This is a genomic window from Leptolyngbya sp. CALU 1928 (assembly GCF_056784215.1).
Map to the genome: position 1 here is coordinate 57,672 of NZ_JBXBCE010000001.1, position 57,671 is coordinate 115,342.

At 47.7% G+C, this 57,671-nt stretch carries 49 protein-coding genes (2 of these 49 cut by a window edge); 25 read left to right on the top strand and 24 right to left on the bottom strand.

Annotated elements, in window-relative coordinates:
* On the top strand, nt 1-3 hold the 3' end of the coding sequence (ahcY, locus tag AC1S5B_RS00255) for an adenosylhomocysteinase (RefSeq protein ID WP_482033713.1). Its footprint begins 1,284 nt before the window's first position; only the last 3 of its 1,287 coding nucleotides appear in the window; the start codon falls outside the window, past its left edge; the stop codon is at nt 1-3.
* Between the two features lie 581 nt (nt 4-584).
* Here ahcY and AC1S5B_RS00260 read toward each other — a convergent pair.
* On the bottom strand, nt 585-1,145 hold the full coding sequence (locus AC1S5B_RS00260; protein WP_482033714.1) for a hypothetical protein: 561 nt from the start codon (nt 1,143-1,145) through the stop codon (nt 585-587).
* 254 nt (nt 1,146-1,399) lie between these two features.
* Here AC1S5B_RS00260 and AC1S5B_RS00265 point away from each other — a divergent pair, with 254 nt between their 5' ends.
* Entirely contained in the window at nt 1,400-1,783 is a 384-nt protein-coding gene (locus AC1S5B_RS00265) for a DUF4346 domain-containing protein (protein ID WP_482033715.1), read from the top strand.
* Between the two features lie 19 nt (nt 1,784-1,802).
* On the opposite strand, the gene AC1S5B_RS00270 is transcribed toward AC1S5B_RS00265, so the two are convergent.
* The 6 genes from AC1S5B_RS00270 to AC1S5B_RS00295 form a co-directional block, all read right to left on the bottom strand.
* Entirely contained in the window at nt 1,803-2,927 is a 1,125-nt protein-coding gene (locus AC1S5B_RS00270; RefSeq protein ID WP_482033716.1) for a glycosyltransferase family 2 protein, read from the bottom strand.
* Nucleotides 2,928-3,017: 90 nt separating this feature from the next.
* Nucleotides 3,018-4,070 (bottom strand): glycosyltransferase, encoded by a 1,053-nt coding sequence (locus tag AC1S5B_RS00275; protein ID WP_482033717.1) that lies wholly within the window; start codon nt 4,068-4,070, stop codon nt 3,018-3,020.
* Nucleotides 4,071-4,175: 105 nt separating this feature from the next.
* Nucleotides 4,176-5,270 carry a dTDP-glucose 4,6-dehydratase gene (gene rfbB / locus AC1S5B_RS00280; protein WP_482033718.1) on the bottom strand — a complete coding sequence of 365 codons (1,095 nt, stop codon included), beginning with the start codon at nt 5,268-5,270 and terminating at the stop codon, nt 4,176-4,178.
* Nucleotides 5,271-5,668: 398 nt separating this feature from the next.
* A complete protein-coding gene (locus AC1S5B_RS00285; protein ID WP_482033719.1) occupies nt 5,669-6,742 on the bottom strand; it encodes a glucose-1-phosphate thymidylyltransferase in 1,074 nt (357 codons plus the stop codon).
* A gap of 38 nt (nt 6,743-6,780) precedes the next feature.
* Complete coding sequence (gene rfbC / locus AC1S5B_RS00290) at nt 6,781-7,326, bottom strand: dTDP-4-dehydrorhamnose 3,5-epimerase (RefSeq protein WP_482033720.1); 546 nt, start codon at nt 7,324-7,326, stop codon at nt 6,781-6,783.
* Nucleotides 7,327-7,896: 570 nt separating this feature from the next.
* Entirely contained in the window at nt 7,897-8,982 is a 1,086-nt protein-coding gene (locus AC1S5B_RS00295; RefSeq protein WP_482033721.1) for a D-alanine--D-alanine ligase family protein, read from the bottom strand.
* A 429-nt stretch (nt 8,983-9,411) separates the two neighbouring features.
* On the opposite strand from AC1S5B_RS00295, the gene AC1S5B_RS00300 reads away from it, so the two are divergent.
* The gene (locus AC1S5B_RS00300) at nt 9,412-9,876 is read left to right on the top strand and encodes a tetratricopeptide repeat protein (protein ID WP_482033722.1); all 465 of its coding nucleotides are present in this window, start codon (nt 9,412-9,414) and stop codon (nt 9,874-9,876) included.
* On the opposite strand, the gene argF is transcribed toward AC1S5B_RS00300, so the two are convergent.
* The 3 genes from argF to AC1S5B_RS00315 form a co-directional block, all read right to left on the bottom strand.
* A complete protein-coding gene (gene argF, locus AC1S5B_RS00305) occupies nt 9,877-10,803 on the bottom strand; it encodes an ornithine carbamoyltransferase (RefSeq protein ID WP_482033723.1) in 927 nt (308 codons plus the stop codon).
* Nucleotides 10,804-10,946: 143 nt separating this feature from the next.
* The gene (gene glgB / locus AC1S5B_RS00310) at nt 10,947-13,271 is read right to left on the bottom strand and encodes a 1,4-alpha-glucan branching enzyme (protein ID WP_482033724.1); all 2,325 of its coding nucleotides are present in this window, start codon (nt 13,269-13,271) and stop codon (nt 10,947-10,949) included.
* 322 nt (nt 13,272-13,593) lie between these two features.
* Entirely contained in the window at nt 13,594-13,893 is a 300-nt protein-coding gene (locus AC1S5B_RS00315) for a 30S ribosomal protein PSRP-3 (RefSeq protein ID WP_482033725.1), read from the bottom strand.
* 151 nt (nt 13,894-14,044) lie between these two features.
* On the opposite strand from AC1S5B_RS00315, the gene AC1S5B_RS00320 reads away from it, so the two are divergent.
* From AC1S5B_RS00320 to AC1S5B_RS00355, 8 genes are all read left to right on the top strand, one after another.
* Nucleotides 14,045-14,890 (top strand): TIGR01548 family HAD-type hydrolase, encoded by an 846-nt coding sequence (locus tag AC1S5B_RS00320; protein ID WP_482033726.1) that lies wholly within the window; start codon nt 14,045-14,047, stop codon nt 14,888-14,890.
* A 167-nt stretch (nt 14,891-15,057) separates the two neighbouring features.
* The gene (locus AC1S5B_RS00325) at nt 15,058-16,419 is read left to right on the top strand and encodes a cytochrome P450 (protein WP_482033727.1); all 1,362 of its coding nucleotides are present in this window, start codon (nt 15,058-15,060) and stop codon (nt 16,417-16,419) included.
* Nucleotides 16,420-16,550: 131 nt separating this feature from the next.
* Nucleotides 16,551-17,153 carry a PDDEXK-like family protein gene (locus tag AC1S5B_RS00330; RefSeq protein ID WP_482033728.1) on the top strand — a complete coding sequence of 201 codons (603 nt, stop codon included), beginning with the start codon at nt 16,551-16,553 and terminating at the stop codon, nt 17,151-17,153.
* A gap of 14 nt (nt 17,154-17,167) precedes the next feature.
* A complete protein-coding gene (locus tag AC1S5B_RS00335) occupies nt 17,168-17,764 on the top strand; it encodes a hypothetical protein (protein ID WP_482033729.1) in 597 nt (198 codons plus the stop codon).
* 78 nt (nt 17,765-17,842) lie between these two features.
* Entirely contained in the window at nt 17,843-18,415 is a 573-nt protein-coding gene (locus tag AC1S5B_RS00340; protein WP_482033730.1) for a Uma2 family endonuclease, read from the top strand.
* A 126-nt stretch (nt 18,416-18,541) separates the two neighbouring features.
* Nucleotides 18,542-18,745 (top strand): type II toxin-antitoxin system HicB family antitoxin, encoded by a 204-nt coding sequence (locus tag AC1S5B_RS00345; protein ID WP_482033731.1) that lies wholly within the window; start codon nt 18,542-18,544, stop codon nt 18,743-18,745.
* Nucleotides 18,742-18,966: a type II toxin-antitoxin system HicA family toxin gene (locus AC1S5B_RS00350; RefSeq protein ID WP_482033732.1), complete on the top strand. Its 225-nt coding sequence runs from the start codon at nt 18,742-18,744 to the stop codon at nt 18,964-18,966. The genes AC1S5B_RS00345 and AC1S5B_RS00350 overlap by 4 nt, the downstream gene beginning before the upstream one ends.
* Nucleotides 18,967-19,034: 68 nt before the next feature.
* Nucleotides 19,035-20,216, top strand: a complete 1,182-nt coding sequence (locus tag AC1S5B_RS00355; RefSeq protein WP_482033733.1) for a type ISP restriction/modification enzyme — start codon at nt 19,035-19,037, stop codon at nt 20,214-20,216.
* A gap of 113 nt (nt 20,217-20,329) precedes the next feature.
* On the opposite strand, the gene AC1S5B_RS00360 is transcribed toward AC1S5B_RS00355, so the two are convergent.
* Nucleotides 20,330-21,946: an ABC transporter substrate-binding protein gene (locus AC1S5B_RS00360; RefSeq protein WP_482033734.1), complete on the bottom strand. Its 1,617-nt coding sequence runs from the start codon at nt 21,944-21,946 to the stop codon at nt 20,330-20,332.
* Between the two features lie 157 nt (nt 21,947-22,103).
* Between AC1S5B_RS00360 and AC1S5B_RS00365 the strand changes: the two genes are divergently transcribed.
* From AC1S5B_RS00365 to AC1S5B_RS00375, 3 genes are all read left to right on the top strand, one after another.
* Entirely contained in the window at nt 22,104-22,616 is a 513-nt protein-coding gene (locus AC1S5B_RS00365; protein WP_482033735.1) for an adenine phosphoribosyltransferase, read from the top strand.
* Between the two features lie 70 nt (nt 22,617-22,686).
* Nucleotides 22,687-23,736, top strand: a complete 1,050-nt coding sequence (locus AC1S5B_RS00370; RefSeq protein WP_482033736.1) for an ABC transporter permease — start codon at nt 22,687-22,689, stop codon at nt 23,734-23,736.
* 124 nt (nt 23,737-23,860) lie between these two features.
* Nucleotides 23,861-24,160, top strand: a complete 300-nt coding sequence (locus AC1S5B_RS00375; protein WP_482033737.1) for a hypothetical protein — start codon at nt 23,861-23,863, stop codon at nt 24,158-24,160.
* Nucleotides 24,161-24,322: 162 nt separating this feature from the next.
* On the opposite strand, the gene AC1S5B_RS00380 is transcribed toward AC1S5B_RS00375, so the two are convergent.
* Together AC1S5B_RS00380 and ureE are read right to left on the bottom strand one after the other, a co-directional pair.
* On the bottom strand, nt 24,323-25,000 hold the full coding sequence (locus tag AC1S5B_RS00380; protein WP_482033738.1) for an urease accessory protein UreF: 678 nt from the start codon (nt 24,998-25,000) through the stop codon (nt 24,323-24,325).
* 138 nt (nt 25,001-25,138) lie between these two features.
* Nucleotides 25,139-25,588, bottom strand: coding sequence for an urease accessory protein UreE (gene ureE / locus AC1S5B_RS00385; protein ID WP_482033739.1), 450 nt, complete (start codon nt 25,586-25,588; stop codon nt 25,139-25,141).
* Nucleotides 25,589-25,737: 149 nt separating this feature from the next.
* Between ureE and AC1S5B_RS00390 the strand changes: the two genes are divergently transcribed.
* Nucleotides 25,738-26,757: a 2-hydroxyacid dehydrogenase gene (locus AC1S5B_RS00390; RefSeq protein WP_482033740.1), complete on the top strand. Its 1,020-nt coding sequence runs from the start codon at nt 25,738-25,740 to the stop codon at nt 26,755-26,757.
* 50 nt (nt 26,758-26,807) lie between these two features.
* Here the strand turns inward: AC1S5B_RS00390 and AC1S5B_RS00395 are convergent, their stop codons facing one another.
* Nucleotides 26,808-29,567: a PAS domain S-box protein gene (locus AC1S5B_RS00395; protein WP_482033741.1), complete on the bottom strand. Its 2,760-nt coding sequence runs from the start codon at nt 29,565-29,567 to the stop codon at nt 26,808-26,810.
* Nucleotides 29,568-29,947: 380 nt separating this feature from the next.
* Entirely contained in the window at nt 29,948-35,881 is a 5,934-nt protein-coding gene (locus tag AC1S5B_RS00400) for an ATP-binding sensor histidine kinase (RefSeq protein WP_482033742.1), read from the bottom strand.
* 506 nt (nt 35,882-36,387) lie between these two features.
* On the opposite strand from AC1S5B_RS00400, the gene AC1S5B_RS00405 reads away from it, so the two are divergent.
* The 5 genes from AC1S5B_RS00405 (at nt 36,388) to AC1S5B_RS00425 (ending at nt 45,158) form a co-directional block, all read left to right on the top strand.
* A complete protein-coding gene (locus AC1S5B_RS00405) occupies nt 36,388-37,167 on the top strand; it encodes a response regulator (protein WP_482033743.1) in 780 nt (259 codons plus the stop codon).
* A gap of 23 nt (nt 37,168-37,190) precedes the next feature.
* On the top strand, nt 37,191-40,958 hold the full coding sequence (locus tag AC1S5B_RS00410; RefSeq protein ID WP_482033744.1) for a GAF domain-containing protein: 3,768 nt from the start codon (nt 37,191-37,193) through the stop codon (nt 40,956-40,958).
* Between the two features lie 144 nt (nt 40,959-41,102).
* The gene (locus AC1S5B_RS00415) at nt 41,103-42,233 is read left to right on the top strand and encodes a hybrid sensor histidine kinase/response regulator (RefSeq protein ID WP_482033745.1); all 1,131 of its coding nucleotides are present in this window, start codon (nt 41,103-41,105) and stop codon (nt 42,231-42,233) included.
* A 128-nt stretch (nt 42,234-42,361) separates the two neighbouring features.
* Complete coding sequence (locus AC1S5B_RS00420; protein WP_482033746.1) at nt 42,362-43,435, top strand: glucokinase; 1,074 nt, start codon at nt 42,362-42,364, stop codon at nt 43,433-43,435.
* 115 nt (nt 43,436-43,550) lie between these two features.
* Nucleotides 43,551-45,158: a glucose-6-phosphate isomerase gene (locus tag AC1S5B_RS00425; protein WP_482033747.1), complete on the top strand. Its 1,608-nt coding sequence runs from the start codon at nt 43,551-43,553 to the stop codon at nt 45,156-45,158.
* A gap of 33 nt (nt 45,159-45,191) precedes the next feature.
* Here the strand turns inward: AC1S5B_RS00425 and AC1S5B_RS00430 are convergent, their stop codons facing one another.
* Genes AC1S5B_RS00430 through AC1S5B_RS00445 form a run of 4 tightly spaced genes read right to left on the bottom strand, consistent with a single transcriptional unit; the run spans nt 45,192 to nt 48,702 of the window.
* The gene (locus AC1S5B_RS00430) at nt 45,192-46,673 is read right to left on the bottom strand and encodes a RecQ family ATP-dependent DNA helicase (protein WP_482033748.1); all 1,482 of its coding nucleotides are present in this window, start codon (nt 46,671-46,673) and stop codon (nt 45,192-45,194) included.
* Nucleotides 46,674-46,725: 52 nt separating this feature from the next.
* The gene (locus tag AC1S5B_RS00435; protein ID WP_482033749.1) at nt 46,726-47,280 is read right to left on the bottom strand and encodes a 5-formyltetrahydrofolate cyclo-ligase; all 555 of its coding nucleotides are present in this window, start codon (nt 47,278-47,280) and stop codon (nt 46,726-46,728) included.
* Between the two features lie 57 nt (nt 47,281-47,337).
* A complete protein-coding gene (murQ, locus tag AC1S5B_RS00440) occupies nt 47,338-48,255 on the bottom strand; it encodes an N-acetylmuramic acid 6-phosphate etherase (protein ID WP_482033750.1) in 918 nt (305 codons plus the stop codon).
* Between the two features lie 27 nt (nt 48,256-48,282).
* Nucleotides 48,283-48,702 (bottom strand): DUF3110 domain-containing protein, encoded by a 420-nt coding sequence (locus AC1S5B_RS00445; protein ID WP_482033751.1) that lies wholly within the window; start codon nt 48,700-48,702, stop codon nt 48,283-48,285.
* Between the two features lie 166 nt (nt 48,703-48,868).
* On the opposite strand from AC1S5B_RS00445, the gene AC1S5B_RS00450 reads away from it, so the two are divergent.
* From AC1S5B_RS00450 to AC1S5B_RS00470, 5 genes are all read left to right on the top strand, one after another.
* The gene (locus AC1S5B_RS00450) at nt 48,869-49,945 is read left to right on the top strand and encodes an AI-2E family transporter (protein ID WP_482033752.1); all 1,077 of its coding nucleotides are present in this window, start codon (nt 48,869-48,871) and stop codon (nt 49,943-49,945) included.
* A complete protein-coding gene (locus tag AC1S5B_RS00455) occupies nt 49,942-50,604 on the top strand; it encodes a DUF3611 family protein (protein WP_482033753.1) in 663 nt (220 codons plus the stop codon). The genes AC1S5B_RS00450 and AC1S5B_RS00455 overlap by 4 nt, the downstream gene beginning before the upstream one ends.
* A 249-nt stretch (nt 50,605-50,853) precedes the next feature.
* A complete protein-coding gene (locus AC1S5B_RS00460) occupies nt 50,854-51,198 on the top strand; it encodes a DUF2605 domain-containing protein (RefSeq protein WP_482033754.1) in 345 nt (114 codons plus the stop codon).
* A 106-nt stretch (nt 51,199-51,304) separates the two neighbouring features.
* Entirely contained in the window at nt 51,305-51,637 is a 333-nt protein-coding gene (locus tag AC1S5B_RS00465; protein WP_482033755.1) for a DUF2973 domain-containing protein, read from the top strand.
* A 49-nt stretch (nt 51,638-51,686) separates the two neighbouring features.
* On the top strand, nt 51,687-53,021 hold the full coding sequence (locus AC1S5B_RS00470; RefSeq protein WP_482033756.1) for a YcjF family protein: 1,335 nt from the start codon (nt 51,687-51,689) through the stop codon (nt 53,019-53,021).
* Between the two features lie 83 nt (nt 53,022-53,104).
* Here the strand turns inward: AC1S5B_RS00470 and AC1S5B_RS00475 are convergent, their stop codons facing one another.
* The 5 genes from AC1S5B_RS00475 to AC1S5B_RS00495 all read right to left on the bottom strand — a co-directional run.
* Nucleotides 53,105-54,307: a homospermidine biosynthesis protein gene (locus AC1S5B_RS00475; RefSeq protein ID WP_482033757.1), complete on the bottom strand. Its 1,203-nt coding sequence runs from the start codon at nt 54,305-54,307 to the stop codon at nt 53,105-53,107.
* 514 nt (nt 54,308-54,821) lie between these two features.
* Complete coding sequence (locus AC1S5B_RS00480; RefSeq protein ID WP_482033758.1) at nt 54,822-54,983, bottom strand: hypothetical protein; 162 nt, start codon at nt 54,981-54,983, stop codon at nt 54,822-54,824.
* 99 nt (nt 54,984-55,082) lie between these two features.
* Nucleotides 55,083-55,973, bottom strand: coding sequence for a hypothetical protein (locus tag AC1S5B_RS00485; protein WP_482033759.1), 891 nt, complete (start codon nt 55,971-55,973; stop codon nt 55,083-55,085).
* Nucleotides 55,974-56,190: 217 nt separating this feature from the next.
* Complete coding sequence (locus tag AC1S5B_RS00490) at nt 56,191-56,772, bottom strand: PEP-CTERM sorting domain-containing protein (RefSeq protein WP_482033760.1); 582 nt, start codon at nt 56,770-56,772, stop codon at nt 56,191-56,193.
* Between the two features lie 340 nt (nt 56,773-57,112).
* Nucleotides 57,113-57,671, bottom strand: the 3' portion of a protein-coding gene (locus AC1S5B_RS00495; RefSeq protein ID WP_482033761.1) for a PEP-CTERM sorting domain-containing protein. It continues 317 nt past the right edge of the window; the window shows 559 of its 876 coding nt (coding positions 318-876); its start codon lies beyond the right edge, outside the window — the gene reads right to left on this strand; it ends in the stop codon at nt 57,113-57,115.

Here is a 57,671-nt window from a genome sequence, read left to right on the forward strand (position 1 = left end):
TAACTCTGGTCAATCGTTAAAAGCGCGAGGGGAAGGGCGATCGCTCTTCCCTTTTCGTATTTTTATCCACCTAGTCACTGTAATGCTCAGAGGTGCAGGGCATTTTTAAGCAGCGCTCAAGCACCTCAACTCGATGGACTCGCCAAAAATATTGAGGATTAAGGCTAATTCTATATTGCGCGTCAAACACCGGTTGGGTCAAAAACTTCCACAGAGGAAACCGAATAGAGCAGTGCTTTGAATACATAACTAAAACTTTGGGGTTACTAAAATGGGCAACATTAAACCGAAAACGCAAGCCTGTTAGCGCTCAATTCTGTTCATCTAAAGACTATATTCTCAAGAGCGATCGCACGATCCGCACAGGAGACGCTAGTAGTAAAGAGCGAGAGATGGGCAATCTGCTTCTTATAGACTGGCAAATCTGTAAACGAAAACCCTGGTAAAGATTGCGGATTCTTTGTTGAGCAATAACAGCGGCATCTGTAATATTACGGAGGCAACATAGGGCAGCCTAGTTGGGGGACTATGTTGGGAGACTATTTTTCAGAACTCCTCTTTTTCACTCCGTACTGGTCACTGCTTTAGGCATACCGCATTCCAACAGTGGCAGGCGCGATCGCCTTAGTTGTCGGCTGCCCATAGGTAATGGATAGATGAAACGGCAGCGATTTAATGCTGTAGCCGCGATCGCTTTGGTTTAGTTCCAAAAAGAAGCTCTGCCAAGTAGACGGACGAACCGTCCAAGCATCGGGCATTCCATCTTCACTATTGGTGGGCAAGATTGCTTGAGGGTTGTACTCTACGGCGATCGCATCAAATCGCATTTCAGCTTGACGCATCGAATTGATCAAATTGCGCCAATCGTAGTATTGCTCTTGAGCATAGATAGACTCATGGGCATGGACTGTTGCCCCAAACAGCCAGGTTAACTTGCCAAAAATTTCTTCTAAACGGGGGCGATCGTCCATCAACAATCGAGCTTCTTCAGGAATTAAAATGCTTCCCTCAATAGGCATCCACAATTCAAACGACGTGAATGCATCAATCGGAATTGTTTTCAGCATCAAGCTAGAGGCAAGCCCAAAAGGGTTTGGAGCCACTGCTAAATCGGGCGGAATAAAAGAATTTATCGTCTGACTCATAACCTTCCAAGTATTGACAAAGGGGGCTATTTTAGACTTCCCAATAACACGCTTCTCACAACACAGTGCTTCATCAACAATTAACAATCAAGGCGGTTGACTAGGCTCACTGCTCAGCACTTTGCTACACAAAGTCATAATCAGTTTTAATTGTCGAAGAAGTTTAATATTGCCATTAGGGTATCCTGATGGTGTTTCAGAACCGTCTAAGATAAATAGTAGTACCAAAAATGAAAGGGTTAAAATCAGCAACCATGAATCAGACGCTTGCAGAAACGACTGCAATTGATCAAGAGCTTTCCAACCGTTTTATCAACCTTGATCGCAGTGGTTATTTTGTGATTTTTGTAGATGTAAACGAAAAACTGATCTGCGCTAAATACTACACAAATTTTATTGATGAGCGGGGTCTAGCGTGCGATCCTGACACGGGCAAGCCCATTCCCTGTGATGGCACTGTTTCGCGTCTACCCACGCGCCTGTTTAGCGGCAGAACTGCAAAAGAAATCTGTGTTCAGATTTTTGAACAAACTACGGATTGTCCGGTTACCCAGTTTGATCATGCTGCGTATTTAGGGCGCGAATTTCAACGGGCAGAAGCCGCAATGTTAACGGGTCAAGAGTATATCCAGGACTAAAAAGTACTTGGATTGGTTTCTATCCGTTTTCGGTAGCAGGTTGAATGGGCGCAGTTTGAGCGAAAGCAGGCGGTTTACCTAAGGCAATTAGCTCTTTTTGGAAGCAAGGATACCAATGTTCAAGTTCTTCATTCGATAACTTAAACACTTGGGGCGAATGTCTAAGCGCACTTAGCAGCCCGCGAACCTGTGGAAAAGTCCAGCGGCGGCTTAGTCCATCTTTAAATATTTCAGCTAGAACACGCCTTGCGGTGAGTTGATAAAAACGATCGCGATCGCGGGTCAAATCGTTAGAATATCGCCGTAGACAAACCGCCTGGTTCATTGCCGATAACACCGACACCACATATCGAGAGAGCCTGCCGCTATTGCTTTGAAAATGATGGAGTTTAGCATCAGAAGCTTCTAGCAACATGCCCTGCTGTGAAACCCGATAGCTAGCATCCATGTCTTCTAGCAGCGCATAGAACAACAGCAAGGGTTCAAACTGCTCTTGGGCGATCGCCTCCCGTCGATACGTCATCCGGCATCCATGAAATATTTTGACCGGGCGCACATTCAACTGGCTAAGTGAAGTTGGAACTGAGTAGATAGGAAACTCACCATCATAGGGAATACACAAGAAATCTGAATCCATCAGAAACAAATGCCTCCAGATGAACCGTTGAAAAGCCTCAATTCCTGGAATCCACTGATCTCGATAGGAGCCTACCGTTTTTTGGACATCGTCTACCGTCACCTCGGAAGGCAGAGTGGGTGCTAAGATACTTTGGACTCCTTTCACAACCCCTTCAGTATCCGCCTCATAAACCCGCATAATTTCTTCAGCACAGGTTGGATACATCAATGAATCATCATCCAGAAAGAAAGTGATGTCTGCGGTTGCTAGCTCCATCCCTTGATTGCGTTGCAGGGGCAACCCTTGCTGCAATGCCGCCTGATAGATCCAGCGAATCTCTGGATAGTTGGAGGCGATTTCACCGATGACCTGACTGCGGGTGCTTTGCCAATTATCGCTGGCATCAATCACAATGATTTCGCTAGGCTTCCGGGTTTGCTCGACTGCTAACTGAAGACACTGGGAGAGAATCTTTTCCCGTTGGTAGGTTGCAATGACTAAGCCCCAAGAAAGTGTATTGTTCATAGGTATGGGAAAACAGGTGTCGGGTAGCAGGTGTCAGGTGTCAGGTAGCAGGCTTATTCATCTGGAACCTGAAACCCGAAATCTAGTTATTTATCGTTTTCGACCGGTCACTGTATTAAATCGCCTGCGCTCTTTTTCTTGTTGGATCATGCGATAGCCAAATTGCAAGGGTCGTCCGGTTAGTTTCCAGAAAGGCGATCGCTCTAGCCATTGTGCGTAACCTGTAGAAACGTCGTTGGCTAGGAGATTGCGCCAATTGAGCGAGAGTTGATCGGGGGTAAATTCTTGCGATCGCTTCCAGCCATTATCAACCATTGCTTGATAGAGATCTGGATTGTCTCGCAATTTTTGTAAGGCAGCAATCACATCTTCTGGCGTATGAACTTCAATGTAGTCTAGATCAGATTTCCGCAGGGCTTGATAGGCAGATTCGGCACCCAAGAGGGCAGGACAACCCGCAAACCAGGCATTGATCAACTTAGAAGCGGGCTTTGATTCTAAGTATTCCCGGTTTGAATACCGAATTGCTAACACAACATCTGTTTCAGAAAATTCGCTCCAATCTGAAAGGCTTACCTCATAATCTGGCAGAGTTGAAAAGGTAAACCCCAATGAGGTCAGTTGAGAGACAAACTCAGAGTTTTTAAACACGTCAGGTAAGTAATACCAGCGTCCTTTGAAGGCAAGCGTTTTAACTTGAGTGCCACGCTGGGGATCGCGCGATCGCAACTCTGGCTGCACCCAATATTGCATTAAGTGATCCGTTGGAGCCAAAATATTCAGCGAATTTTGCACGATTCGATGGGCGCAAATTTCGGGGCGCGGTCGATCTTGTTGGCACACCACCAAATAGCTCTTGAAGGGCAACCCCCGCCATAAGCTGCGCTGCATCAATTCTTCTCGTGACACCACGCAAATGCAATTGGGAATATAGCGATCGACTAAGTGAACATCCAACCCGCGCAGCTTTAACTGTAGATAAGTCTGCACAATCCACGAACTGCTGCCGCCCCACTCAGGACGGTAATAATCAGCAAACGCAGGCATTTCAGTGACGATTTGAAACTGCTCACACAAGGCTGAATCATTCCGTACAAAATAAACCGGATGCGGCAGGGGCGCGAGGGTTGGATAGGTATTCATTGTGAATGGAGACAGGTATCGGTGTTTCAAGCAATGAAATCCCGAAACACCGATGCTATCTTAGGCGTAAATCCTTTCGGCGTAAATCCTTTCGGCGTAAATCTTTTAAGCGTAAACTTTGCGGTAATAGGCTTGATATTCTTCAGACAGCAACGGTTTCCACCAGTCTTCATTCGCTAAAAACCATTCCACTGTGAGCCGTAGCCCTTGCTGTACGGTGACTGAAGGAGTCCAACCGAGTTCGGTTTGCAGTTTGGTGGAGTTAATGGCATAGCGGCGATCGTGCCCTGGGCGATCTTTGACGTAGGTGATCAACTCTTGGGCGGGGCGAACGGGTAAATTGGGAGCTAATTCATTCATCAAGTCGCACAGCATATGAACGAGGTCGATATTTTTCACTTCGTTATTACCGCCGACATTGTAGGTTTCGCCGACTGCTCCGAGATGCAGCACCGAATCGATCGCACTGCAATGATCGCCGACATACAGCCAATCTCGAATGTTTTGTCCATCTCCATAAACGGGCAGTGGCTTACCCATTAAGATGTTAATGCACATCAACGGAATCAGCTTTTCAGGAAAGTGATACTGACCGTAGTTATTAGAGCAATTGGTGATCGTGGTGGGCATTCCATAGGTGTGGTAGTATGCCCGAACTAGATGATCGCTTCCGGCTTTGGATGCGGAATAGGGGCTGTTTGGCGTGTAGGCAGTGGTTTCAGTAAAGGCTGGATCGGTGGGGCTGAGGCTGCCATACACTTCATCGGTGGAAACATGGTGAAATCGATAATCAGTCGGGCAGTCTGCGGATTGCCAATGCTGACGAAATGCCTCTAATAGAGTAAAGCTGCCAACTACGTTGGTGCGAACAAAGGCATCGGGTCCCAAAATGGAGCGATCAACGTGGGATTCTGCGGCAAAGTGAACGAGGGTATCAATGGCTTCTTCTTGCAGCAGTGCATCCACTACTGGGCGATCGCAAATATCCCCTTTCACAAAGCGAAAATTTGGATGATCATCCAAAACCGCCAAGGTTTGACGATTACCCGCATAGGTAAGCGCATCTAACACTACAACGCGATCGCCCGGATATTTTTGACACCAATAGTGAACAAAATTGGCTCCAATAAATCCGGCACCACCCGTCACAATTAGACTACGGGGCTTTCTCAAAGGCTGATTCGATTCCAAAGAAGTCATTAGTCCACCTGTTCAAAATTTGCTAGCTAGTACAAACCAAAATCAAATGCAACCCTAGCTCAATCACGCACTACGATATTTCAATATTGATCCGGTTTCTCAAGACGTTACTGCTGTTATAAGAGATTTAGAATGGGAATGAGTTCCGTATAATCCCTTACGCCATCGCGGCTAAAATCACTTCTAGCAGATTAACTCTTCCAATTCCTCCAAGATTTTACCCAGCGCTTTTCCAGCCGTTTCAACCGAGAAATGCTGAATCGCATACTGCATCACATTTTGTTCTAATCAGTTTCGCTATTCTTGATCGTCTCATCCCAAATCTAAGGCTTGCACTAAATCCTTAACCGATTGAGGCTCGATTAGCAGCCCGGTTTCTCCATGAGTAATATCAGGATCTACGCCAACTCAATTTGCGAGTCATCCCCAATCATAAAACGCAGCGCTTTGGGACGTTTGGGCGCTACCTTCAACTGGGCACGCTGCCCAATGACACTATCTACAATCCGCTGTTGAATGCTGACAATACTGGCACCTTGTAAGATAACGCTGTGTTCTAGATCGGCTTCGATCAAGGTCACTTGATGATCAATGCTGCTGTAGGGACCAATAAAACAGTTCTCTAGGTGGCAGTCTTCGCCAATCACTACAGGGCCGCGAACAGTGCAGTTGATCAGTTTAGACCTAGCTCCAATCTGTACCCGCCCAGAAATTTGGGTTGCAGCATCCACCTCACCCACAATACTAGACTGCAAACAGGTATCTAAAACGATTTGATTAGCTTCTAAAAGGTCGTCTTTTTTTCCAGTATCAAGCCACCATCCTTCAATCTGGCGGGCTTCGACTCGTTGCTGATGGTTGATCAAATTTTGAATTGCATCGGTGATTTCAAGCTCACCACGCGGCGATGGCTGAATGCGATCAATCGCATCGTGAATCGTTGGCGCGAAGAAATAAATGCCTACGAGCGCTAAGTTTGAAGGAGGAACCTTAGGTTTTTCAACTAGGTTTATGACTCGACCTTGATCATCGATTTGAGCGACCCCAAATGCTGAAGGGTTCGACACGGGGCGCAGCATAATTAGAGCATCAATTTGGCTTTCTTTGAATTGAGTCAGAAATCCACTCAGTTCATTTTGAATTAAGTTGTCTCCCAAATACATTACAAATGGGGAATCACCTAAAAAAGGTCGAGCAATCTTGACAGCATGGGCAAGACCCGCAGGTTTGTCTTGCAAAATGTAGGAAATATTTGCACCAAAGCGATCGCCATTTCCCGTTTTCGCCTTCACTTCTTCGCCAGTTTCTGGGCTAATAATAATCCCAATATCTGTAACGCCTGCCGCCACAATAGATTCAATTCCATACCAAAGAATTGGCTTGTTGGCGACCGGAACTAATTGCTTTGCTCCCGTATAGGTTAGAGGGCGTAGTCGTGTGCCTTTACCACCACTTAGAATAATTGCTTTCATTAGAAGACTCTCAATGATTGGTGAACAGTTGACTAGAACTATGGATAGACATCAGCAAACTTTAAGGGTTTTCCTACTTGATCTTTTGCAGACAGGATTGGCTCTCCTTCTAGGGGCCAATTAATGGCTAAATCTGGGTCATTCCAGAGGATAGAGCGTTCATGTTGAGGAGCGTAATAATCCGTCGTCTTATACAGCACTTCAGCGACTTCAGAGACGACCATGAAGCCATGAGCACATCCGGGGGGCACCCAAAGCATCCGCTTGTTTTCAGCGCTCAGTGTACAGCCTACCCATTGTCCAAAGGTGGGAGAGTGTTTGCGAATATCAACAGCTACATCAAAAATAGTACCGGCGATCGCGCGTACTAACTTGCCTTGAGCCTGCTCGATCTGATAATGAAGCCCCCGCAGCACGTTTTGATTGGAACAAGAGTGATTATCTTGCACAAATGGTTTTGTGATTCCAGCTTTATCAGCAAATGCCTTGCCGTTATAACTTTCTAGAAAAAAACCACGATCATCTTGAAAAACTCGTGGCTCAATGATTAGAACATCAGAGATTTCTGTAGGCAAAACATTCATTTCGACTTCCTTATACCAATGAATTAGCTACTGAATTAACTACTATTTGAAGTCTTCCAAAGACTTCTGTTCATCATTTTATTTCTTGCTCCTTCATAAGTTATAACCCTTACTAAGAGTTATACCCTGAAATGAGCCGGGCATCATCTAGATCGAAAGCAACTTTATCAAAAAATAAAGTACAAAAAGATTACTTGAACTAATGTCTTCACTCGTACCTACTGTTACTTGTATGTCAAAGATACGTCCGGAAAATTAAAGTGATGCGTAGATGCTAATTTAGAAATAAAGCTAGATTCTAATCTCAATGATTCATGTTCAAAAATAGTTAAAGCTAAAAAGCCCTGTAGTATAAAATCATTTCAGTGAGTTAAACAATTGATTCATCATTTTTTGATTCATTTCTACTTTTTACAGAAAGCAAACTTTAATTCTCAGGAAAAATTTATCACCTTTTTTTGAACGAAATAAAGTCTGGCAATGTAGCATTTTTGACATATTTCAATCTGTTTGTAGGGTCAGGTCTTTTCTTTTTACTTCATTAGAGTTCCCATTTTTTTGCATGACTCACTAGTCTTCTAAAACAAAGGGGCTATGTCGAGCGATCGCAAATTGAATCAGTTGATGGACTAACTCAGCAAAGGACACTCCAGCCGCTGCCCATAGCTGAGGATACATGCTAGTTGCGGTAAAACCGGGCAGCGTGTTAACTTCATTAATCAAAATTTCTTGAGTGGCTTCAATGTAGAAAAAATCTACTCGCACCAATCCTGCTCCGTCGATCGCCGTAAACGCACGAAGTGCCATCTCTTGAATTTGTTGGGCAACGGTTTCCGGTAAAGCCGCAGGGATAATCCAATCTGCTTTGCCAACCGTGTACTTAGTTTCATAGTCATAAAAATCGCTTTGGTAAGTGATTTCACCAACGGTAGAGGCTTTGGGTTGGTCATTGCCTAACACTGCACATTCCACTTCTCGCGCAATGACCCCGGCTTCAACAATGATGCGGCGATCGTAGGTGGCGGCACTATCTAGCGCGGCTTCTAGCTGAGAGCGATCGCGGACTTTTGAAATTCCAACGGAAGAGCCAAGGTTGGCTGGTTTAACAAAGCAAGGGTAGCCAAGAGTGACTTCAATTTGCTCACACAACTTGGTATAAACGCAGGGATCAGACCAGATTTGCGATCGCGTGACTGCCATATATTTAACTTGCGGTAATTCTGCTTGAGCAAATATTTGCTTCATGGCAATTTTATCCATGCCGATCGCCGCACTCAGTACGCCCGATCCAACAAATGGCACCTGCATCAACGTCAGCAAGCCTTGAACAGTGCCATCTTCGCCATTCGGTCCATGCAGTACGGGAAACCAAACATCTATGTCACTCACCGCTGAGGGAAACCGCCAGCGCTGGTGAGCGCCTGAGCTAGGGGAAGAGGTTTCAAGTTGCGATGGAGTATTGGATTCAAGCACTTTTTGGGCGATATCCGGATCACACCAAATCCCGTTTTTTTGAATATAAAACGGCAACAACTCGTAGCGGTTCTGGTTTTCCGCAGTGGTTAGCGCCTGGGCGATCGCGATCGCTGAGCTAATTGACACCGCATGTTCACCAGAGCAACCACCAAACAGAAGTCCAACTTTGAGTTTTTGCATAAGGGCGTGATCCTAGTCTTGGTTTATAGCAATGGACTGAGTTTCCTGCATATTCGAGTTTATTTTCTCAGCGCATGGTTATGTATGCTTACAATCCTAGTGCGAAAGGGGATGAAGGCTGCTAGGATCGTTCAGCTAAGAATGATTTTAGTAAGGTGCAAGTTAAAAAAGCGTCTTCCTTGTTTCTTTAATTCCCTAGTATTTACGTACTCTGTCATAAGCTGACATACATTCAATTGCAAGACTAGGGGCTTTGCAAGACAAAGGGCTTAAGACCCTGGTTAATCGGTCTTTTTGAGTTTTTAGAACTAAACTTAAATGACGATCAGCTAAACAAGGGTGCTTCATCTGGTTAAAATCATTCCATTGCTTAAGCTATTAGCTTAGGGTGTAGTGTGAACGGCAACTGATAAGACTGTCCCATTCAACATGACGCTAAGTATGCGATCGCATAAATTAGACAACACTGTACAATCGGAACTTGATAAGTTAGATCAATTGATTCTTCAGGGGATGGCGTTCGTTTCAGATGGCTCTTATCGACAAGGGTTAGCTATTTTGGATCAGACAATTCATCTCCAGCCAGATAATTTTGAGGCTTGGTATCACCGAGGGGATGCGCTGGCAAACTTGGGTCATTATGATGAAGCGTTAGAAAGCTTTGATCGGAGTCTTGCCATTAATCCTGATAATGCTGATGCTTGGGTGTTTCGTGGAGTGGTATTGATTCACTTAGAGCGATATTCTGAGGCGCTGGAAAGCTGCGATCGCGCGATCGGCTTGCAAGCCACCAACCGAGAAGCTTGGACGTTTCGGGGAGCCGCCTTACACCATCTAGGGCAGTACAAAAAAGCCTATGCCAGCTATCAGAAAGCAACTCAAGGAGAAGGCTAATTAATTCGTTACGCCTAACAAACTGGCAATCAGAGCTTGCTGGGCGTGCATTCGATTTTCTGCTTGATCCCATACGCGAGACTGAGCGCCTTCCATAACATCATCAGTAATCTCTTCACCGCGATGGGCAGGTAAACAATGCAGCACGATCGCAGAATTATCTGCATGGCTCATCAGTTCCTCATTCACCTGATAAGGCTGAAAGATCGGAATCCGAGACATTGCCACATCTTCTTGCCCCATGCTTGCCCACACATCGGTATAGATGACCTGAGCGCCCTTAACCGCCGCGATCGCATCAGTTGTTGTGGTAATTTCAACGCGATCGCCGGCAATTTTCTTCGCTTGCTGCACAATCTCGTCCAACGGCTGATACTCATTGGGAGAACTAATTCGCACATTCATACCCGCCAAGGCACAGCCCAACAGCAAAGAATGCGCCATATTGTTGTTGCCATCACCCACATAAGTTAGTGTCACACCTGCCAGTTCCTTAAACGATTCTTGAATCGTCTGTAAATCTGCCAATACCTGACAAGGATGTTCTAGATCGCTCAGCGCATTGATGATCGGAATTTTGGAGTAGTGGGCAAAGGTTTCCAGATCGCGCTGATCAAAGGTACGAATTGCCAAAACATCCAGGTAGCGATCGAGGACTCTTGCTGTATCCGCCAGTGGCTCTCCTCGGCTTACTTGAGTCACGCTAGGATTTAAATCTAGCGCTTGTCCTCCTAAGCGCGTCATTGCCGCAATAAAGCTGACGCGAGTCCGAGTTGATGCCTTATAAAACAATAAACCCAAGAGCTTTTGACATTGTGGATAGGTTGCGCCAGCCTTAAGCTGTGCCGCAAGATACAGCAGATCGTGTAGCTCCTCGGCTGTCAAATCTGCCATGCTGAGTAAATCTCGTCCTTTCAGTGCCCCCATGCTGCCCCATCCATAATCACTGCGTAAAAGCCTATCAAATGCAAGCTGCGAAACCTAGTGCGTGTCATCAAACTAAGACTCTGTTTGAGGAGTAATGAGGTAAAAGAATAGAGACATATCCTCACATCTTCATCCCTTGACTACTAGTTTGAGTCCCCGCTAGTCTCCACACCTGCTGCTTGCAAAGCGGCTTGAGTCTTCTCTTGGTCAAGCTTTAGCACCAGCACTCCTAGAGGAGGCAGACAAAGATCGATCGAATAAGGACGATTTTGGTATGCCCATTCCTCAGTCCATTTGCCGCCTAAGTTCCCCATGTTACTGCCGCCAAACTCACGGACATCACTATTGAATATTTCTTTGTAGAAACCTAAAAACGGTACGCCAACTCGATAGTGAGAATGAGGTTGAGGCGTGAAGTTGCAAACCACGATCGCAAACTCTTTGTGATCTTTTGACCAGCGGATAAATGACACCACACTATGGCGGTTATCGCTACAGTCAATCCATTCAAAGCCACCCTGCCCGCCAAAATCCCATGAGTAAAGCGCTGGTTCACTGCGATATAACTGATGCAAAGCAATAAAGAAACGCTTCAACTGTTGATGAGACTCATGCTGAAGCAAATTCCATTCCAAATCTGCCCAAACATTCCACTCGTTCCACTGCCCCAGTTCCATGCTCATGAAGATGGTTTTTTTACCAGGGTGGGTAAACATATAGGCAAACAAACAGCGAACATTGGCTTGTTTCTGCCACTCGTCACCGGGCATTTTGCCAACAATGGAACTCTTACCATGCACAATCTCATCGTGAGAGAGTGCCAGCATGAAGTTTTCACTGTGGTGATACATCATGCTGAAAGTGAGGTTGTTTTGATGAAACTGCCGGAACCACGGATCCATGTGGAAGTAATCCAGCATGTCGTGCATCCAGCCCATGTTCCACTTTAGGTTGAAACCCAAGCCACCGACGTAGGTTGGCCAAGAAACCATGGGCCAATCAGTGGATTCTTCGGCGATCGACAGCACCCCCGGAAAATAGCTGAAAATAACGTGGTTGGTTTGACGCAAAAAGTCTGCGGCTTCGATGTTTTCTCGTCCGCCATATTGATTGGCAATCCATTCTCCATCAGGACGCAGATAGTCGAGGTAAAGCATGGAGGCGACTGCATCGACGCGAATGCCATCGATATGATATTTATCAAACCAGAAGAGGGCATTGGCAACGAGGAAGTTACGAACTTCATTGCGGCCGTAGTTAAAGACCAGTGTGCCCCATTCTTTATGCTCCCCATTCCGTGGATCGCCGTGTTCATAAAGGTGGGTGCCATCAAAAAATGCCAGCCCATGCCCATCTTTGGGAAAGTGACCCGGCACCCAATCGACTAAAACCCCAATGCCGTGTTTGTGGCATTCATCCACAAAATACATGAAATCTTGGGGAGACCCAAAGCGAGAAGTGGGCGCATAGTAGCCAGTCACTTGATAGCCCCAAGATCCATCAAAAGGGTGTTCAGCGATCGGCAACAGTTCCAAATGGGTAAAGCCTAGTTCCTTCACATAAGGAATCAGTTTGGCTGCTAGTTCGCGGTAGGTAAGAAAGCGAGTATCCGGTTTCAACTCGGAAACGACTACAACGGGTTCGGTTTCTCCATTGGGAAGACGGGCAGGCTCGGAGGTCGCGGCGTGCAGCCAAGAACCCAAATGCACTTCATAAACGGAGATGGGTTTGGTGAGTGGATCGACATGGCGGCGTTCCTCCATCCAGTCACTATCGTTCCAGGTATAAGTAGTGAGATCCGCGACAATGGAAGCCGTTTTAGGGCGAGGTTCTTGATAGAAGCCGTAGGGGTCAGATTTTTCGTAAATGTGACCTTCCCAATTTTTCACTTCATATTTATAGTGAGCGCCTACTCCAGCATCGGGAATAAAGAGTTCCCATACGCCGTTGGTGCGCTTGCTCATTTGGTGCTGTCGTCCATCCCACTGGTTAAAATCACCGAGAACGGAAACATTGCGGGCACTGGGTGCCCACACTGCAAAATATACGCCCTTTACATCGTTGAGCTCGGCTGGGTGAGCGCCGAGTTTTTCATAAATCCGGTGGTGGTTGCCTTCCCCAAATAGATGAATATCGAGGTCGGTGAGCCAGGGAGATTGGAAGGAGTAAGGATCATAGGAGACGCGATCGCGTTCTCCTTCTTTAATCCGCAGTTGATAGTTAGGCAGATTTGGAGCCGTTAGAGTGACTTCAAAAAAGTGGGGATGATGGGTAGATTGCATTGGCAGTTCTTCCCGCTGCTCTGGAAAAACAATCCATACTGCATCTGCTTTTGGTTGATAAACTCGCACGACCCAAACGGTTTTTCCATCTTGCTCAATTTGATGGGGTCCCAACACCTCAAACGGATCATGATGCTGGTTCCAAACGATCCGTTCAACTTGATCTGGGCTAATCGTTGCTGTCATGAAGCTACCTACCTAAATCCTGTAAATTTAATCAGCTAGAAATGTAAAGGAGTATCAATAACTGTAATAGACCGTAGCAAATGATGGGCATACTCTCAAATAATTTTGACGCGATCGCACAGTCCTTTTAGAAAGGCATTCTTTTAGAAAGGCATTCGTAAACTCTTCAAATTAAAAACGCCCTAACTACCGTTTGGCTTGTTAGGGCGATAAGTGACTATATGCTACACCATCTGTCATAGAATCACGGAACGATTCTCGGTAAGCAACTAAACTATGCAGCCTGAAATACTTGACTACGTAGCCTAAAGTGCTTATTGGTTTAAGCGCTGCCTGTAAAAGCAATGTCAGGAAACTTCGCCTGAGCTTCTGCCATCGGGCGTTTTTTGCCTTCTTCTTGCCAATAGTTAATCACCTCAGTCGCTTGATTGAGCAAATCTACCCGATCTCCTTCAGAGATCCAGTGTTTTGCTTCCATCTCAGCCTTTAACTGCTCCCAAGCGTCATTACGGGGCCAAAAAAAGTAGGATGTCAACGGACTTGCGCCCTTGCCCACCACTTGATCAACTGCTAATGCAACGTTCTCATCCAACCAGAGGACTTTTAATATAAACTGTGCCAACCAACAACCTCCAACGCCAACCCAAATGGTCGATAATCTACAGCCTTCTATAGTACCTCACTGCTTTTAATCATGCACGACCTTGAGCGAATGACGAACAATAATTGCGACTGATGAATGGGAATTTGAAGAGATTACTGGAAATAAGTGTATGACGATTCAATCCGTTAACAAGCTGTTGGCGCTGGTGATATTTGATATTGATGGGGTGATTCGAGATGTGGGGGGGTCGTATCGGCGGGCATTGGCGGATACGGTGGAGCATTTGACCGATCGCGCTTATCGTCCGTCTCAAAGTGATATTGATGTGCTGAAAGCTGAGGGCGTTTGGAATAATGATTGGGAGGCTTCTCAGGAGATGGTGTTTCGCTATTTTGAGGCGCATGAAACGAAAATACCAGCAACTCAAGATATCATCTGGCGAGAGAATGCGGGGCGGGGTGGGGTTGCGATCGCCTATGACAAACTGGTGGCGTTTTTTCAATCGCGCTATCGAGGCACCGATCCTGATCGCTTTACAGGCTACATCTGCCAAGAACCGTTATTGGTTGACTCGGCTTATTTTGACCAATTAACTGAGGCGAAAATTGGCTGGGGCTTTTTTAGTGGGGCAACACGCAAATCTGCTAGCTATGTGTTGGAAAAGCGTTTGGGGCTTGAGGCTCCGGTGTTGGTGGCGATGGAAAATGCTCCTGGAAAGCCTGATCCAACAGGGCTATTTGCGGCGATCGCCCAAGTAACGCCCACCTCTAAAATCCCGGTGCTATATGTGGGCGATACGGTGGCGGATATGTACACGGTGGTAAAGGCGCGACAGCAGCAGGGCGATCGCCCCTGGATTGCAGTAGGCATTTTGCCGCCCCATGTGCAGGAGACAGAAGCGCAGAGCCAAACCTATGCCGATGGCTTGCGGCAAGCAGGGGCAGCGACCGTGTTAGGGAATGTCCAGGAACTCACGCCTGCGGCGATCGCTGAGCTAGTGTCGAACAGGGAATAGGGCAGGAAAGTTTTAAGTTCTCAGTGGAGGGGGCTGGCAACGGAAAGGGTGTCAATTTTTGGACTCTGTACCTGTCGAACTCCGAACTTTTTATCGTGGCGATCGCGGTTTAAATCGCTCATGATGAAATTGTGGAATTGTGTCTCAACTTTAGCCCCCAAGTTTCTATGAACACTCTCTTTTCAACTCCGAATCCGGTGTCTACGCCGCGCTTCTTGCAGCAACTTAAATGGGTGGCTGACCCGATTGGCTATATGGAAGGCGCGGCTCAACAACACTCCGATATTTTTTCAGCAGGAATTATCGGTTTTGGTAATAACTTGGTGTTTGTGAATACGCCCGAAGGGATTCAAGAAGTTCTCACGAACGATCGCAAAACCTACGCCGCATTGGGTGGTTTAAACCGAATTTTGACTCCATTGCTGGGCGATTATTCGGTGATTTTGATTGAGGGTGATCGCCACAAGCGCCGCAGACAGATGTTGATGCCCTCGTTTCACGGCGATCGCATTCGCACCTATAGCCAACTCATTTGCGATTTGACCGAAAAAACGTTGAGCGCAATCCCAGTCGGTACAACCTTTTCAGCCCGGACTGCGATGCAAGAAATTTCGTTGCAGGTGATTTTGCAAGCCGTGTATGGGGTATTTGAAGGGGAGCGCAGCCAGCAGATTAAAACCAGTCTGACGAAATTGACAGAGGTGTTTGCGTCGCCGCTGTCTTCGAGTCCACTTTTTTTTCCAATACTCCAACAAGATTTGGGGGCATGGAGTCCTTGGGGTAAGTTTTTGCGCGATCGCCAGCAGATGGATGATTTGATTTACGCAGAAATTCGCGATCGACGCACTCAGCCCCAATCAAACCGAGTGGATATTCTGTCATTGATGATGGCGGCGATCGACGATCTGGGGCAGCCCATGACCGACCAAGAATTGCGAGACGAACTGGCAACCCTAATGTTTGCCGGACATGAAACCACTGCCACTGCTCTATCTTGGGCGCTCTACTGGATTCATCACCAGCCAGACATTCGAGAAAAACTGCTGGATGAGCTACAGTCTGCCGATTTGTCAGACCCCATGAGCATCGTCAAGCTGCCTTACCTCTCTGCCGTCTGCAACGAAACGCTCCGCATCTATCCCGTCGCTATGCTCACCTTTCCCAGAGTGGTGCAGGAACCTACGGAACTACTGGGCTATGCACTGGAACCAGGAATCGCCGTCGTCGGCTGCATTTACCTGACCCATCATCGCGAAGATCTTTATCCAGAGCCGCATCTTTTCAAACCAGAACGCTTTTTAGAACGGCAATATTCTCCTTATGAGTTTCTGCCTTTTGGCGGCGGTGTGCGGCGCTGCATTGGTGAAGCCCTCGCCCAACTGGAACTGAAACTGGTGCTATCCACGATCCTGACGCGCTACGACTTAGCGCTGGCAGACACCAAACCTGAATATCCCCGCCGCCGAGGAGTCACCCTCGCCCCCGCCAATGGCGTGAAAATGAAAATGGTTGGCAATCACTCTGCTTAGGCTAAACATAGTCCTACCCCAATGAGTTTAATGAGACATGGTTTAATTTGTCCGGAAATACTTAAAATTGCGCTGTTAATTTAAAGTGTCAACCAGCTTCAATCCAGCTACCAACAGGAATTTGCTTATCTATGACTGACCAAGAAGAGCGTGGGCTTTTGGAGCGATTCATTGTTGATAACGACGATTTAGAAAAACTTGAATCTTTGGTCAACCAGTTCAATATTTTTGAGGCGATTGGAGTCACCCGACAAGAACTTCGCCATTCAGACTTCTTGGCATTTTTGCTGAATCCTACTCAATCTCATCAATTGGGCGATCGCTTTCTCAAGCGTTTTCTTAAACGGGTTTTGCTGGCAGATGCTGCAACTGTTAGCGCAATTGAAATTGATGTGGCAGACTTGCAGGATGCGGAAGTATTACGAGAAAGGCACCATATTGATGTCCTGATTTACTCTCGTAACAATCGGTTAGTGATTGCGATTGAAAATAAGGTTGGTACAGGAGAACATTCCAATCAACTTGAGAGATACAAAGAGATTGTTCAACGAGAATTTCCTGGTTGCCAAACCATTTTGATTTTCTTATCTCCAGAAGGCACTCCACCATCGGATGAAGACTGGATTTCCTATAGCTATGCTCAGGTGGCTGAGCTAGTGGATCTGTTTTGCGAAAGCTACAAAACCAGGCTCGGCGCAGATATATACACAGTTATGACTCACTTTCCAGTTTGATTCGGAGGCGTATTGTGGGTAGTTCAGACATTGCAGAATTGTGCCAAAAGATTTACAGACAGCATCGCCAAGCGTTGGACTTGATTTATGAACATCGACCCGACCTACAATCTGAGCTAGCAGTTTTTTTAGAAGAATTGTTAGCTCAATCGACTCAAAATCACAACTTAATACCCGATAAACTATCTAAACAATGGACTTGCTTTGCACTAAAGGAATGGGATAAGTACCCTTTCCAAATGACTTGTCAAAATTGGACTTCCAGCGGTCGGGTGCTGTTGTTCGTATGGAGTAATTTTCCTGATAGCCTGACCTTTGGTCTGATGATTGGTCCGACAAACCTAGAACTTAAGCACGATATTTACGACTCTTTAAAGAGTCACGTTGTCCTTCGGAATGTTAGAAAATGGGATAAACCTCATATTTGCATCTATCATCAAACGATTCTCACCCAGACTGATTATGATCAGATGGATTTAGAAGATCTTCAACGCCAGATTCAACACAGGTGGGAACATTTTCTTGCTAATAATTTACCTGCAATTCGACAAGCAATCTCAACCAAACATAGCACTTGGACATTAGCGACTGAGGAAATCTTATTCCTGTAGCGGAATGAAAGTCAGATTACAGCGCAGTAGCTATTATGGTGAAGTTACCCAAGTCAGCAGCGAGTTGAGGAATTGACTGTGGTACAGATTCCCGAAAAAACGCTAACCATTGCAGAGTTTTTGCAGCTTCCAGAAACCAAGCCTGCAACTGAATATATTGATGGTCAACGGGTGCAAAAGCCTATGCCGCAAGGAAAACATAGCAAGCTACAGGGGCGGTTAGTCTCGGAGATCAACCACGTTGCTGAATCAGGAAATATCGCCTTAGCACTTCCAGAACTGCGGTGTACCTTTGGGGATAGGTCAACTGTACCGGATGTTGCAGTCTTTACCTGGAGTCGAATTCCTTTAGATGAACAGGGAGATATTGCCAATGTATTTAATGCCTCTCCTGATTGGACAATAGAGATTCTTTCTCCTAATCAAAATCAGTCGAGGGTGACCGCAAATATTTTGCATTGTCTCAAGTTTGGCTGTCAGATGGGATGGCTGATTGATCCCAACATTAAATCAGTTTTAGTTTATCCATCCGGTCAGCAGCCAGAGTTTTTGCAACAACCAGAGCAGTTGCTTCCTGTTCCTGATTTCATTTCAGTGCTACATTTAACAGTTGGTGATTTATTTGGCTGGCTAAAGCCCGGAAATTCTTAATTTAGGACATCAAATGGCTAAAATTTATCATGCCGATCTGAGGGGTTCACGAGAAGATAAATATCGCTACTTTTTAGAGCATGATTATGGCAGCTAAGTGGGAAAATATCTTAAGGAGAAACCGTAATGAAATGGCGTGTTGTGCTTGAAACTGATTTTGAAACGGGAGATTGGGCGGCTTGGTGCCCAGAATTACCCGGTTGTGTTTCGGCTGGAGAAACAGAAAAAGAAGTGTTAGAAAATATTCGTGAAGCGATTGAACTGTATCTTGAACCAGACCCAATCAAATTAAAATCTGGGGCGATTCTACGAGAGGTTTCGGTTGAATGAGCCGCACCCGCTGCATGAATGCAGATGAAGTTGAACGCATCCTCGCACAGTATAGTTTTGAACTAATTTCTCAAAAAGGCAGTCATCGCAAATGGCGAAATCTTGATCGCCAGATTCAAGTAATTGTGCCTTATCACAAGGGGCGCGATCTCCCAATCGGCACGCTCCGCAACATCATGATCAGTGCCGACATTCCAGAAACCGAATGGAAAACTGAGTGAAGTAATCTATGGCTAAGATTTATCACGCTGACCTATGGGGTTCACGAGAAGATAAATATCGCTATCTGTTGGAGCATGATGTTACGACAGTCGAATGGACAGAGATAGCACCTAAATCTCCACTTTATCTTTTTACTCCACAGGATAAAGACTTAAGGTTAGAGTATAGTTCAAACTGGCAAATTACTAAGATATTTCAAGCCAATGCTTTAGGGTTTCAAACTCATCGTGATCACTTTGCGATTGATCTTAACCTTGAACAACTTAAGAAAAGATTAGAAGAATTTAGAGATATAAAATTAACTAATGATGAGATAAGGAGTAAATATGAACTAAAGGACAATCGAGACTGGAATGTAGCAACTGCAAGAGAACAAATTCGGCAGGATAAAAACTGGGAAAAATGGTTCATTAATTGTCTTTACCGACCTTTTGATTGGCGACCATGTTACTTCAATACAGTAGCAACAGATTATCCTAGAACGATATTGCAGCAACACATGACCAAAGAAAACTTATCTATGCTTTGTTCTAGACAACAAGCCACCATTGGCTTTCATCATGTCTGGTGTGCTGAGGCTCCAGCAAATGATTGTGTGATGTCAACAACTAGCAGAGAAGCGAATCAAGTTTTTCCACTTTATCTTTATCCTGATAATTCTAATGAGCAAGGTAGTCTGTTTGTTGAAAAATCTCCTAACTTCTCAGCAGATTTTTTGAGTGCAATTCGAGAGAAGCTTGGCTACATTCCGACTCCAGAAGCCATCTTTTACTATATTTACGCTATCTTTCATAGTCCCACCTATCGCGATCGCTACGCCGAATTTCTCAAAGGTGACTTTCCCCGTGTGCCGTTAACTAGCAACGATCAGTTATTCAAAAAATTGGGAACCAAAGGTCAGGCATTAGTCGATCTCCACCTGATGAAGTCGAAGCAACTCAACAAGCTGATCACCAAAATGAGCGGAGATGGCGACAATGCCGTTACCGAAGTGACTTACAAACTCACAGAGCAGCGCGTTTATATTAATAGCGATCGCTATTTTGAAGGGATTGCCCCTGAAGTGTGGGAATTTAAGATCGGTGGCTATCAGGTATTAGACAAATGGCTGAAGGATCGCAAAAAAGCCAAACGCACCCTATCGTTTGATGACGTGTTGCACTATCAAAAAGTGGTGGTTGCCCTCAAAGAAACCATGCAACTGATGGTAGAAATCGATCAACTGATTCCCAGCTTTCCGATCGAGTAGAAGATTGCCCTATCCCAAATACGCTTCCCCCAGAGATCGCTTTAGAGCAGTTTAGCCCTATTGCCAGAAAAGGGGATCTGCCCAGTTTCTATCTCGTCGCCGCGATCGCACAACTACAGTTTCCGTAGGGTTGAGAAGGGGACTTTTTGGGTGGCTTCTAGGGTGGCTCCTTGAATTGTTTTTTGGGCAAACAGGTAATCTTTGTTTTGCCAGAGGGGAATGAACGGCACATCCTTGGCTAACTGGTTTTGCAGGTCGGCAAACCGTTGTTTACGGGTCGCAGGGCTTTGTTCTTGGCGGCTTTGATTAATCAGTTGGTTGACGCGATCGCTGTAGTAAAACGAGCCTTGCAAAAAGCTTGATCCATCTTCGCAGCCTGTTTCAGCCGACCCCTTGGTGCATTCCATAAACGGCTGAATGTAGTTATCCGGGTCGAGAAAATCGGGCGACCAATCTAGCAAAAATATCGGGTATGCGCCTTTATCCAAGTTTTTGTAGGCGGTGGTAGATTCCACGCTTTTTAGGTCAATTTGCATCAGATCACCCAGCTTTTTGTGGGCGATCGCCCTCAGCGTGGTTACCGCCAGTTGGTCATTCACCAAGTTGGAGCGATACCAAAACTCTAGCTTCAGCGGGTTCGTCTGGGAGTAGCCCGCTTGAGTCAGCAGTTCCGTGGCTTTGGCAACATTGAGATCGCCGAATGCTTGAAACACTGGCTTTTGCACCTCCAATGTCGTTGGAATCAAACTATAAAGCGGCTCGATTTGTCCCTGAAAAACCCGATCTTCCACCAGCGGACGATCCATAATCGCGGCGATCGCCTGTCGTACTTCCAGCTTATCCAACGGCGGAGATCGCAGATTTAGCGTCAGGTAGTTAATTCCACTGCCAGATTTTTCCACCACCTGCCAGCCGTTGGTAGCGGCTCCAGCTTGCAATGTGCGAACTTGATTGACCGCAAGGTTTTGATAAGCAACATCCACCGCCCCCGTGCGAAAGGCATTGAACAAGTTGGCAGGACTAGAGAAAAACTGAATATCAACGCCTGTGTTTTCTGGTTTTTTGCCCCAATATTGCTCAAAGGCATCCAGCCGCATTTGGTCGGTGCCATATTTGACCAGTTTGTAGGCTCCCGTCCCCACAAAGGTTTCCGACTGAAAAGAGCCTTTTTTGATCTCATAGGCTTTGGGAGAAACCGCACAAACGCCCGAAAACGCCAGTAGCGCTGGAAACGCCGCAAAAGGTTTGGTCAGTTGAATTGTTAGCTCATTGGGTGCCGTGGCTTGGACAGACTTGACCAAATCGGACAGCAGAAAGGCAGGAGAACCACTGTTTTGAACAAATCGATTCAGGGAAAACGCCATCGCCTCAGCGTTAAACGGGGTGCCGTCGTGAAACACAACCCCGGTTCTTAAGGGAATGGTGTAAGTCAAGCCATCGCTGCTGATTGCGGGTAGTGCAGTGGCTAACTGAGGTTCTAGTTCCGTGGTGCCGAGCTTATAACCATACAGGCGATCGCCCAAGTTATACAGCAAATTACCCGCAAAAATTCCATAGGCATCCGCCGGATCAATCGTGCTGACAGAGGCAGTGGTGCCAAGCACAATCCGTCCCGTTGAATTTGCAGCACTGGGTTCAGAAGTCGAGCGGCTACAGCCCAATGCCAACCCGCAGCAGAGGCAGAATAAGAGTAGAAATTTAAGGGGCGATCGCCCAAATTGACGCAGCATCAAACCGTTGATTTACTATAGAAAAACTGTTGCATCAGCATTGCACAATGCTAAACCAAAGTGACATTACACAGCGCCGGGGCGCAAGATCTGGTATAAACCAACAAATACTTAAGTATTATCTACTTCTACACGCTAATCTTTCACACGCCACTTTATGGATATTAAAGCGCTCATTCGTGAAGTTCCAGATTTTCCCAAGCCCGGTATTTCCTTTAAAGACATCACGACCCTCCTGGGCAATGCCGATGGATTGCGTTATGCGATCGCAACCATGGCAGAACACTGTGCTGATTTAGCGCCCGACTACATCGCGGGTATGGAATCGCGCGGCTTCATTTTTGGAACTGCTCTTGCTTACAAAATGGGCGTAGGATTCACTCCCATCCGCAAACCGGGCAAGCTTCCGGCTGCCGTCCATACGATTGAATACGACTTGGAATATGGCACCGACAAGCTAGAAATCCATCAAGATGCCTATCCGGCTGGGTCTAAAGTGCTGATGGTGGATGATTTGATTGCAACCGGCGGCACGGCGGCAGCGGCGGCAAAACTGATTCAGCAGGCAGGCGGCACTTTAGTGGGCTGCGCCTTTGCGATTGAACTCAAAGATTTGAACGGACGGCAACACTTGCCCAACGTGCCCATCATTACGTTAGTGCAGTATTAGTGAACATAGGGGTGAAAGCCGCTAGACTGGAAACCAATCTTTTGCAGCCAACTGCTTCACCATTAGAATCATGAGTACCTCGGCTCCAAACCGGATGACATCAGGCTTTGACGCAGTGCTGGCTTTTTTCACCAGCGACACGTTTGCCTATATTGTGAAGCGCGTCTTGCAAGGATTGGTGACGCTGCTATTGGCATCACTGCTCTGCTTCGCCTTAATTCAGCTTGCGCCTGGAGATTATCTCAGCACGCTCAAGGAAAATCCAAAAATTTCACCAGAGCGGATTGAACAACTGAAACGACAGTTTGGCTTAGACAAATCTTGGTGGGATCAGTATTTGCGGTGGTTGTGGCAGGTGATATCCCAGGGAAACTTTGGCACCAGCTTTGTCTACAATCGCTCTGTGTCGTCGCTGCTGTGGGAACGGGTGGCGGCGACGCTGCTGTTGGCAATTTCATCGCTGGTAGTAACCTGGGCGATCGCGGTTCCCATGGGCATCGTTGGTGCGGTCAACCAAAACCGCCTGGTCGATCGCATCCTGCGCGTCATCAGCTATATCGGGCAAGGCTTTCCTAGCTTCATTGCCGCGCTGTTGCTGTTGATCTTTGCCCAAAATACCGCCCCGCTGTTTCCCGTGGGAGACATGACCAGCATTGATTTTAATGACCTGACCCTGCTAGGCAAAATTCGCGATATTGCATGGCATATGGTGCTGCCAACTCTAGCACTCAGCATTACCAGCTTTGCCGGACTCCAGCGAATTATGCGGGGGCAACTCCTAGATGTGTTGCGGCAAGATTACATACAAACGGCTCGTGCGAAAGGGCTACCCGAAAACCGGGTAGTCTATGTCCATGCGCTGCGAAATGCCATCAACCCATTAATCACCTTGTTAGGCTTTGAATTTGCTGCCCTGCTGAGCGGCTCTTTCATTACCGAATACTTTTTTAATTGGCCTGGTTTAGGCAGGCTGATTTATCAAGCATTACTGGCACAAGATATTTATCTGGTGATGGCAAGTTTAATGATCGGTGCCGCTATGCTGATTGCCGGGAATCTGCTAGCTGACCTGCTGCTAAAAGTGGTTGATCCCCGCATCAAGCTAGGATCTGACGATTGATAAATGGCGAATTACGAGCGGCGAATTACGAACTCAAAATATTTCCTAGGTCAACGCTACGCAAACAAAACTTAAAACTGCCCCCTGCCCCCCGAAACCTGATCCCTGATCCCCGACCCCTGACATGATTTTTCAAACTTACTATTTGGTGCGGTCTAGAGCCGATGGGCAATATCTCGTGGCTCGTCCCAATCGGAATGAGGGCGATCGCGCTCCAGCCGATCCCGGATTTTTGATGTTGTTTCAAGAACACGCGGATGCTCTCAGCTATCTCAACACTCACGCGAGGGAGTTAGCCGATCGCTTTGCCGTGGAAACCACTTCTGGAACTCAGCTAGAAGGGGTGCTGAAGCGCTGGGGCTTTACAGGAGTTGGCATGGTGCAAGATCCGCTGTTGCCCAAGGTGGAATTTTTAATCAAGTAGAAGCTCGTCTATGAATACGTCTCAGGATATTCCAATTCTGTCAGTGGCGATCGCGAGTTCTATCCCTTGGTATTTGCCTGCATGAGTGAAACGATTGCAGAACGGGTGATGATCGGGTTTCTAGTTAGAACTGTGGAAGAGAGCGCGGCAAAATCACCCTACTTAGCTCCGAAACAAGCGGCTATATTGGCGTTCGTGCGCCATGCTGGCTAAAGACAATCCCCAACTACAGCTACAGAGGTCATCGGCTTGCAGGGTTGAAATAGCTTCAGCAGCGAGTTTCAAGGCGGGCTGCATCGCCAGCAATAGGCGCTGTCCTGCCGTTTGCCCCAAGGGAATTAGCTTGACTCCAGCGCTCACTAAATTTGCCATCCAGCTATAGAGGTAGGCAAGCAGAGCAGCTTGTGAGTCGAGTTGGTAGTGTGCTGCCGCGATCGCATAGGCGATCGCAAAATTACAGCCCTCTTGTTGCAGCGGCTCGTAACCATTGACTAATTCAGGATGGAGATCTAGCAAAAGTTTTAAGAGCGATCGCCCCATTTGTAAACTTTGCTGTCTCAACTCTTCCGTTTCTCTCGCGGCGGTCAACCACCGATTCCATTGGCTCACCGCATCAGAATCTTGTCTACCTATCGCTTCATAGCTTTGGATCATCACTGCGGCTTCTAAGCGCACCGCACCCCAGCGGAGTTCCTGAGTCAGCCAAGATGCCAGCGTCTCCTGACTAGCCACTTTGCCTAAATCAACCAACGCCTCTAATCCTTCGGAGTAACCATATGCCCCTACTGGAAGCGCTGGACTGGCAAGTTGCAAAAGATGGAGCAGAGAGTCATTACTCATTGGGTTTCAGGGTTCAGGGTTCAGGGTTCGGGCTTCAGGTTTCAGGTTTCAGGGGTTCAGGGTTTAAGGAGGCAGAGGAAAGTTTTGCGATCGCCATAATTCTGAGGGAGACGTTCCGCGATCGCCCGTTGCCAGTCTCTAGTGTGGGTGAGAACCATAGGCTCCGCTTTCGGGCTGGAAGGGTTGGATTTCTTCGGTAATCTTTAAACCACGATGAATTAGGAGATCGCGTAAAACAGGATCGGGTGAGAGACGGAGGTAGGTGGGAGCGATTTCCAGGGAAACATGGCGATTGCCAAGATGGTAAGCTGCTTGCAGCAGATCAATCGGGTTTTGGGCAGTGACCGTCAGCACGGGTTCGGGCTTGGCAATGACCCGCACGATCGCCCCATCCTCAGATTGCAGCCAATCGCCATCCTGCAACACAGTGCCTCTTGGGAGTTGCAGATAAAATTGCCCATCAGCAGTTTCAAAATGGTGGCGCGATCGCGTGCGGTCTTCTGCGGTGAGAGGCAGGGTGAGAAAAACTCGCACATCCGGCTGAGTGGTTAACCGTTGCGTGAAAGGGGATATTGCAGGCGATCTCATAAGCTATCTAGAGGTCTTTGGTTAGCCCTATATTAGCCCGACAGAGTGATTCAAAAATCTTGTCTGTGAATGAGTCCGGCGACACTGCGAAAAATGCACCAGTGGGGTAAATCTTGAAGCAGTGCTTTTTCCGCTCAGAGGTTCACGCTATGAAGGTTGCCGTTTTTAGCACCAAATCTTACGATCGCCAATTTCTCACCGATGCCAACCAGGATGATCATGAACTGATTTTTCACGAAACCTCATTGAACCGGGCATCCGCTGCGCTTGCAAATGGATATGCGGCAGTGTGCATTTTTGTGAATGACGAAGCCACCGCCGACACCTTGAAAATTTTAGCAGCAGGGGGCACTCGGTTAATTGCCTTGCGCTGCACTGGGTTCAACAATGTGGACTTAGAGGTCGCGGCTGAACTAGGCATCCAAGTGGTGCGAGTGACGGTCTACTCGCCCTATTCCGTAGCAGAACACGCTGTGGCACTACTGCAATGCCTGAATCGCAAAATTCATCGGGCTTATAACCGTACCCGCGACAGCAATTTCGCTCTAGATGGGCTGATGGGTGTAGATTTGCACGATCGCACCGTTGGCATTATTGGCACCGGAAAAATCGGTCAGATTTTTGCCAAAATCATGGGTCATGGCTTCGGCTGCAAGGTGCTGGGCTATGACTTGTATCCCAATCCCCAGTTTGAAAGCGAATTGAGCGGCAAGTATGTGACTCTGCCAGAATTGTTTAGCCAGTCGGATGTAATTTCGCTTCACTGCCCACTGACACCGGAAAACCATTATCTAATTAACGGAACCGCGATCGCTCAAATGAAACCTGGTGTCATGATCATCAACACGAGTCGGGGCGGCTTGGTGGATACAGAAGCGGTGATTGTGGGGCTAAGATCTAAACAAATTGGCGCACTGGGTTTGGATGTCTATGAGCAAGAATCCGATCTGTTTTTTGAAGATTTGTCTTCTGAGATTATGCAAGATGACATGATCGAGCGGCTACTCTCATTTCCAAATGTGATTATGACCGGGCATCAAGCGTTTTTCACCCAAGAAGCGATCGGCACCATCGCTCAAACGACCCTAGCCAGCATCACTGAATTTGCCCAAGGAAAACCGCTGTCTAACGAAATCAAGCCGCCGGAAAAAGTGCCTGCTGTTGCTTAAGATGGTTTCTAGTACCCCAATCTGTCTGGGCTGGGTTGGTAATTTACCTGCTAAATCACAATAGATTCTTGGATACTTTCTTGCTGCCGTAACGGAATTTGGATGATAAATTTTGTTCCTTGCCCAAGCTCTGACTGGCAGGAAAGCGATCCACTGTGTTTCTCAGTGATGATTTGGTAGCTAATCGACAGCCCCATCCCGGTTCCTGTCCCGATAGGTTTGGTCGTAAAAAATGGATCAAACACTTTTTGACATACGGCTTCTGCCATGCCCACACCGTTATCAGCCACACAGACTTCAACATAATCAGCATCGATTCGTTGAGTGCTGATGTGAATGCAAGGGTGATGCACTTCAGGTCGCTGATTGCCAGTAGAGGGATGATCTAACGCTTCTATGGCATCGATCGCAAAGCGGTGCGCACCACTGTGTCGCTTTTCTTCTAATGCATCAATCGCATTATTCAACACATTCATAAAGACCTGATTGAGTTGTCCGGCATAGCATTCCACCAGAGGTAAATTGCCGTAATCCTTCACAATTTTGATTTCAGGTTGCTTTGCCCGGAGTCGATTACCCAAAATCACCAGGGCACTGTCAATGCCTTCATGTAAATCGACTGCTTTCATGTCAGCCTCATCCAACCGTGAGAAGTTGCGGAGCGACAGAACAATTTCTTGGATACGCTCGGTGCCTGTTTTCATCGAAGCCAGCACCTTGGGCAAATCTTCTTGAATAAACTCTAGGTCGATGTCGGCAATCAAAGCCTGAATTGTTGGGTGGGGGGTGGGGACTTGGGTTTGGTAGAGTTCAAGCAGGGTCAATAAGCCCTGGGTGTAGTCCCACACAGGGCTGAGGTTACCGTGAATAAAGCCAACCGGATTGTTGATTTCATGGGCAATTCCGGCAACTAGCTGACCCAGACCTGACATTTTTTCTGCCTGAATCATCTGGGTTTGAGTATGCCGCAGGGTTTGCAGGGTTTGCTCTAGCTCGTCTGCTTTCTCTTTCAGTTGGGCTTCCGATCGCCGGAGTGACTCTTCGGCGTGATGTCGATTTGTCCAATCACGGCTAAAGCCCAGCATGGCAAAGACGGTGCCATTGGAGTTGTACAGCGGAGTCTTACGGGTATCGAAAATGCGGATTGAGCCATCGGCGATCGCTGCTAAATCATAAGGATTGTGGACGGTTTCACCTGCCAGAGCAACCTGATCATCTGCGCGAAAGCCTCTGGTTTTTTGGTCGGGATTCCCTAAAATCATCGCTTCTGAAAAACCCACTTCCAGGTCATTCTTGCCTACCATTGCCTCAGGGGTGTGCCCGATCGCCTCTGCAAAACTGCGATTGACTAGGATGTAGCGAAAATCCCGATCTTTGGCAAAAATCCAGTCTTGGGTTGAGTCGATTACCGTCCGCAAGAGGCGAGATTGGGACTCCGTTTCTTGTAATGCTTTCTGTAAAGCAAGTTCAGTTTGCTTGCGATCGTCAATATCCGCGCAGGTGCCGATCCATTCCTGAATGGTGCCATCGCGATCGAGAATCGGTATTCCCCGCGCTAAGAAGTAACGATAGATGCCATCGGCTCTGCGAAGCCGATATTCGATCTCAAACAGACTTTTGGTTTGAGCAGCGTAAGCCCAAGCTTGGCGGGTGCGCTCTTGGTCATCTAGATGAATCGCCTGCAACCAGCCACCCCCTTCTAGTTCCTCAGGTGGCTGCCCGGTATAGGTTTGCCAATTTCGCATTTCAGCAACTGAGCCGTCGGAAGCAGTTGTCCAGACAATTTGAGCAGTGGCAAGGGTCAGCGCTCGATAGCGCTCCTCACTCTTTTGTAGGGCAGCTTCGGCTTGTTTGCGATCGGCTTCAGCTTGTTTGCGATCGCTAATATCATGCATCGCAACGACCGCACCCAGTTTTTCTCCATTCGCATCAAAAAATGCCCGTCCACTCGCGAGTAGAGTACGAGTGCGCCCCTGTTTCGGTGCAATCACCATTTCAGCATCATGGACAATTTCGCCCTGAAACGCCCGAAATAGGGGAATATCCTGAATTGGCATCGGGGTTTTCCCATCTGCCAGATAAAGATCAAAATGAGCAGCCCACTCATCGGGTGGTAGCGAAGTTTCAGGCAAGCCATGAAATTCTTGAGTTGCCCGGTTAAACAGCATCAAATGCCCGGTTTCGTCGCAGGCAACAATCCCATCCGTCAGGTTATCCAGTATCGCTTTGAGGCGTTCTTGCTCCCTTTGCAAGGTTACTTCTGCATGTTTGCGATCGGCTTCAATACGCTCATGTTCTAAAATCTCTTGAGTCAGTTTTTGGTGACTCATTCTCAACTCAAGTTGGCTGATCACCTGCCGACCGAGGGCAGCGATCGCTTTAAGTTGTTCAGCGTCCAGCGTTCGGGGTTGAGTATCGATGACACAGAGAGTGCCCAAGGCAAAGCCATCGGCGGTAATTAAAGGCACCCCTGCATAAAATCGGATGTGGGGTTCTCCTGTGACTAAAGGATTATCGACGAAGCGATCGTCTTCTCTAGCATCAGGAACCACTAAGACATCAGATTGCAAAATAGCATGGGCGCAAAATGCTAGGTCACGATGAGTTTCGGCAGCATCCAGACCAACGGTGGCTTTGAACCACTGCCGTTTGGAGTCGATCAAGCTCACGAGGGCAATGGGAGTTTTGCAAATGTAAGCTGCCAAGAGTGCCAGATCATCATAAGCCGACTCTGCTTGGGTATCGAGAATGCCGTAGCTCAGCAGTTTGGCGATTCTCTGACCTTCATTGTCTGGAAATGCTGCTCTCATGTCTTGATCCTTGCGACTACTGGTGGGTTCTTAATATCACTGCAATCCCTTCCTAGTTTTTTAATGAGAGTCATAGCCCAATCAGCGATCGCTGCCTTTTCTCCCTCAACACTTTTTGGGTTAGGTTTTTTAATGTATCTTTCCCTTTTGGCGATCGATTTGCTGCGATCGTCAAAGGAGTTCATGGAGCGGTGGGCTAAAAAGCACCAGATTTAATCCACCTTACTTAGAATGAGCATGAAGTACCCCTGCTGATTGACTCATTCTCCTCCTTCGTTCGGCTGAGTCTTCGGAAGCTCCATTGCTTCTCTCTGAGTTTATTCTGATGCTAAAGCACCTAGAAGCGCTACTGACAAAGGATGCAATCTAGGCTGTAACTTTTAGAGAGCCACAGAGTCTTTGCTACTTTTTTGCTGCTGTAACGGAATTTGAATGATAAACTCTGTTCCCTGCCCAAGCTCTGACTGACAGGAAAACGATCCACCGTGTTTCTCAGCGACAATTTGGTAGCTAATCGATAGCCCCATTCCAGTTCCTTTTCCGACTGGTTTTGTCGTAAAGAATGGATTAAACAAACGCTTTCGCACAGGTTCTGGAATTCCTGCGCCAGTATCAGCAATGCAGATTTTGACTTGATTTGGCTGGATTAATTGAGTGCGGATGGTAATGGTGGGAGTGGAGCTATTTGATTGATTCACAAGCTCTTCTTCGATCGCATCGATCGCATTACTCAACACATTCATAAACACTTGATTCAACTGCCCCGCGTAGCACTCCACCAAAGGCAGGCTGTCGTAGTGTTTAACAACCTCAATGACAGAACGATCTGATCGAGCTTTGAGCCGATGTTGCAAAATCATCAGCGTGCTATCAATTCCCTGATGAATATCAACCGCTTTCATTTCAGATTCATCCATGCGGGAGAAAGTGCGGAGGGATGCCACAATTTTTTGAATCCGATCTGCCCCAACGCGCATAGAGGAGAGTAGTTTGGGCAGATCTTTTACTAAAAAGTCGAGATCAATCGCCGCCGCTTTTGCCTCAATCGCAGAATGAGGAGTGGAGTACTGCTGGTACAGTTCTAACAGCTCTAAAACATCCTGAATGTAGTCGTCGGCGTGAGATAGGTTGCCATAGATAAAGTTCACTGGGTTATTGATTTCGTGGGCAACTCCAGCAACCAATTGCCCCAGACTCGACATTTTTTCTGCTTGAATCATTTGCGTTTGGGTACTCTGGAGTTCTTGCAGAGTGTGTTCTAACTCTCTAGTGCGCTGATGCAATTCGGCTTCCGCCCGTTTGCGATCGTCGATATTGGTGCAAGTGCCTACCCACTCCTGAATGATGCCATCCTCTGCCAAGATAGGCACCCCCTGGGCAAAAAAGTACTGGTAGCTACCATCGGTTGCTCGAATACGATATTCGGTTTTGTACCAGCTTTTGGTTTTCACTGCATGACTCCAAATACCGAGAGTGCGCTCCCGGTCGTCTGGGTGAACTGCCTCCGCCCAGCCAAAGCCCCTGACCTCCTCCACACTTTGCCCTGAATAGGCTCTCCAACTGGGGATGTCAGCTACCCGCCCTTCTGCGTCGGTGACCCAAACGATTTGAGAAGTCACGGTTGCTAGAGAGCGATACCGCTCTTCGCTTTGGCGCATGGCAATTTCAGCTTGCTGGCGCTCGTATACAGTGGCTTGTAACTCTTCTAGCGACTGTTCTAGATGTTGAGCATAAATCTGAGACTGCTGATAGAGGCGTGAGTTTTCCAGCGAAATTGCGGCTTGAGCACACAGAAGGTTGAGCAGTTCAACGCGATCGCTCGTGAATGCTCCCGTAACCAGATTATTTTCCAAATACAGGATGCCTAGGAGCTTGCTCTGATGAATAATTGGCATACATAACACGCTTCTCGACTGGTGATGCTGAATGTACCGATCAGAGGCGAGAGATGGATGATGAGTTGCATCCATAATGACGGTTGGCTCAAGGGTGCGTTTAACCCGATTGATCAGACTGATGGGAACTTCCTGGCTATCTTCTACCGGAACATGATGCAAGGTCATCGGGCAGGCTTCAGCAGAATTGACTGCTACCAGCATCAGACAGTTATCCTGCAACAGCATCAATGCACACTTCTGGGCACCTGCACTTTCGACCACCACTTCCAGCAATGCAAACACTAACTTATCGAGTTCAATTTCGCTGGACAAGGTTTGAGATACTTTCAGCACCGCCGCCAAATCTAACGCTTCCAAAGCATCAGTGGAAGTGGAAGTTTTGCTGGCATGGGAGGATGCAGCAATGATGGTTTCAGTAGCAGTGAGTGACTGTTGGCGTTGTTGCAGAATCGGGGCTAACAGTTCTGGGTAGCGCTGTTCTAAATCATGGACTTTAGCAGCGGCTCCCCAATGGCTGTAGGCATAGTAGGCGGCTGTTATGTAGTCCTGAGCGATCCGCTCTTTACCCCAGTCGAGGTAGAACCGGGCAGCGAGTTCGTTGGCTAGGGCTTCTTCTTGGATAAAACCGTTCGTTTTAGCTCCAGTAAGGGCGCGATCGTATAGGTCGATCGCCTCTGCCCGATTACCCAAAAGGCGGTGACGCTCAGCTTCCACTAAATAGAATTTGTGCAAATGATTCATCGGGGCGTGGTCTGCCCAATAGCGCAGTTTTTGCTGATTGGCACTCACCCGCTCCAATAAGCCTTGCTGCTCTAGCTCTGATCTGTCCCGCAACGTCGCTAATTGCGTCAGCGAATCGTAGAAGTGAAAGATCGGCACCATGAAGCTGCCAGCTACCCCGTCAAGATAATTTTGGGCGCAATCTGCGGCGGCGATCGCTTCTGTCCAGGCTTGAAATAGGTAGCAAAGCAGCAGCTTGTTAACAGAGAGCGTGCCGATCGCGTAGAGATCGTTCGCTGTTTGGTGCAAGGGCAGCATGGTGGCTTCATCATAGGCTGTACCATGAAACTGCCAGGGTTCTTGGGTTTTCTCCCATAAATTTGTACTCAGATTCAACGTCGATTGATGAAACACGTTGAGATAGTTGTACGCTACTTCCTGTTTAAGCTGTGCCAAAGCCCGACCATAGAGGGCTGTTTCCGACTCTAAAGCAACCAGTTCCTTGCCCATGAAAAAAGATAAAGCGCAGTAATTGTAGGCACAGTACGCCGCATATTCCAGCGCACCCATCTCCAGACCGCTATGATACCCTTCGAGCAACGGTGCAAGCGACTCTCGAACCGCATATTTCCACGGTTTGACAAAGGGATAGACCATGTTGATCGTGCTGGCTTTGAATCCTTGATGTTTGGATTGAGCCAGCAGATCCAGCGCTAGTTGACCCACCCGATTGCCCAAATCAATCTCGCCACTGGTGCAAAGAATTACGCCGTACCAAGCGTATGCCAGGGTCGAAACAGTGGCATTGCCGTGTTGAGCGGATAGCTTGACTTGCTGACAGACAATTAATGGGAGGAGTGCTGGAACGGCTTGATAGACAGCGGCAGTCACGGCTGCCAGAAGCTGGATCATTGCCAGTGCGTCAGGATCGACCATTTCCGGCAAGTTCAGCAACTCTTCCAGTTGTGTCTCTGCCAGAAGCCTCTGAGTTTCTTGCAAACTCTGCTCAATATCGGCTGCACTGGGCTGGGCTGGAAACTCCACGCCAAATTGTTCCAGGATCGTGAGGGCAGTTTTAATCGCTTCGGGTTGCCGACTTTGTGCTACGTCAGCCAAGATCTTCACTTCATAGATTTTGATGGTGTCTAGCGAGCGTTGGGCATGGTGCAGCACGATCGCCGACAGTTGCTGCATTTGCTCAAAATCACCGCTGAGAAAAGCAACTTCAGCCGCCAATTCATATAAAGCTAGGGTCAATGAGTAGTGATATTGCCACCCATCGGCGGTGAGCAGTTGGATACCTCTAACTGCATAGTCCAGTGCTGATGTGTAGGCGGTTGAAGCTTTTGCCTTTTGTCCGACCGTTAAATTGAGCGTTGCTAGCTGTTCGCGCTCCGTTAGGCTGACGATCAGGCTGGCTCCCTGATTCAATTGATTGACTATTTCAAACAGTTTTTCATCTCGTGCGTGTGCAGGGGTCGCGTCAAGCAGTCGTTGCCCAATTTTAAAGTGCGTCAGTTGTTTTTGTGGGTCAGGAATCAGAGAATAGGCGGCTTGCTGAACGCGATCGTGGAGAAATTTGTAGCAACACGAGCCAGAAGCCATGACTGGTTCTTTTAACTCTTGCCTTCTGGCTTCTGGCTCCTGATAAAACTTGTAAACATCGTTTTGGGGCAGAATTAATCCTTCTTGCAACGCTTTCCATAAGTCTGAAGCGGTTTCCGTCTGGGATTTCTCGTGGACGATCGCCAATGTTGCCAAATCAAATTGGTTGCCAATACATGCCGCCAGTTTCAGGATTTCCTGGGTCTCTGCTGGCAATTTCTGAAGCTGAATTGCCATAAACTCGACAATATCTTCGGTGAGGGAGAGCGATCGCACCTGAGCAACGGCGCACTCCCAGTGGTTCCCACTGCCATTAAATGTAATCAGCCCATCCTCATACAGCGCTTTCAAAAACTGTGTCGTGAAGAATGGATTGCCTTTCGTCTTGCCCACAATTAAATCAGTCAAAGGGGTTGCCAGCGCCAGCGAACAGCTTAGTGTGTCTGCTACTAACTGATTGACCGATTGCTGCGTCAAGGGAGCCAGCGTGATCGTTGAGATCGCTGCACCTGACTTTTGAAGCTGATCCACGGTCAGCATGAAAGGGTGGGCTGAAGTGACTTCATTATCTCGGTAAGCACCGATAAACAAAAGATACTGGGGATTCGCTTTACCCATTAATAACTGCATCAACTTCAATGACGCGGAATCCGCCCATTGCAAATCATCAATAAAGATCACTAACGGATGCTCTGGCGTGGTGAATACCTGAACAAACCGCGAGAACAACTGATTAAATCGATTTTGAGCCGCGTCTCCAGAAAGCTCAGCCACCGATGGTTGAGTGCCAATGATGCGTTCCAGTTCAGGAATTACCTCAATCAAGATCTGCCCGCTTTCGCCCACTGCGGTCAATATTTTTGCTTTCCATTGCTCCAGTTGCCCATCAGATTCGGAGAGCAATTGTCCCATCAAATCGCGAAAGGCTTGCACAAAGGCAGAAAAGGGAATGTCGCGTTGAAACTGGTCATATTTGCCTTTGATGAAGTAACCCCGCTGCCTCACGATGGGCTTATGCACTTCGTTGACGATCGCCGTTTTGCCAATGCCAGAGAACCCTGCAACCAGGATGAGTTCGCTCCCAACACTGCCCGACACTCGTTCAAAAGCTGATAATAAGGCTGCAACTTCTCGTTCCCGTCCGTAGAGCTTTTCGGGAATCAGAAAACGGTCTGTAATGTCTCGTTGCCCCAAGTTAAAGGCTGTGATTGTCTCTGTTTTTTGCCATTGGATGAGACACTGCTCCAAATCATGTTTCAATCCCAACGCACTTTGATAGCGGTCTTCGGCATTTTTTGCCATCAGCTTGTTGACGATCGCGGAGAGTACCGTGGGAACGGCAGGATTCAGGTGATGGCACGCAGGCGGCTGTTTTGCAATATGACAATGCACTAACTCCATGGGGTCATTGGACTGGAACGGGAGTTGCCCCGTCAGCAATTCAAAGAACGTCACTCCTAGCGAGTAATAGTCACTGCGATAATCAATGCCTCGATTCATCCGTCCAGTTTGTTCAGGCGAGAGGTAGGCAAGCGTTCCCTCCAAAACATTCGGATTTTGAATGTCTTGAGTTTCTCTGGGCAGCAGTGAGGCAATAGAAAAGTCAATTAGCTTAACCTGCTTAGTCTCTGGATTGATCAGAATGTTGGCAGGCTTGATATCTTTGTGGATGATGCGATGTTGATAGAGTTCGTTGAGAATATCGCATAGCTGTAGGGCGATCGCCAGAAAATCAGCAATGGTTAACGCATAGTGGATTGGAGATGAAGCAGAGCTTCTCTTGTCTTGATCCCTGACATGTTTTGACAACGAACCTCCACCAAATTCCATGACTAAAGCATAGCCATTGCGATAGAACTCTAGGCTGTAAGGCTTGATAACACCGAAAGAGTGTAGATTTTTGGCGATCGTGTATTGATTGCGAAACTGCACCAGTTCGCTGAAACTGGGATACTCATTTCGCAACAGCTTAATAACCACAGGGTGTTGATCAAATTCACGAATTCCTCGATAAACGAATGTTTTTGTTCCGGCATAAATCTGTTCAGTAATGCAATACCCTGGCAAGTCATCTTTCGCTGCTATGTTCATAGCATCCTACTCCTTTAAAAGAACAGATTTTTGAATATTGACTTAGTTACTTTTGGTGTCCAGTATTCCCAAGAAAAAACCAGCTTTCACATAACAGATAAAAGATGGAAAAAGAAAGCCTTTGATCTTAATTCACTGCACTGATCACAGCGATTGCTAATTAATAAATTGTTGGATATAGAGCAGAAATTTGTTCTGCATTGCAAGAACTTACTCAAAAAATTAAAAATTAGGAGTAAACCTGATGTGCAACTAAAGTCAGCCCACCCTACAGGAAGCAAGCTACATCCCCCAGCCCCTGCTCCGCACACCCTGCGGTCTACTCCCAATGCAGGAGCAAGGGAGCAAGAGTTTCTCAAAGTCCCTCTTCCAGAGGAGGAAGAGGGATTTAGGGTGAGGGAGATTGGGAAAGTCGCACATCGCGTGAGTAATCTTTTTAATTCCAGATGAACTCCGTTAAACTGCCATAAACCGTTAAACTGCTGTTCAATTAGGTTGATTAGTGAATGGGAAGAGCCAGGATTCTGATCGTAGAAGATGAAATCCTAATTGCCAGAGAAATTGAGAGTCACTTAGGCGCAATGGGCTATCTAGTAGTTGGGATTGAAATTGCGGCGGGTGGAGTGCTGGCGCAAGTGGCTGAGGTATTGCCTGACTTAGTGCTGATGGATATTAATCTACCTGGGACCCAGGATGGTATTGCCCTAGCTGAAGAAATTCGCGATCGCTTCCAGATTCCAATCGTCTACATTACTGCCTACGCTGACCCCGCTACGTTGGAACGGGCAAAAGTAACTCATCCTTTTGGCTATGTGCTTAAGCCATTCACTGAAACCGATTTGCGAGTGAAGGTTGAACTCGCCCTATTTCGCCTGCACTCTGAATCAACCCATCAGAGCAAGCCGCGATCGCCCGAAACCAGCGACAGTTCGCCCGTAGGTCTCCATAACCACATGCAGCCAGACGGGCTACCAACTAGCAAACTCCGGAAGGTGTTGGACTATGTTGACAATCACCTCAATCAAGAGTTGAGTTTAGAGACCTTGGCAAGTGAAGTTGGCTTAACGACTTCTTACTTTGCGCGATTATTCAAACAATCAACAGGCAAATCCTTTCATCAATATGTGATCTATCAGCGGGTGGAGCGGGCTAAACAGCTACTACAACAATCGGAACTGGCGATCACTCAAATTGCTGCCGAGTGTGGGTTTGCCAATCCCAGCCATCTTGCCCTTCATTTCAAACGAATTGTGGGCGTGACCCCCAAGAAATTTCGGTGCTTCTAAGCAGTATTTAGGGAATGAACGGTATGTTGATTACTAAGGGAGATACCCTCATCCAATTGGGAATCGTGCTTTTCGCAATGGCGATCGGTGGCCTAGTGGGTGCCTCTTTAGAACGTGCCAGAGAACGTACCAGAGAACGTGCTAGGCAGAAAAAACAGGAACTTCGCGATCGCCTTCCCGTGGATGCAGCGGATCTCCACCCAGTAGCCGATCTCCACCAGGTAGAAGTAGCCCAAAAAGACTCTAAGGCATTTCTTAACCAGATTATTAATGTCATCTCAGACACCATCTTTGTGAAGGATGAGCAGTTTCGATTCGTTCTAGTCAATCAAGCCGTCTGTGATTTAGTGGGTATTTCTCAGGAAGCCTTTCTGGGTCGATTCGACTATGACTTCTTTCCGAAAGAACAAGCCGATCATTTCCGGCAGAAGGATCAGCTTGTTTTTCAAACGGGGTTAGAAGATGTGACGGAAGAACCGCTGACAGCCCCAAATGGTGATACTCACTGGTTGTTGACGAAAAAGGCGTGCTTCCAAACCGATCGCGGGCAAAAATTTTTAGTTGGATCAAGCCGAGATATTACAACACTCAAACAGGCAGAAGTTGCCCTGCAACAGCAAGCCCTCCAAGAGCAGTCATTTAGCCGGGTGATCCAAACCATTCGCAACTCTCTGGATCTGGAAACCATCTTTTCAACCGCAACCCGCGAGTTTGCCGAACTGTTGCAGTTGGATTTGGTTGGCATTCTCCAAGCTTTTCCAGAGCGCCGTTGCTCAATCCCGATCGCAGAACATATTCGCAAACCCGATGCCCTCTCACTTCTGGGAGTCGAGATTCCAGATGAGAATAATCCGATTGCTCAGCGGTTAAAGCAGCGAGAAATTGTCTTGATTGAGGATATGCACGCCCTGACCGATCCGGTGAACCAAGCGATCGCTCAACTCCGCGATCCCGTTGTGCGGTTAATGGTGCCCTTGGAAGTGAATGGCACCGTCTGGGGATGTTTGATTGGGATCAAGTCTCCGTTGCCAGCTACTTTTACCAAGGATGAAATTCATCTGGCAAGTCGGGTTGCCGATCAATTGGCGATCGCCATTCAGCAAGCAAATCTCTATCAACAGGCACAACGAGAACTGACTGAACGTAAACGCATCGAAGCAGAACTCGGTGCGCGAGAAGCCGTGCTACGAGAACTCTATCAGGTAACCTCAGACCGACATCTCAACTTTCAGCAAAAACTCCGGCAATTACTGGCGGTCGGCTGCCGCTACTTTCAGCTTGACAATGGGATGATGGCAGTTGTGGAAGCGGATATCTGTCGGGCGATCGCCACCCAATCGCCACTGCCAGACTGGGTTGAGGGTTTGGTCTACGATGTCAACGAAGCCTTTTGTGGCGAGGCTCTGCAAATGGAAGCACCCTTTAGTATTCAGCATGTGGGCGCGACCGAGTGGCGCAATCATTCCAGCTATGTCCGCTTTGGCACCGAAACCTACCTGGGTACAAAAGTTCAAGTTAAAAATACAGTCCATGCCATTCTCTGCTTTACCAGTATCACTCCCTGTTCCCGCTTGATCCAGCCAGCCGATCAGGAAATCATTAAGCTGATGGCGCAGTGGATTGGCGGCGAAATTGAACGACAGCAAGGGGAAGCCGCCTTACAGCAGCTTAATCAGGAGCTAGAACAACGAGTGCAGGAGCGCACCGCCGCCCTACAAAAAAGCCGAGATCTGTTTGAAGCCGTGTTTCAAGAATCGGCAGATGCGATTTTTCTGGTTGATCCAGTCTCCTTATTGATTGTGGATTGTAACCAGCGAGCGATCGAACTATTTGAAGCCGATCACAACCAGAATTTGGTTGGCATTCAAGGGCACAGTCTGCACAAAATCCCTTTTACAGACGCAGAACTGGCTGCGGCGCGCCAAGAATTTAAGCTAAACGGAGTCTGGAGTCAAGAAATTGAGTACTGCACCCTGAAGGGGCGCTACTTTTGGGGCAATCTTGCGTCTAAGCAGATTCAGGTGGCAGAACGGCAAATGAATCTAGTGCGTATAACCGATATTAGCGATCGCAAACGGGTAGAAGCCGAACGCAAACAAACAGAAGCCGCGCTTCAAGTTAGCGAAAACCGCCTCCGCACCTTGATTGAAGATCTTCAGGTGGGAGTTGTCGTCTTCAATGCAACCCTGACACCGCTGCTGTTTAACTCAAAACTTTTGGAATTAATGGAAGTGACAGCCGACGAAATGCAGCACAGCACACTGCTTGCGCCCCGCTGGGATATCGTGCGGGAAGATGGTTCGCCCATGCCAATTGCTGAGTATCCAATGCTAGTGGCAGTTAAAACCTGTCAGCCCGTGCTGAATGTTGTTCTCGGAGTCTATCGACCGATTTCGCAAGATAGAGTTTGGTTATTGGTCACAGCAGCCCCCCAGCTAGATGAAACTGGCGAAGTGAAACAGGTGATTACTACAGCAAGTGACATTAGCGATCGCAAACGCGCCGAGCAAGCCCTACGCCAATTTGCCGGACGGGAACATTTGTTGAGAACCGTCACAGAACAAATTTATCAATCCCTCGATTTAGACAGCATTTTGACCTCAACGGTGACTGAAGTCCGCCAAATGCTTCAAGTAGACCGCACCCTAATTTTTCACCTAACTTCAGATTCATCGGGTGTGGTGTTAAAAGAATCCGTGCTGCCAGAGTATCCAACCACCGCAGCCATGCGTTGGGAAGATGAGTGTTTTCCGCCGGACTGCCACTTCTACTATCAACAGGGCAAACCTCGTGTTGTTCCAAATGTAGCAACGGATGAATGGGCATCGTGCCTGGTGGAGTTTATGCAAGAAGCGAGGGTAAAGTCCAAAGTGGTTGCCCCGATTGTTCTGAGTATTGAGGATACCTTGCCTCACCTTTGGGGCATTCTCGTGGTACACAGTTGCTCCCATTATCGTCAGTGGGAACCGGCGGAAGTGGCATTATTGCAGCAAGTCGCCAATCAACTGGCGATCGCCATTCAGCAATCGACGCTGTATCAGCAACTTCAGACTGAACTGACGGAACGCCGACAAATTGAAACGCAACTGCGGGCATCGCTGCAAGAAAAAGAAATCTTGCTCAAAGAAGTTCACCACCGGGTTAAAAACAATCTGCAAGTGATCTCCTCCGTGCTGTGGCTCCAGGCTAAAGCAACTCAGCATTCAACCGTTTTTAAGGCTCTAGCAGATACTCGCACTCGCCTCCAGGCAATGGCACTGATTCACGAAACACTCTATGAATCTACCAATCTAGAGCAGTTGAACTTTGATGACTATATTCAACGGTTAGCAACCACCATTTTGGCAGCCAATAACACTCATTCCAACTCAATTCGGTTGGTCTATCAGCTACAACCCATTGTCCTCAATCTAGAAACAGCCATTCCCTGTGGTTTATTGCTCAACGAGTTGATGACCAACGCCGTCAAACACGCCTTTCCAGATGAGCGATCCGGGGAAGTTTGCATCACGCTCAAAGAACAAGTCGCTTTACAGGCTGGACTAACGCTTTCAGATTCCCCAGATTTAACCGTCCGTCAATCATCCCAGCCGACTCGATATATTCTGATCGTTCAAGACAATGGGGTTGGCATTCCTGCCCATGTAGACCTCAAAAAACTCAACTCTCTAGGGCTTAAGATTACTTATGATTTGGCTCTACAACTGCGGGGAACTCTAGAACTAGATTCTACCAATGGTACCCGGTTTCAATTAACCTTTTCAGCCTTGGATTACCGTAAGCGGCTTTAGCTTGAAGATAAATAACGGATTTCTAAAGTTATTCAAAGTCTATGATGACTTTAAAGTTACGCTGTCAGAGGCTCCCAGCCTGAGTCGTTGAGCAAAAGTGGACTCAAAAAATAAACTCAATGAGTATGAAGGGCAACTAGCAATATGGTGGGTGCGAAGGTTTTGATTGTTGAGGATGAAATCCTCGTTGCGCGTGAGATTGAAGGGTGTTTGCAAGAGTTAGGGTACAGTGTCGTTGGGATTGCGGCGGATGCAGAAGTGGCGCTGCAACGACTTGCCGAAACTCAACCTGATTTAGCCTTGATTGATATTGTGATTCAGGGAGAAGAGGATGGGATCGCTTTAGCCAATCAAGTGCGCGATCGCTATAAAATTCCGATCATTTATCTCACCGCCTATGTCGATGATCAAACCCTATCACGGGCAAAACTAACCCGTCCTTTGGGATATGTCCTCAAACCCTTTAACAAAAATGATCTGCGCGTGGCGATCGAAATTGCGCTAGCTCGTCATCAAATAGAGCTAGAAGAAAAAAGCGCCATCCTTGCGTTGATGGAGCGATACCCCAACGAGACCATGCAACCCACTACAGATGACCCTACGTCTCAGTCATTTGAGTATCTTTCTATCCTTTCTCATGAACTCCGCAATCCAATTTCAGTCATCCAAATCGCCACCACGATGCTGAAAGACCATAGCAGCCAAATAGATGAAGCAAAAAAGCAGCAGTTGCTTCACCAGATTCAAGCGTCTACCACCAGCATGAATCAACTGATCGAAGATGTCTTAACTTTAGGACACACCGAACATCACGCCACCCCCTTTCACCCTGAAATGAGTGACATTGTTGAGTTTTGCCAAATGCTGCTAGAACCCTTTCAGTGGGATAGGGACAAACAACACAACATCACCTTTACCTATCAGCCAGCCAGCATTAGTGCCTGTATTGACAAAAAGCTTCTCTGGTACGCTGTCAGCAACCTCCTGGGAAATGCAATTAAGTACTCACCCGCTGAGGCTACTGTTACTCTGCGAGTATCCTCGACCAATGAAGAAATTTGTTTTGAGGTGCAAGATCAAGGAATTGGGATTCCCCCGGATGACTTAGAGCATTTATTTAAGCCATTTCATCGCGGCAGTAATGTCGGCAAGCTGCCAGGGACGGGACTAGGCTTGGCGATTGTTAAACGCATCGTGGAACTGCATGATGGAATCGTCGATGTGGTGAGCCAAGCGGGTTGTGGCACGACCTTTAGCATGAAACTACCGCTCTAACAAATCTCATGACTCCATGAAATCCGTATTTGAGTGACGTACAATCGCCATTTTTCAAAAAGGAGATGACGCTTAGCCTAAAGCAACGCAAAATTGAAAACGTAAACTGAGCAGCGTGGATAGTAATTATGACAATCTTGCTAGCAGGGGATGTTGGCGGCACAAAAACGATATTGCGTTTGGTGCAAGCTGAGCAAACAGAGTCCGCAAGATTGCCTTCCTTAAAAACGCTTTACGAACAAACCTATCCTAGCCGCGACTTCCCAGACTTGGTGCCGATGGTGCGGCTGTTTATGGGCAAAGCAAAGGATGCGATCGGTGAAGAGTTACTGCCGGAACGCGCCTGTTTTGGCATTGCGGGACCAGTTGTTCACGATACCTCCAAGCTGACGAATTTAGGCTGGGTTTTACAGGCAGAAGATTTGCAGCGAAGTTTGCACATTCCCCAGGTGAAGCTGATCAACGATTTTGCCGCGATCGGCTATGGCGTGTTGGCGTTGCCGCCGGAAGATATCTGCACCCTGAGATCGGGGTCGCCTGATCCGACGGGGGCGATCGCCATCATTGGAGCCGGAACGGGTCTGGGGCAGGGCTATGTCATCCCGCATCGGGGCGGCTATCGGGTATTTGCGACTGAAGGTGGACACACGGATTTTGCCCCCCGCTCCGAACTGGAATATCAGCTTTTGCGCTTTCTCAAAGAGCGATACGACGTGGGGCGCGTGTCGGTGGAACGGGTCGTGTCGGGTATGGGCATTGAGTCAATCTATCTATTTATGCAAAGCCGAGGCATTGCGGAAGACTCTCCAGAAATGGCTGAAATTTTCCAGACTTGGCAACAGGAGACTGGCAAAGAAGAGAAAACAGTCGATTTACCTTCCGCAATTTCTCGATATGCTCAAAATAACCGGGACTACTTGTGTCAAGAAACAATGAATTTGTTTGTGCGGGCTTATGGAGCCGAAGCCGGTAATCTTGCCCTGAAAATATTGCCCTATGGTGGGCTTTATATTGCAGGCGGTATTGCTGCCAAAAACCTATCCTTTATGCAGCGGGGCGATTTTTTAGAAGCGTTTGATGATAAGGGACGGGTCAGTAAAGCGATCGCACAAATTCCCGTGCATGTGGTGCTAAATCCCCGCGTGGGGCTGCTTGGCTCAGCGCTTTGTGCTGCCCAACTACAAAACGAACCCAACGAATAGATGTATCGTAGAACATAACAATAATCCAAGAAACTTCGCACAATAGATTTAGGCAAGCGAAGTAGAACAGTGGGCTGATTTGTCAAACACGTTGAAACAATGCGGTAGCGTCATTATGGTTGCAAGTGTAAGTAAAGAGATGGACACTCAAGCACTCTGGAAACGTTACGAAGAGTGGCTCTATTACAACGAGGGGTTGGGGCTGTATGTGGATATTAGCCGGATACAATTCCCAGACTCGTTTGTAGAGTCGCTGAACCCTAAATTTGAGCAGGCATTTCAAGCGATGGCGGCGTTGGAAGGGGGCGCGATCGCTAACCCCGACGAAAACCGCATGGTGGGTCATTATTGGCTGCGTGATCCCGATCTTGCCCCGATGTCACTGGGTCAGGAAATTACCGACACTCTCAAGCGGATTGAATCTTTTGCCCAGAGCGTTCACGCAGGTGAAATTGTTCCGCCCGAAGCCACCCACTTTACCGATATTCTGTCCATTGGCATTGGCGGCTCTGCCTTAGGACCGCAGTTTGTGGGGGAGGCGCTGTCGCCGCTGGATTCTCCCATGCCGATTCACTTCATTGATAACACTGATCCCGCTGGGATTGATCGGGTATTGGGTAAACTGGGCGATCGCCTGAAAAGCACCTTGGTCATCGTCACCAGCAAATCTGGCGGCACCCCCGAAACCCGAAACGGCATGTTAGAAGTCAAACGCGCCTACGAATTGCAAAACTTGAACTTCCCCAAACATGCCGTTGCCATCACCATGCAGGGCAGTAAGCTGGATGAATTGGGCGGGTTGGAAGGCTGGGTGGCTGAGTTTCCTATGTTTGATTGGGTGGGAGGGCGCACGTCTCAATTTTCGGCGGTGGGTCTGCTGGCAGCGTGTTTGCAAGGCATTGACGTGCGCGCTATCTTGCAGGGAGCCAAAGATATGGACAGTGCCACCCGCATTCCCGACCTGAAGCAAAATCCCGCCGCCTTACTCGCTCTCGCTTGGTACTATGCCGGAAATGGCAAGGGTGAAAAAGATATGGTGATCTTGCCCTACAAGGACAGCTTGCTTTTGTTCTCGCGCTATCTTCAGCAATTGGTCATGGAGTCCTTGGGCAAGGAAACGGATTTGGGTGGCAAGGTCGTTAACCAGGGAATCGCGGTGTATGGCAATAAAGGCTCTACCGACCAACACGCTTACGTTCAGCAGCTACGGGAAGGAGTTCCCAACTTTTTTGCCACCTTCATTGAAGTGCTGAAAGACCGTGAAGGAGACTCTATGGAAGTAGAGCCGGGAGTCACATCGGGCGATTATCTCTCTGGGTTACTGCAAGGCACCCGCCGCGCTTTATACGACAACCTACGCGGTTCGATTACTATCACTATTTCCGAAGTGACACCTTACACCGTGGGCATGTTGATTGCGCTCTATGAACGGGCGGTCGGGCTGTATGCGTCCCTAGTGAATGTCAATGCCTATCATCAGCCGGGAGTTGAAGCCGGCAAAAAAGCCGCCGCTTCGGTGCTGGATTTGCAAGCACGGGCGATCGCCGCCCTCAAGGATGCAAATCAGCCGATTTCCTTAACTGAGGTAGCGGCTAAGGCAGGCGCATCCGATGAGATCGAAACGATCTACAAAATTCTGCGGCACCTCGAGGCAAACGATCGCGGCGTTCAACTACAGGGCGATCGCGCTAAGCCTTCTAGCCTCACCGTTTCTGCTAATTAGGGTGTTAAAAAACTGCCAAGGATGGGCGATCGCTTATCCTTGGCAATTATCGCAATGACCACAGCGGAAGGCTTGAGCTTCGTGGGTGAATCCAAAAGCGTTGAGCAGAAACTGCCAGCGACACGCTTTTGTGTGCAGATAGTCCGTCATTTGCTGAGCGGCAGTGATATTGGACTGGCTAAATTTCGGCGATTTTGCTCCGGGCTGAAGCGCATAGTGAAAGGGATCAGTCCACTTTAAGCAGCCTATTTGATGGAGTAGGGAAAGGGCGATCGCACTTCCGGGAAACTGTTTGCTGATAGCGCTGACTTCACCTTGCAACGGCAAGTTGCCAACGAGTGCTTGGGCGGTGCGATAGTGCTTTTGGGTTTGGGTTTCAAAAAATTGTCGGCGCTGTTTGTCTTGGGGATCAAGCCATCCGGTCGGTTCGCTGATCAGGGTGAGGGCATGGGCGAGGTTGCCATCTCGTCCGGCGCGTCCCACTTCCTGCACATATTCAGACAGCAGCAGCGGCGCATGGAAATGCACAATCCAGCCCACGTCGGGCTTATTAATGCCCATGCCAAACGCGCTTGTACAGATGACAAATTGCAAGGTGTTGGCGATCCAATCTTGCTCAATTTGGCGACGATCGCCTGCATACAGTCCGGCATGATAGGCGGCTGTGGAAAATCCTTGTTGGGTCAGCCATTCCGCCAGTTCTTCACCGTCTCGCCGCGATCTCACATACACCAAGCCCGACTGTTGGGGGTGCGCTTGGATGAACTGGAGTAGGCGCGATCGTCGTTGGCGCGGTGTCCATACAACTTGTACCATGAGGCTGAGATTGGCACGATAGGGATTGTGGCGAAAAAATTCGGGTTGGTTGAGTTGCAAAACCCGCTGAATCGTTTGCTGAGCAACAGGATCAGCCGTAGCGGTAAACGCAGCGATGGCAATTCGGCTACCCGCTGGTTTAGTTTGCACCAACGCTGAACGCACCGCTCCCAAGCGATAATATGCCGGACGAAACGTATCGCCCCACTGCACCAAACAATGAGCTTCATCTAAAATTAGCCGATTAATTTTCAACTCTGGTTTGCACAATCGTTCCCAAACTGGCGGACTCAGCAAGGTTTCGGGAGACAGGTAAAGTAAGCGCAACCGCTGATGCTCCAAAGCCCAAAGAGTTTGTCTGGAGAGCGATCGCGCCAGTTCACTATGCAACAGCGCCACAGATTGTTGAAAGCGGCGATCGCGCTGATGCAATTCCTGGACTTGATTCTCCATCAATGCCACGAGTGGCGATACGACCAGCGTTAGACCGGACTGCATCAACGCCGGAAGCTGAAAGCAAACTGATTTGCCACCGCCCGTAGGCAAAATAATCAGCGCATCGCGAGTTTGCAACAAACAGTTAACAATTTCTCCTTGGGGAGGACGAAAGCTGGAATATCCCCAAATTTGCTGAAGCGTCGCTTGAATGGTTGTCTGGTTAACTGGCTGACTAGAGCGTTTGATCGGTTGAATGGTCATAGTCGTGAGGCACCCTGGATTAACTTCAGAGTTCCCCCCCAAGCCAACAAACTCAACAGAAGAATAATCCAGATTCGGTGCAAACAGCTTGCAAGCGCTGATCCCAAGGATCGTTGGGCAAAGTGGGCAGGTAGGCAAAGTCGAACACAATGCCAATGGTAGGTTTTTGATTCCAGGGAGGGCTGCTAAATAGGCGATCGTAAAAACCACCGCCGTACCCTAAACGATGCCCTTGGCGATCGCAAGCAACCGCAGGCACCAAAATTAAATCTACTAAATCGAGTTGAATCATGGGCGAATCAGCATGGGGTTCTAAAATGCCAAACGCCCCTTTTTGTAAAGGCAAGGAATTATTAGATGACCACTCATGCCAAGACAGTTCAGCATCTACACAGCGGGGAAATCCCCAAGTTTTAGGCAGTGCAAATAATGAACTCAAATCGGGTTCTTGACGAATGCTAAAGTATGCCAAAACCAGATTTGCATTGACAAATAACTGCGATGCTTTTAGATGTTCACAAAGTTGCAAACTTTGACGCTGGTAAGTTTCTATTGATAATGATTGACGAGTTTTAAGTAGCGATCGCCGCAGTTCTTTCTTATCCACGATTCAGGTTCCAGGTTTCGGGTTTTTGATTTTTTGCTGACTCCTGACCCCTGACACCTACTTATCTTTAACGGCTTGTACCGCAGTTCTCAAATTTCCCTGATGCTGACTGAGCAAGCGATCGCCTGCGTCCTTTTCCAATCCTGTCCAGTGCATCAACAAAGCAAGCTTGACATTGCGATCGCTGCGTTCTAGCAAAAAACCTGCGTTTTCACGGGTGAGGTCAGTGAGGTCGCAAAGAATGCGGAGGGCGCGATCGTGGAGTTTGGTGTTCGTCACCGCTACATCCACCATGCGATTTCCATACACTTTGCCCAATTGCACCATCGTCCCAGTGGAAATAATATTTAGGGCAAGTTTGGTGACGGTGCCGGCTTTGAGGCGGGTGGAGCCTGCAAGAATTTCGGCTCCCACCAACAAGCGAATATCAATATCAACCTCGGCAGGCACTTGAGCGGTGGGAACACAAGCAATGAAAACCGTCGTAGCGCCTCGCTGTCGGGCAGCTTGCAATGCGCCGTGAACATAGGGAGTGGTGCCACCTGCGGTAATGCCAATGACGATATCCTGAGAAGTGATCTGATGGTGGGCGATCGCGCTTGCCCCATCTTCTGGGCGGTCTTCCAATCCTTCAGAACTGCGAACCAATGCACCCGCGCCGCCTGCAATAATCCCCTGCACTTGCTCCGGTGAAGTACAAAAAGTAGGCGGACATTCTGCCGCATCTAATACCCCTAATCGCCCGCTAGTGCCGGCACCAATATAAAATAAACGCCCCCCTTTTCGCAGTGCCGCCGCCGTTCGAGTGATGGTTTCTGCTAACTCTTCACGCGCCTGAGCGATCGCGGCAATAGTTTTTGCATCTTCCTGAACAAATAAATCTACGAGTTCCAATGGTGATCGCTGGTCTAAATTGTCGCTATTTGGGTTTGCCTGCTCCGTCAACAGATAACCGCGCTCCTGCAAATCCTTCATGCGATCGTCCTAATACTTTTGTACTGCTTACAGCAATCCTTCCAACTGTCGCCGAATCTGTTCCAAAGCATCTTGAGGTATGGTGCTATCGGACTCATCTAAGTTGTCTTGACTCTCAACGGGATGACGGTTAATTTGCCACTCAGCGTCGTCCACATTTGTTTCGGGGGGCGCGAGGAGGAGCCGTTCTGCGTCAGATTGGGGCACAAATCCTCTGGGGACAATTTGACATTGGTAGCTAGAACTCTGGCAAAATTCCTCAATTTCTTCTTGGTCAAACGCTTCCACGGTTGGAACTGGAAAGTCTTGTGCTTCTAGCAATAGCGCATAGCGAGTTGCATCATCTTCCTCCTCAAACATCAATACAACATTATGCTCACCCATTTGTAGGCTATGCAGACCTTCATTATTGGTTCCTGCATTAAACAACAATATAAATACACGCATAATTTTAGTAATTTTCAAAGTAGCACTCTCCAATTTTACTGGAGATTTACACCCGCACTAAAATCTATCAGCCGTTAGGGTTGTCGCTCTATTCAACTAAGCGGTATCCAACACGTATGATTAGTTTTGAGCTATGGAGCATAGCTGAATCTAAACAGGAGAATTAATGATGCGTTTGCCACCCTCTGCTCAGCCATCACCTAACCTATGGCAAACCTTAAATAATTCTGCTTTGCTGCGCTACCTTTTGCTCTTTGGCTGTGGTTGGGTGACCGTTTTACTCATTAACTATTTCTATAGCACGATCGCACTTTTCACCGTCGCAGGCATCTTCGCTGCACTATTGAACTATCCAGTGGTTTGGCTATCGCGTTATTTGCCCAGAGGAATCGCGATCGCAGTTGTTTTTCTTGGAGCAGTCGCATTATTGCTGGGAATGACGACCTTAGTCGGGCTAGAAGTGCTGAACCAAGGGCAAAGCTTGTTAGTGAATCTTAGGGAAGGTTTAAATCAGAAGAGCTTGTTGCCGTTCCGCAGTTTCCTGGATCAACTCGACCTTAGCAAAATTGTTGGCACACTTCAAACTGGTTTGGCTTCCGGTTTGGGCTTGGTGCAAGGTCTGTTTTCCAGTGTCTTCGTGGGGATTTTTGGGGCAGTCATCAGTTTGTATATGCTGATTGATGGGGATAAGTTATGGCATTTAGCTCTTCAGCTAGTGCCAATCGGTTCGCGCGATCGCTTTGCCCAAACGTTCCGCCAAAGCTTTCTCGGTTTCTTGCGCGGACAACTATTGTTAATGCTGTTTCTTGCGATCGTCAGTTTTGCGATTTTCTCGATTTTGGGCGTTAAGTATTCCCTGATTTTGGCAGTAATTATTGGGGTGCTAGATGCCATCCCTGGAATTGGAGCAACCCTTGGAGTGCTAGTCATTAGCCTATTAGTTTTTGCGTCTCAAGGCGGTGAAATGGCGTTGAAAGTGGTGATTGCGTGTATGGTGCTTCAACAAGTTCAGGATAACTTTGTGCATCCTAAAGTCATGGGAGAAGCGCTGGAATTGAACCCAGTTCTCTTATTTCTGGCGCTGTTTATTGGCGAACGGGTTGCTGGATTGTTGGGAGTTTTTCTATCCATTCCGATCGCAGGCATGATTGCCGCCTGGATACGAGCAGCGCAGGAAGACCCAACGCCCTCATTAGCAGCAGATTTATCCATTGTTGATCCGCGATCAGAACAATCTGGATGAATGTGATTCCTGTGCTTGCTCCACTTGGCAGTGTCTATTTCGTTAAAGGATCTCAGTCTATGTTCGATTTTCTCAACCTTGAAACAGTGAACTCCACTCCCCAACAGATTGCCCGATCGCTGCGATCGCTCGGCTGGATTGGCTTTTGTCTCCAAGCTCTGCTGGGGTTTATTCCAATTTTTGTAGTGGTAACTACAGTGTTGTTTAGCCCTACGCAGCGGCAGATGGGGTTTTCTTTGGGGCTATGGCTGGCGATCGCCTGTTTGATCATTTTGCTCTTCAGCATCTATTGGTGTTTTCGCTATACCCAACTCGCTAATAAAATCGAGATTCGAGATCTGCGACCCGCCAAATCTCAGGTAATCCACGATCTGCGGTTAGGACTGGTTGCCAACCTCAGCATTATGGCGATCGCCGTCACAATTGCTTTATCACGAGTGGGAGAATTGACCTTCAGAATGATGACGTTACCGCAAGGGGCAACAGTGATTGCTCCCCAACAAGCGGGAACAGTGATGGCACCGGGAGCCTTGATCACACCGTCTAACATCATCGCCATTCAAGCCATGGTATGTGCGATCGCCGCTGGATTAGTAGGCGTAATTGTGTCGTTATTGCTCCTCTATCAAGTGGGACAACATCGCAACTCATCTGATTAACCGTTTACTCTAAAAAGAGTGGAAACCGTCAAACCATCAAGGCGGCTAGACAAACTAACTGAATCACTAAGCTTAAATTCAGTTTCTCTTAAACTGACCGGGATAGCTTGGCAAGCTACCAGCCTAATTTCTCTACTCTATGCATTAACCTTCTAGAAAAAGTTTCTAGGCTAGAATAAAGTAAAGAAAGGTTAAGAACCTTAAAAGGCGCTAAGATATTCCCATAAATATATTCATTTTGCTTGTTCAATGCCTTCCTATAATTCATCAGAGTCTGAGTTGCTCAAGTCTTTGCTAGAGCCACTGTTAGAAGATTTTCAATATTGGTTTGGGCGATCGCGCACATTTTTAGAATCCACTGAAATCTCATTCTTAACCGCAGAGCATCAGGCGGACTTGCTGGCTAGAGTTGCTCAAGCTCAGTTAGAAGTCAGTGCAGCCCAGTCTCTATTCAAGGCAATTGGAGGACAGGCTGGTATTGAAACTTCAGTGCTTGCCCCATGGCATCATTTAGTTTCTGAGTGCTGGCAGGTTTTTCATCGCCATCGTCTAGCGGGATCTTCACACTCGATTCAAATAGAGTCTCAGGAATAGGGCAAAATAAATGTATAGACCTAGAGGTCGGTTTTATTCGCAATTCTCCTTAGGTTAGTTAATACATCGTCTTTACAGTTAGAGCCTCTTAGAGTTGAAAAGCGCCATGATATTACACTTTATTTACATTATTGCTTTTACCGTACTGGCTGTTTTGGCGATCGCCAATTTGTTTCGTAATTTGATGACATTAGGGATGGAATCGCAGCGTTCCTATTCACCTGCAAACGCAGCTTTTTATGGGGGATCGCCCTCTGGAAGTACACCCAAGACCGTCCCTCATCCTGAACTGCTGGATGAGTTTGGCAATATTGTCAACGAGCCGCTGCTGGTGATGCGCTCCATTACGGTTGAAGATGCCCGTGAACAGCTAGATGCACTCTATGAAGCGTCTCCCGGCTCTAGCAGTGCAAATCGCGAACCTCGCGAAGAGCTTTAGTGAAGGATAAGACCTGTTCAAACCTTTTGCCTTTAGCGATAGATTGCAAATGACTGAGCAATCGGATACCGATTCTAACTTAAACGATGTCTCCGACATAGAGCCAGTGGATGCAGAGAACGCACCCTCTGGCTTTTTCTCGTTCCGACATCAGATCAGAAATAGTTTAGGTGCAGTGGGCAATCGCTTGAAAAAAACCTTGCCCGTCGAACAGTTGACTCAAGGTGTAGGGCAATGGTTTGGGGTGAGTGAATCCCAAGTTGCAGACATTTTAGAAACCGTTCGAGCAGAATTACCCACTACAGAAGCAATCTTAATTGGTAAGACCCAAGCAGGAAAAAGCTCAATCGTGCGGGGGCTAACGGGCGTTTCTGCGGAAGTCGTGGGTCAAGGATTTCGCCCTCATACTCAGCACACTCAGCGCTATGCTTACCCGACCAATGATCTGCCGCTGTTAATTTTTACTGATACGGTGGGTTTGGGAGACATTAACCAGGCAACGCAATCGATTATTCAAGAGCTAACTGAGGAGCTACAGATCGATCGCCGTCGTGCCCGTGTGCTGATTTTAACCGTCAAAATCACAGACTTTGCGATCGATAGCCTCAAGCAAGTTGCCCAACAGTTAAGGCAGACTCATCCTGAAGTACCCTGTTTGCTGGCGGTAACTTGTTTGCATGAGTTATATCCATCCGGTCTTGAAAATCATCCCGACTATCCACCCACCTTTGCAGAAGTGAATCGGGCATTTGATGCTATCCAGCAAGCCTTTACGGGATTGTGCGATCGCGCAATTTTGCTCGACTTCACCTTAGAAGAAGATGGCTATACCCCTATTTTTTACGGCATGGAAGCACTACGGGATGGCTTAACGGAGCTATTGCCAGAAGCAGAATCTCGCACAATTCATCAACTGCTCGACGACGAAGCAGGCAAGAAACTAGGCAACCTTTATCGTGATGCTGGCAGGCGGTATATTTTACCGTTTTCAGTGATGGCAGCTACTGTTGCAGCAGTTCCACTGCCCTTTGCAACTATGCCCGTACTCACCGCAATGCAAGGCTCAATGGTGGTGCTATTGGGACAACTGTATGGGCAAACCTTATCACCTGCTCAGGCTGGGGGCATCGTCAGCGCGATCGCCGGTGGCTTTGCAGCCCAAGCGATCGCGCGCGAACTGATTAAATTTATCCCCGGTTTTGGCAGCGTCATCGCTGCCTCTTGGGCAGCAGCCTATACATGGGCACTGGGCGAAGCAACCTGTGTCTATTTTGGTGATGTGATTGGCGGTAAAAAGCCAGACCCAAAACGGATTCAACAGGTGATGAAAGAATCCTTTGCCACTGCCAAAGAGCGGTTTAAAAATATTAAACAGGAGGAATAGGTTTTGGGTGTCAGGTTTCGGGTTTTAGAGTGATGAGAAAACCCTACTCTAACCCCTGTCCCCTGACACCCGGCACCTGTTCCCTATGCTCTCCTCGGAGTGCCGCAGGGATAGGTTGCAACAACGGGTTTTCGGGCTGGCGTTTCTTCCAATGTCATTGCGACTGGAGAAGCAACGAAGCGATCGGGATCTGCCTTTGCTGCCAAGTAGTCGCGCTGGAGTGTTGCCACCATTTCCGCTCGACGGTCATATAACCGCTTTAGAGGACGCGGCGCACATTGGTTGATCACGTAAGCCGTCATAATCGGCAGGGCGATCGTGCTGTCGGTGTAGCACACAACTGTGTTCGGCAGTTCTTCGGGATCAACTTTGCCCCAACTTACCGCTTCATTCGGTGTTGCACCCGACAAGCCACCCGTATCAGGACGGGCATCGGTCACTTGGATAAAGTAGTCGTGTCCCCGCTCTTCTAGACCCAACACTTCATGAATTTGGGGTTGGGTTTGCAGCAAGAAGTTTTTAGGACTGCCACCACCAATGATGAGTGCTGCACTTTTGCCTTCTAAATCAGGGTTGCCCGTATCACGAGCCGCATAGGCGATCGCGGCAGTTTCATTCACATCTAGCGATGGATCGATAATTAGCTTGGAGCCTTCTAGGGCGATCGCGGCAACATTCATCCCAATCGAGCTATCACCGGGCGAGGACGTGTAAATCGGCACGCCACATTCATAAGCAGTCGCTAATAGACAAGAATTTTTGACCCCGACTTGCTTCTCCACTTCGTGCAGATACTTGCCCAACAGATAATGAAATTCTGCGGTACTCATGCGTCGTTGAAATGGCTCAGCCCACAAAATTTCTCGGATAAAGGCATCCGTTTCCAGCAGCACATCATAGTCAAACACAATATCGTAAATCCGAATGCGTCCCTCTTGGCGCAGCTTCACGTCATCTAAAAATGGACTGCTGGCAAATAGATCCAGCCCTAGCCCATAGTGGATATCGTGGTAAAGGTTTGCCCCCGTGCTGATAATCCAATCAACAAACCCATGTCGCATCAGCGGTGCTAAAACCGACACTCCAAATCCAGCAGGAGTCATGGCACCCGAAAGGCTTAGTGCAACCGTAACGCCCTCTTTCATGACTTCACGAGTCAGCAGTTGACAGATCTCGCGTAGCCGAGCCGAGTTATAAGCCGTAAAGTAGCCATCAATTAAATCGACAACACTAATCTCCGCAGGCATGGGGGAGGGTGTAATTTTATGGCTGAGCAATTTTGACATTTTTGAACTCCAAACGGTGTAAACGGCATAAAGAAGCAAGTAAATGAATAAACAGCACTCAATGGTGCTGAGAACCTCACAGAGAATCACGTCAGTACCCATAACTTTTGCAAGCCATAGTGCTAACTGTTTAACTAAATGGGAGTAGAAAAGCGCTGACTTGTCAGTTCGCAAAAGATTGCATCCCCAACCTTCGCCTAGGCTTCAGCCAGTTTCGTGCGCCATCTCTGGAAACATCAACAGCGCCGATTTCAAGTATCCAAGCAAGGACTTCTATACCCTCTGCCACAAATCTCTAACCACTGACTGGCTAGTTTGCTTTGCAAGTAAACAGTCATCGGCTGAGTATCAGCTTTAGAGCATCACAATCAAGCGAATACTTGATCCACTAATTCAGTAAAAATTCTCTGCAAAAGCCATGATCGACCCAGTTCATTAGGCTGGAGGCGGGTAAACAACCAATCGGCTCATACCATCGACTCAACAGCGGACGAACTTTAACTTAACAGGTCGATCAGGTCATACTGGGTGCTTCACAGCGATCGACCCACGAGAGGGCGGGATCACACTGCCGCTTCCGCTTAAGCTTCGTTTCCAAATACCAAAGTAGTTGGTATCGGGTTAAAGAAAAGAACTTCAACGCTTTTCGCTTACCTTGTTGTATCGGCTTTGTCATTTTAACACCAATACTTTAGGCTCTCTCGCTTCGGAAGGATGATTTTCCTTAGCTATATCCAATAAAGTGTTCCCGCATGATTGGTGCGAATAGGCTCAATTAATTCACTGGTTCAATCGTGACTTCAATGCGAAAGCCTCCAGCGTTATCTCCTGGTCGATTGTCATTCACTGCAAACTCTAAAACTCCTTGCGATCTGGCGACGAATTCTCCTCCTGTACCGATCGCAAACCAACCATCCAACTCCCGCGCTCCAAACCGCCTGATCCGTCCCATGAGTTGACCGTGCGGAATATCTACAAAATAATTGTACTCTGGGCTAAGGATGATGCCTTTAGGTCCCCCAGACCCCGCAAAGTATCCAAATCGTATTCTGCCGCTTGCCTCGACTTTGATCTTGTCTCCAGAATTCACGGATAGACCCGTATCGACATGGCTATCCGTCTGAAACACATGTTGGCTGCTCTTGACAGCAATAGCTGTATCAGTAGGCTTAGTGCGCTCTGTACTAGGTTTAGAAGGCTTTGAATTGGAGGGGTTGTAGGATGGACGTTTGCTTAGAACTTTAGAGGGAAGGTTCACAACATCCATCTTGCCAGAGTTAACTTTAACTGGAACGATGCCAAAACCACACAACCCTTTACAAGTGTCCATACGAACCCAAAAATGGACAGTTTGCGATCGCTGAATGTCAAATGCAGTTCCTTTGTCAAGTGCAGTTCTTTTTGTACGAATTTGCAAAGCCGAAGGAAGTTGAGAAGATTTCTTGATCAACTTCCCATTGGTCTCGTACATCGAAAAGGATGCCTCTGAAGTATCTCCTGTTGCAAGAACATAAACAAGGTATGTCCCTGGCTCGAAGCTGACTTCTAGATAGCGGGTTTGCCCCCTCTGTAAGTCACCCTGCAATGAGGCTTGCGCTGGCATCGCTACAAAACTACCCGCAAAAATGGAAACGCCAGTAATCAAGAGAGAAGTTAATCTGTTCATCCTAATTTCGTCCAAATCATTGCTACAAGTAAGCCCCAAAGTATGAACCACACTATTCATAATCAATTTCAAACCCGTCACCTCAAATAACCAAATAGAGAAGCAGCTAACGCTATAGAGCAGCAAGCAAAAAGGCGAATTGCCACTTAATCAATGAATAGATAATTAGCTGCTCCGTGGCATGAGTAACGCTTGAATGCACTGACAATCAAACGGCTTAGCGCTTAGATTCGCGAAGATGGGTATAACGTTTAAAGATGGTGCCAACCAGTGCCGCGCTACTGAGCAAGAGCATGGAGCTAGGTTCGGGAACGGCAGCGGCAGCCGGTGGTAAATTCGGTGGTGAATCCGACGGTAAATCCGGTTCTAGAACCGCTGTCAAATTTGTGGCGAACCATCTCCCACTAAAAATATTCGAGCCGCCCCAAGTTCCATTGCCAATTTGTGATGGACTTAAAACTTCAGCTTGGTAATTACCCAACCCAATCCCGATTGGGTTGATGAGCCGAAAGCCTCTAACATTCAAAAAGCCATTGGCAGTATACTTTCCAGAGAACAACTCGCGTCCTCGATAGGTTGCATTGCTATACCAATCAAAGTAACCAGCGATGTCAAAGTCGGCACCATTGGCGACCTGTGTCTCAAAAACCAAGTCTGAACCGTTCCAGTTAAGAATGTCAGATCCCGTAACTTCCCACTGCCCCTGAGTTAAGTTGACGAGGTTGGCTGCCTCTGCCTTGGTGCAAATGCCCTGAGCTAACAGTAGGCAGGCTACAGCGGTTGTGGCGAGTGAACGCATGATGGCTACTCCTGTAATATCGATGGTTTGGAAAGACAGGCGAAAGGATTGCTAACTATCTATTCAACGGTGGAATCCCAGCTAATTATGCAATTGTGAAATAAACCCGGTAACGCTTTGCTGGCAGGCATCTAGCGTGTTAACCCAATTCGGCAGAAAAAGACAACCCGATTATATCCCTCCTCACAAAATAACTTAGGGCTTCGGTATAACTTTATGGAGATTTCACAAAACTCTCAGGATAATTACAGGGGAGTAAAGCCTCAGTTCCTAAACTCTGGGATTAAAGAATCGCCCTTGAAAGTTGACGAATAGGTTGCTTTTCTAAAGGTCAACCAGGCTATACCGAACGGCGGCGCTTTAAATAAGCGAGGCCACTTCCTGCTAAAGCGATTCCCATCATGGTTGCAGGTTCTGGAACCGCTTCTGATTGGGGATTGATGTTTAGGGATGGTTCGGGATTGATGTTTAGGGATGGTTCGGGATTGATGTTTGAGGATGGTTCGCCAGAGCTAATAGTCAGTGAAAAATTATCAAGTCCAAAGGTGTTTAGTCCTGTGCCAGCAAGTGTGCGATTACCAAACATGAAGCCAAATTGCATGGGTGCTGCTCCAGCACTAAAGTTGGGAGAATTACCATCTGGTAACTGCATAGCCATACCAGCCCAAGGATTCGTATCAAAATTGTTGGCAGTCAGGTTTGCGATACTTACACTTAGCCAATTTCCAGAACCAGAAGAGATAGTTCCGAAGGGAAACGAGAAATAGCGCTGACCTGCTTGCTCTACAACCACTTGCCAAGCGGAGGAACCGCCTAAACTCTTCGCATTAGCAGTAACAGATAAATTTAGAATCTCACCGCTGGTCATGGGATTGTAAGTTGAGTCAGTTTTGATTCCC

Coding starts and splice junctions, on each gene's coding strand:
- AC1S5B_RS00270 (WP_482033716.1), bottom strand. CDS start 2,927: ATGAACAATACACTTTCTTGGGGCTTAGTCATTGCAACCTACCAACGG.
- AC1S5B_RS00415 (WP_482033745.1), top strand. CDS start 41,103: ATGGTGGGTGCGAAGGTTTTGATTGTTGAGGATGAAATCCTCGTTGCG.
- AC1S5B_RS00480 (WP_482033758.1), bottom strand. CDS start 54,983: ATGACAAAGCCGATACAACAAGGTAAGCGAAAAGCGTTGAAGTTCTTT.
- AC1S5B_RS00425 (WP_482033747.1), top strand. CDS start 43,551: ATGGTTGCAAGTGTAAGTAAAGAGATGGACACTCAAGCACTCTGGAAA.
- AC1S5B_RS00455 (WP_482033753.1), top strand. CDS start 49,942: ATGAATGTGATTCCTGTGCTTGCTCCACTTGGCAGTGTCTATTTCGTT.
- AC1S5B_RS00275 (WP_482033717.1), bottom strand. CDS start 4,070: ATGAATACCTATCCAACCCTCGCGCCCCTGCCGCATCCGGTTTATTTT.
- AC1S5B_RS00410 (WP_482033744.1), top strand. CDS start 37,191: ATGTTGATTACTAAGGGAGATACCCTCATCCAATTGGGAATCGTGCTT.
- ureE (WP_482033739.1), bottom strand. CDS start 25,588: ATGAGATCGCCTGCAATATCCCCTTTCACGCAACGGTTAACCACTCAG.
- AC1S5B_RS00360 (WP_482033734.1), bottom strand. CDS start 21,946: ATGCTGCGTCAATTTGGGCGATCGCCCCTTAAATTTCTACTCTTATTC.
- argF (WP_482033723.1), bottom strand. CDS start 10,803: ATGGGGGCACTGAAAGGACGAGATTTACTCAGCATGGCAGATTTGACA.
- glgB (WP_482033724.1), bottom strand. CDS start 13,271: ATGACAGCAACGATTAGCCCAGATCAAGTTGAACGGATCGTTTGGAAC.
- AC1S5B_RS00330 (WP_482033728.1), top strand. CDS start 16,551: ATGACTGACCAAGAAGAGCGTGGGCTTTTGGAGCGATTCATTGTTGAT.
- rfbB (WP_482033718.1), bottom strand. CDS start 5,270: ATGACTTCTTTGGAATCGAATCAGCCTTTGAGAAAGCCCCGTAGTCTA.
- AC1S5B_RS00375 (WP_482033737.1), top strand. CDS start 23,861: ATGATTTTTCAAACTTACTATTTGGTGCGGTCTAGAGCCGATGGGCAA.
- AC1S5B_RS00380 (WP_482033738.1), bottom strand. CDS start 25,000: ATGAGTAATGACTCTCTGCTCCATCTTTTGCAACTTGCCAGTCCAGCG.
- AC1S5B_RS00345 (WP_482033731.1), top strand. CDS start 18,542: ATGAAATGGCGTGTTGTGCTTGAAACTGATTTTGAAACGGGAGATTGG.
- AC1S5B_RS00430 (WP_482033748.1), bottom strand. CDS start 46,673: ATGACCATTCAACCGATCAAACGCTCTAGTCAGCCAGTTAACCAGACA.
- AC1S5B_RS00260 (WP_482033714.1), bottom strand. CDS start 1,145: ATGAGTCAGACGATAAATTCTTTTATTCCGCCCGATTTAGCAGTGGCT.
- AC1S5B_RS00390 (WP_482033740.1), top strand. CDS start 25,738: ATGAAGGTTGCCGTTTTTAGCACCAAATCTTACGATCGCCAATTTCTC.
- AC1S5B_RS00370 (WP_482033736.1), top strand. CDS start 22,687: ATGAGTACCTCGGCTCCAAACCGGATGACATCAGGCTTTGACGCAGTG.
- AC1S5B_RS00405 (WP_482033743.1), top strand. CDS start 36,388: ATGGGAAGAGCCAGGATTCTGATCGTAGAAGATGAAATCCTAATTGCC.
- AC1S5B_RS00300 (WP_482033722.1), top strand. CDS start 9,412: ATGACGCTAAGTATGCGATCGCATAAATTAGACAACACTGTACAATCG.
- AC1S5B_RS00475 (WP_482033757.1), bottom strand. CDS start 54,307: ATGTCAAAATTGCTCAGCCATAAAATTACACCCTCCCCCATGCCTGCG.
- murQ (WP_482033750.1), bottom strand. CDS start 48,255: ATGAAGGATTTGCAGGAGCGCGGTTATCTGTTGACGGAGCAGGCAAAC.
- AC1S5B_RS00400 (WP_482033742.1), bottom strand. CDS start 35,881: ATGAACATAGCAGCGAAAGATGACTTGCCAGGGTATTGCATTACTGAA.
- AC1S5B_RS00465 (WP_482033755.1), top strand. CDS start 51,305: ATGATATTACACTTTATTTACATTATTGCTTTTACCGTACTGGCTGTT.
- AC1S5B_RS00365 (WP_482033735.1), top strand. CDS start 22,104: ATGGATATTAAAGCGCTCATTCGTGAAGTTCCAGATTTTCCCAAGCCC.
- AC1S5B_RS00420 (WP_482033746.1), top strand. CDS start 42,362: ATGACAATCTTGCTAGCAGGGGATGTTGGCGGCACAAAAACGATATTG.
- AC1S5B_RS00325 (WP_482033727.1), top strand. CDS start 15,058: ATGAACACTCTCTTTTCAACTCCGAATCCGGTGTCTACGCCGCGCTTC.
- AC1S5B_RS00445 (WP_482033751.1), bottom strand. CDS start 48,702: ATGCGTGTATTTATATTGTTGTTTAATGCAGGAACCAATAATGAAGGT.
- AC1S5B_RS00490 (WP_482033760.1), bottom strand. CDS start 56,772: ATGCGTTCACTCGCCACAACCGCTGTAGCCTGCCTACTGTTAGCTCAG.
- AC1S5B_RS00285 (WP_482033719.1), bottom strand. CDS start 6,742: ATGAAAGCAATTATTCTAAGTGGTGGTAAAGGCACACGACTACGCCCT.
- AC1S5B_RS00265 (WP_482033715.1), top strand. CDS start 1,400: ATGAATCAGACGCTTGCAGAAACGACTGCAATTGATCAAGAGCTTTCC.
- AC1S5B_RS00395 (WP_482033741.1), bottom strand. CDS start 29,567: ATGAGAGCAGCATTTCCAGACAATGAAGGTCAGAGAATCGCCAAACTG.
- AC1S5B_RS00460 (WP_482033754.1), top strand. CDS start 50,854: ATGCCTTCCTATAATTCATCAGAGTCTGAGTTGCTCAAGTCTTTGCTA.
- rfbC (WP_482033720.1), bottom strand. CDS start 7,326: ATGAATGTTTTGCCTACAGAAATCTCTGATGTTCTAATCATTGAGCCA.
- AC1S5B_RS00470 (WP_482033756.1), top strand. CDS start 51,687: ATGACTGAGCAATCGGATACCGATTCTAACTTAAACGATGTCTCCGAC.
- AC1S5B_RS00350 (WP_482033732.1), top strand. CDS start 18,742: ATGAGCCGCACCCGCTGCATGAATGCAGATGAAGTTGAACGCATCCTC.
- AC1S5B_RS00485 (WP_482033759.1), bottom strand. CDS start 55,973: ATGAACAGATTAACTTCTCTCTTGATTACTGGCGTTTCCATTTTTGCG.
- AC1S5B_RS00320 (WP_482033726.1), top strand. CDS start 14,045: ATGACGATTCAATCCGTTAACAAGCTGTTGGCGCTGGTGATATTTGAT.
- AC1S5B_RS00295 (WP_482033721.1), bottom strand. CDS start 8,982: ATGCAAAAACTCAAAGTTGGACTTCTGTTTGGTGGTTGCTCTGGTGAA.
- AC1S5B_RS00450 (WP_482033752.1), top strand. CDS start 48,869: ATGATGCGTTTGCCACCCTCTGCTCAGCCATCACCTAACCTATGGCAA.